Source organism: uncultured Sphingomonas sp. (assembly GCF_964244235.1).
Lineage (GTDB): Bacteria > Pseudomonadota > Alphaproteobacteria > Sphingomonadales > Sphingomonadaceae > Sphingomonas.
In genome coordinates this window covers 1-56,685 of record NZ_CAXTII010000007.1, presented here as the reverse complement: position 1 = coordinate 56,685, position 56,685 = coordinate 1, and the positions used below count along the sequence as shown (strand labels likewise).

The following is a 56,685-nucleotide window of genomic DNA, read 5'->3' as shown; positions in this document are numbered from 1 at the left end:
GATGACATATAGCAGCATGCCGTACAGGCCGGAGCCGACGCCGCCGAAGATGATCTCACCCAGCTGGATGTTGAACAGCGGGATCATGCCGCCGAGCGCGGTGAAGCTGTCGTGCATCGCGTTTACCGCGCCGCACGATGCGTCGGTGGTGACGACCGCGAAAAGGCTGGAAGCGGCGATGCCGAACCGGACTTCCTTGCCCTCCATATTGCCGCCGGCGATCCCGATCGCATGGTGGATCGGGTTCCCGGTGCCTTCGGCGGCATAGGTCGCGGCGGTTCCGGCGAGGAACAGCACGAGCATCGCGGCGAAGATCGCCCATCCCTGCCTGGTGTTGCCGACCGCCTTGCCGAAACACCATGTCAGGCCCGCGCCGATCGAGAAGATCGACAGCATCTGCAGCAGGTTGATCAGCGCGTTCGGGTTCTCGTACGGATGCGCCGAATTTGCGTTGAAGATACCGCCGCCATTGGTGCCGACCATCTTGATCGCTTCCTGGCTCGCGACCGGGCCCAGGATGATCGTCTGCTTCGCGCCTTCGAGCGTCGTCGCGACGACCGAGCCGTCGAAGGTCTGCGGAACGCCCGAGGCCATGAGGACGACGGCGTACAGGATGCAACCCGGCAACAGCAGATACAGGGTCACGCGGGTCACATCGGCCCAGAAATTACCGAGCTCGCCCGCTTCCTTGCGTGCGAAGCCGCGAATGAAGGCGAAAGCGAGCGCGATGCCGGTCGCCGCGGACGTGAAATTGTGCAGCGTCAATCCGACCATCTGGCTGAACTGCGACATCGTCGATTCGCCGCCGCTGTAGCTCTGCCAGTTGGTGTTGGTCGCGAAGCTGATCGCGGTGTTCCACGCCAGATGGTCGGGAACGCCCGGCAGGCCGAGCGGATTGAGCGGCAGGAAATTCTGCAGGCGCAGGATGGCGTATGTCAGCAGCAGCCCGGCGACGTTGAACAGCAGCATGTGGACGCCGTAACGACGCCAATTCTGTTCGACGTCCGGCTTGACGCCGGAAACGGCGTAGAAGGCGCGCTCGACCGGACCAAGCGCGAAATGAAGGAACGTCCGTCGCCCCTCCATGACGGCAAACAGACCCATGCCCACCGGCTTGGCCATCGCTATGACCAGCGCGGTAAAGACGAGGATGAGCAACCAGCCCTGGACGGTCATAGTGGTGATCCGAAAAGAGGCAGCCAAACCGAACGACGGCGGTCAAACGTGCAAAGTCCGCTCCGTCGGCGGTCCCGACCGGCGGCGTCGTGATGGCGCGTGTGCGGTCCCATCAGAACCGCTCGGGGTGGACGAGCACCGCGACGAGATAGGCAAGAAGGGCGATCGCGGTCGCGCCGCCAAGCCAGAGATCGATGGTCATCGACGGCTCCTTCAAACGTTGCTGCAGAGACGGAAGTACGCGACCGTCAAAAGAAACAATCCGCCGAGCGCAGATAGCCAGAGTAGATCCTGCATTGCGTCCTCCGGTTGGGATATCAGGCGAAGAGATGTATCGCTGTTCGACCAGCATCGATAGAAACCATGCCGACGCGTCGGCCATGTGATGACGACGAGCGAAAAGACCGCTTGGTCGGGCCGACAAAGCGATCATCGCGCCCGCCTTTCGCCGACGGCGGCGGAACTCCATGCCGTCGTCGCTCCGCTTGGTTCTGATGCTTGTCCATGCTGCGGGGCTAAACCGATCGGCGTGGAGTTTCGAGACGGCAAACACGCCGTTTGCATATGTTTTCTATAGTTTTGTGCACGCGAACACCGGGCTATGCGCCGTCCCTTCAGGACAACCGACGGGCCGCGCGGCAACACCCTGGCAGAACGGCCCACGTCAAAAACCGCCAGGGTCGCAACATTTGGCTGGACTTGTTCACGCGCGCCCTTTTCTGTCGGCAGATCGTATGCCTGCCCAAGGAGACACGTCATCGCCACCTTCATGTTCGCGACCGGGATCGAGAACAGCGTACCGACCATCAACGGCGGACGCACGCGCATCGACGAGATGGAGAGCTGCGGCCACTATCGACACTGGCAGGAAGACTTCGCGCTCGTCGAAGAGATCGGCATCGGCTATCTCCGCTTCGGGCCGCCGATCCACAAGACCTGGCTTGCCGAGCACAAATATGACTGGGAATTCGCCGACCAGGCCTTTGCCGACCTGAAGCGACGCAACATCACGCCGATCGTCGATCTGTGCCATTTCGGCGTGCCCGACTGGATCGGGAATTTTCAGAACCCCGATTTTCCGGCGCTGTTTCGCGGTTATGCGCTGGCCTTCGCCCGCCGCTTCCCCTGGGTGCAACTCTACACCCCGGTCAACGAGATGTATATCTGCGCCACCTTCTCGGCCCGTTACGGCTGGTGGAACGAGCAGCTAAGCAGCGAACTGGCGTTCGTCACCGCCCTGAAACACCTGGTCAAGGCCAATGTGCTGGCGATGGAGGCGATCCTCACGGTCCGCCCGGACGCGATCTTCATCCAAAGCGAGTCTTCCGAATATTTCCATGCAGAAAGCCCGGCAGCGATCCGGGCGGCGGAACTGATGAATTCGCAGCGTTTCCTCTCCCTCGATCTTAATTACGGCCGCCGTGTCGATTCGGAGATGTACGAATATCTGCTGGATAACGGCATGACCAAGGAAGAATATCACTTCTTCCTCGACAATCAACTCAAGCAGCACTGCATCATGGGCAACGATTATTACGTCACCAACGAGCACCGGGTCGCACCCGACGGATCGACGCGGGCGTCCGGTGAGATCTTCGGCTACAGCGAGATCACGCGGCAATATCACGGCCGCTACCAGTTGCCCGTCATGCATACCGAAACCAATCTGACCCAGGGCCCCCTCGGCACCGAGGCGGTGGACTGGCTGTGGAAGGAATGGGCGAACGTGCTGCGCGTGCGCAACGACGGCGTGCCGGTGGTCGGGTTCACATGGTATTCGCTGACCGACCAGATCGACTGGGACAGCGCGCTCCGCGAAACGAACGGCAACGTCAATACGCTGGGTCTCTATGACCTCGATCGCAATATCAGGCCGGTCGGCCGGGCCTATAAGGACCTGATCCTGCAATGGCGCGACGTACTGCCGACCCAGAGCATGTGCCTGACCGTCCCCGTGGTCATGCCGGATGAAACCGACGGCGTCCACGCGGTACGGCAGCGCGCGCGGGCACGGCGGATGATCAAGCACGACGTCCAACTTGCCGCGGTGCCCGACAGCTAAGATCGGCACCTCTACGACGCTTCACGGACACTCCGGACGGACAAGCTAGCCGTTGGAGCCGGCACCGCTTGCCGTGTCCGCGTCGAGATCCTCGCCCCCGTTGCCGCCGCCGGCACCTGATCCACTGCCGGACGCTTCGCCAGTCAGCGGGTCGAATGCGCCGGGCCGTCCGGTATCTTCTGGTATGTCGCGATCGTCTTCGCGGGGGCGAGCGTCGGCGTGCTCCACGTCGCCGGCCAGCGGGTGACCGCCTGGTTGCTTGCGCCCCTCCGCTTCCTCGCGTTCCCGCGAATAGTCCTGGCCGGAATAGCCGTCGGGCGCGTCGAAGGCGCTCTTCGGCCGGGTGCGCTCGGGATCCACATTGTCATGGGGCCGGGAGGCTTCGGGGGTCGGCATCGTCGTTCCTCCTTCAGGCGTCGGCTGTTGGCCGAGCGGAGACGTGTCGTAACCCGCCAGCAGTGCGGCGGGATCGTCGTAGATCGCCACTGCGCCCGCCCTTTGCAGGACATCGTCGGCAAATCCGCCCGACCGGACCGCCATGGCTGCGATGCCGCATTTCCCCGCGGCTTCGATGTCGTAGGGGGTATCACCAACGACCATGACCTCGTCCGGCCGGAGCCCCGGTAATTTGGCGAGTGCGGTCGAGAAGATATCGGGGGCCGGCTTGGTCTGCTCGACATCGTCGCTGCTGGTCGTGGCAGCGACGAGATCCCGGGCATCGAGCAGAACCAGATAATGGTCGAGTTCGCCGGCCGACGCTGACGATGCCAGAACGATCCTCTGCCCGTGATCGTACACATGCTTCAGCAGCCTATGAGCATCAGCGAAGGGTTTCGCCTCGCCGAGATATTTGTCCTTGAAGATCGTGCCATGCGCTTCCCCCAGGCGTTCCTGTTCCGCCTTGTCGAGGTCGGGTATCAGCGCGGGGACGAGCATGTCCGTCCCTTTCCCGATCTGATCGTGGAGCACGTGTCGCTCGAAGCTTGCACCGATGCCGGCGAAGGCCTCTTCCCAGGCGAGAACATGCAGATCGTTGCTGTCGATCAGCGTACCGTCGATGTCGAAGAGAACTGCCTTGATGTGCATGGTCATTCCCTGCCTGCGCGCGCCCAGGCCGTTCAACCCGACCCCGGACTTTCCTGTTCGGCGTCATAAGACGCATCGGTACCGATTGTCCCACCGGCTTCCGCTTCCGCCAAGCCATTTGTGTGGACAACGTCGAAAACCTGTCCGCCTACCATGACATGGTGCGGCGCATATTCAGGCGCCGCGCCAAAGACCCCGGCTTCGAGGATATGCAGGCCCGGCAGCCCGATCTTCGGTTCGCCGCTTTCCAGTCTGGCAATCACTCCTTCGGCGCATTGCCGCCCGGCATCCCGACGCTCGCGCACGGTCGATCCCGAGAAATCCATCGCCTTCCCCGCGATCTCGGCCGACTGTTCGGTGTAGGCCAAGCGTACAAGCGTCACGCTTAAATCCTGTCGCCCGGCATACGCATCGCGCCATCGCACAATCGTTCGGCGCGACTGCGCGGCGAAGACCAGATCCTGCGTACGACTTGCCGCCTCTCCCAACGTCGCCGGCCGGCGCTGGCGCAGTGGCAGGAGGTCCACCGCCAGGCACAGGGTCGGGCGGGCGGGGGGCTCCGCAAAGACCGGATCAAGCGGAAGGTTTGCCGAGATGCCACCATCAACCAGCCACCGCTCGCCGATCTGCACCGGCGGTAACAGCACCGGCAGGGCGGCGCTCGCGCGGACTTGCTCCGGCGCGATTTGGGTGTCGCGGCTGTCAAAAACAACGTCTTCACCCGTCTCCGGATCGAAGGCGGTCGCGGTGAACCGGCACTGGCCGGAATTCAGCCGATCGAAATCGACCATGTCGCGTAGCATGGCGACCAGCCGCTCCGTCTCGAAGATCGAGCGTCGACATGCGCTTCCCGTCAAGCTGGATAGCATCGCCGGACGCGATATCTTCCGCGGACCCGAACCGGTCGTTTCATGTTCGACCAGGGCTTTACCTGGTGGAACCTCGGCGTGGCATCCGCGGTCGCGGTCCTGTTGTTCCTGGCCATCCTGCTTCTGACCGGAATCCAGGCGCGTCTCGGGAAGCGTTACGAATGGCTCTGAACATAGGCGGGATCGGGCGCACTATGCTCGTCGCCGCGCTCGCGCTGGCGACCGCGATGCCACTGGTCTGGATGGTCAACGTCTCGCTGATGCCGGCCGGCACCGCGACCAGCTTCCCGCCGCCCTTCTGGCCCGCCCACCCGACGCTCGCCAATTACCGCGAGCTGCTGCTCGCGCATCCCGGCGGCGCGACCAGCTACCACATCGTGCCTGCCATCGTGAACAGCGTCGCGCTGGCGGCACTGGCCACGCTGCTCGGTGTCGGGCTGACCGTGCCGGCGGGCTATGCCTTTGCGAAGCTGCGCTTCTGGGGACGGGCGCAGCTGCTGCAGGCGATGCTTGCGCTGGTGGTGGTGCCGGCGCAGGTCGCGATGCTGCCGCTGTTCCTGATGCTGAAATCGGTTGGGCTGGTGAACACCTATGCGGGCGTCCTGGCACCCTGGCTGGCGGGGGTGTACGGCGTGCTGTTCGTACGACAGGCGACGCTCGCGCTGCCCGACGAGATGTTGGACGCAGCGCGGATCGACGGGGCGAGCGAGTGGCAGATCTTCACCCGGGTGGTGCTGCCGCTGCTTCGTCCCATCGTGGTGACGCTTGCGCTCTTCACCTTCCTGCAGAGCTGGAGCGATTTCCTGTGGCCGCTGATCGTCATTACCGATCAGTCGCTGTATACGCTGCCCGTCGCGCTGGCGGCGATCGGACGGGAACATGTCCGCGACACCGAACTGATGATGGCGGGCGCGGTCATCACGACCATGCCCGTCCTGCTGCTGTTCCTCGCGCTGCAGCGTTACTATTTCAGCGGCGTGCTGAGCGGCAGCATCAAGGGCTGACGCGCGGATACGCCGTACCGTCCGCGGCGAACAGATGCGCGTCCGCCGGCGCGACGGAGAAGCGGACATTCGCGCCGAGCGTGAATTGCTGGTCGCCCGGCAACTGCGCGACGACGCTGCCGGTCGCGCCTGCCTCGCCGAGATGGGCGAAGGACAGGGGGCCAAGCCGCTCGAACAGCTCGACCGGTCCGCTGAACGGCCCTTCCCCGTCCGGGCGCAGGTGCTCGGGGCGGATGCCGAGCGTGGCCGTCGCCCCGATCCCGCCTGCCGGCACACCGACCGCGACCCGGCACGACGCACCGTCGGGCAGGGTGACGGTCGCGCCCTGCACGTCGACCCGTTCGATCCGTACCGGCAGCAGGTTGATTGCCGGCGAGCCGATCGCCTCCGCTACGCGGATCGTCGCGGGCGTGCCGTAAAGGTCGAGCGGCGCGCCGACCTGCTCGATCCGCCCGTTCGCCATCACGACGATCCGGTTGGCCAGAGTCATCGCCTCGATCTGGTCATGCGTCACATAGATCATCGTCGCGCCAAGCCGCTGGTGCAGCCGCGCAATCTCGTGCCGCATCCGGACGCGCAGGCCGGTATCGAGATTCGACAGAGGTTCGTCGAGCAACAGGACCGCGGGGTCGCGTATGATCGCGCGGCCGATCGACACCCGTTGCCGTTGTCCGCCCGACAGCGCACGCGGCCGCCGGTCGAGCAGCATGTCGAGTTCCAGCAGCGCAGCGACATCGGCAACCCGGCGCGCGATCTCGCGGCGATCCAGTTTGGCCATTCGTAACGGAAAGCCGATATTCTGCGCGACGGTCAGATGTGGGTAGAGCGCGTAGGACTGGAATACCATCGCGATCCCGCGATCGGCGGGTTCGAGGGCGGTGACGTCGCGTCCGCCGATGAGCACCTGCCCCGCGCTTGGCGCTTCCAGGCCTGCGATCAGGCGAAGCAGTGTCGACTTGCCGCATCCCGACGGCCCGACGATCACGACCAGCTCGCCCTCCGCGATCGACAATTCGGTCGGCTGGAGCGCCTCTGCCGTACCGAAGCGTTTCGACAATTGACGAATGGCGACGCTGCTCACCGCTGCGTCGGTATATCAATCGCGATTTCGGTCAATGATCTCGGACGCTGTGGCCAGATCGGCGTCGGACTCTAACCACGGCCTTTACACGCACCGAACGTCAAGCTTCCGTCATTTGTCTGATATATATCTCCAATGATGCATTGGAAGCGGCTTTCCCGGGTACCAGGGGCGGCGCTTTGCGTCGGGAGCGCTTGCATGGGCGAGAGGATGGAATGATGAAGACGGTGGCGCTGATCCTGTGGAGCATTTCGGTCATGGTAACGGGGACCGCGCACGCAGCGGATGCGAGACGGGCGAGCTTCGGCACGCTGCCCGATGGCGGGGCGGTCGATGCGGTGACGTTGACCAACGGCAAGGGCGTGTCCGCGACGGTGATTTCCTACGGTGCTGCGCTGCAATCGGTGATCCTGCCCGATCGCTGCGGCACGTCGGCCGATATCGTGCTCGGCTACCCCTCGATCGACAAATATCTCTCCAGGCCACAATATTTCGGCGGGACGGTCGGGCGTTTCGCCAACCGGATCGCGCGCGGACGCTTCACGCTGGACGGCCGAGCGTATCAGACGCCCGTCAATGACGGGGTCAATGCGCTGCATGGCGGCACCGCCGGCTTCGACAAGGTGTTGTGGCAGGTGACTGACGTCCATGGCGGACCGACGGCGGCGGTGACGCTTCGGTATGTCAGTCGCGACGGCGAGATGGGGTATCCCGGTACGCTGACGGTGGACGCGACCTATTCGCTCGACGAAGCCGATCACCTGACGATCGACTACCGCGCGACCACCGACAAGGCGACGATCGTCAACATCAGCAACCACACCTATTGGAACCTGTCGGGCGAGGGGTCGGCGAACGGCGCGATGGGCACGCGCGTCGCGATCCCGGCCGATACCTATCTGCCGACCGACAAGGGCGCGATCCCGACCGGCGAGCGAAAGCCCGTCGCCGGCACCGTGTTCGACTTCCGCGAACCCCATGCGATCGGCGAGCGGGTCCGCGACGCGCGCGATCCGCAGATCGTCTGCGCGCGTGGCTACGACCATAATTGGATCATCGGTACGCATGTGACGGCCGACCAGCATCTGATGGCCAGTGTCGACGATCCCGCATCGGGCCGCGGGTTCGAACTCTGGTCCAACCAGCCGGGGCTGCAATTCTATTCCGGCAATTTCCTCGACGGGACCAGCGCAGGTAAGGCGGAGCGCACCTACCGCGAAGGCGATGCGTTCGTGATGGAGCCGCAGATTTTTCCCGACACTCCCAACCAAGCCGCCTTCGGTTCCGCCCGACTGGTGCCGGGCGAGACGTATCGTAACACGATGACATATCGGCTGAACACCGGGGGTACCCGTTGATGCAGCCGGGCGGATCGAGCCGATCCCCATGTCCGACCAGACGCGCGCACTATCATCGAATCAAGGGGCAGAACCATGACGATACGTTTGAAGCCGCTCGCCGAGCAAGTGATCGTGATTACCGGCGCGTCGAGCGGCATCGGGCGTGCGACGGCGCGTCTGGCGGCGCGGCGCGGCGGTGGTTGCCGCGGCGCGCGGGCTTGATGCGCTGGACACGCTCGTCGCCGAGATCGTCGCGGACGGCGGCCGCGCCTCGGCCTGTACCGACGCGCTCCGGATCGAGCTGATGATGGACCGCGCGCCCGTCGCCGTCACGTTGGTGAAACCCGCACCGATCGCGACGCCGATACTCGAACACCAGCGCAACCGGATGGACCGGCAGGCGGCCATGCCGCCGCCTTCTACCGGCCGGAGGATGTCGCGAAGACGATCCTGTCGGCGGCCGAACATCCCGAACGCGACCTGTATGTCGGCGGTGCCGTCCGCCTGGGCAGCGCTCTGGCGCGCGCGCCTTTCCCAACATCGCGGATGCCGCTTCCGCGATATCGGGGCCGCGGCTGTTCAAGACCGGGAAGCCGCGCGACTATCGACCGGACAATCTCGACGCGCCCAGCCAACCGACCGGGGCCGGCGGCGATACGCATGGCCGCTGGTCGCATCCAAGTCTCTGCACTGCGCTGATGGTCGGGCCGATACGCCGCTTCCCGTCGGCCGGCACGATCGCGCGCAGGATACTGCTCGGTATTCGCAGCCGTTGACGCCACGGCCGGAAAAATTCGCCCGTTCGGAACACTTTCATGAATATGCCTGTTCAAGAAGGGTTCCGCACGGAACATGATCTACAAGCAGGCAGGAGTCGAAAATGACCGCGGCATATATCGAACATCGGCCGAGAAGCACCGACTCGCAGGCCGATACGGTTCATTTCACGATCGTGGCGGACGGCAATGACAATGGCCGATACGCAACCCAGGCCGCGGCCAAGGACAAGGCTTGTGCTGATGGATACCACCCGGTTCATGTCGCGCGCGTTCGCCATTTGCAGGACCGGGACCAGCCCGATCACTGGCGTAGCGACCCGTGCTGAGGCGACGGTACGCGCCGATCGCTGTCGAGACGTCGGTCGGCGCGGAGCCGTTGCCGACGTATAAGCCGCGTCATGCGTTCATCTTCGCAGTCGGCTCGCCATGGCGTACGCTCCGTCCGAACTGAGGGAACCTGGGCTGATGATTTCGATCAATTGGAAGCGAGCCGCACCCGCGATGGTGATAATGGCAATCCTTGCCGCCAACGCTTCGGCGGCACCTGTTGCCACGACGGCGGTGAATGCCGCCGTCGCCGATCCGACCCGCCCTGACAAGGATCGCGGGCAGGATGCTGCGCGTCATCCTGCCGAGCTGCTGGCATTTCTTGGCCTGACGGCCGGGCAGACGATCGCCGATGTCTGGCCTGGCGACTATTGGGACCGATTGTTCGCGGATGTCGTGGGTCCGACAGGGAAGGTTTATGCGGTCCACTTGCCAGAAGCGGACAAGGCCGAGAAGGTCGCGGTTCCGGCGGAGGGGTCGATGCCGATCGAAGGCCATGCCAATGTCGTGGCGGTCGTCACGCCTGCCAACAGCTTCGCGCTGCCGACCAAAGCCGATGTGATCTGGATCCGCCAAAACTATCACGATCTGTACGATCCGTTCATGGGCCCGGTAAATGTCCCCGCTTTCAACAAGGCGGTATATCGCGCATTGAAGCCGGGCGGGCGGTTCGTCGTGATCGATCATGCAGCGCCCGCTGGCTCCAGGCTCGCCGCCACCGATACCACGCACCGGATCGACCCGGCCGTCGTCAAGGCAGACATGGCGGCCGCGGGGTTCAAGTTTGTCGGCGAGAGCAATGTCCTGCGCAACCCCGCCGACGCGCGGACGGCGGCGGTGTTCGATCCTGCAATACGGGGGCATACGGACCAGTTCGTCTACGTATTCCAGCGCCCGTAACGAGCGTCAAGCCAGCGGCTGTGGGGAAAGCATCGTTGGGGCGTTGTTTACCATGATCGATTAGCGTCGGGGGATGCAACCCGAAGAAACCGCATTGCCCACGCCATCGACGATCGCAGACCGGTGGCTCCGGCCATGCATGGCCGGCGGTCTTTTCCTGGTCCTGGCGATCTTTGGCCTCGTGACCAGCCGAAGCACGTCGGGAATCGCGGCGCTGTGGCCGGCCAATGGGGTGATCTTGACCGCGCTGATCGTCGCGCCGGTGTACGACCGCTGGCGTTACGTCGCGATGTGCAGCGCCGCAAGCGTCGCCGCAAACTGGGTGTTCGGCACGTCGCCCTTGATAGCGTTCGCATTCACCGTCGCTAACCTTGCCGGGGTCGGCGTTTCGTACGGGACGCTTCGCCGGGGGGGCTATGGCCACGATTTCATCGACAGCGCGGCGGGCATCGTCTGGTTCGCCGTCAGCCTCTGCTGCGGAGTCCCCGCAGGCGGCGCGGTCGCGGCCGTCACGATCTGGCTCACCGGCGGGCAATTTGCGGAAGCCTGGCTGTCCTGGACCGCCAGCGATCTGCTCGGGATGGCCCTGGCGACCCTGCTGGCCTTGAGCATCGTCCGACCGGAGGACTGGCGGGGCGCCAAGCCAGCCGTCACGTCCTTTGCCATCGCTTCATGGCCCCTGGCCGTCGTGGCCGCCGCCGCCTTCCTGGTGTTCTCGCAATCGCGGTTTCCGGCGCTGTTCGTCCCACTCGCCGTCGTGATGATCGCGACGTATCGGCTCGGCCTGTTCGGCGCGGTGGCGGGGACCTGTATCGTCGCCCTTGTCGGCAGCGGCTTCATCGCGGTCGGCCGCGGCCCGATCGCGTTGATTGCGGGCGGAACGATGATGCGCATCCAGTTTTTCCAGTTCTACCTGGTCAGCGTGCTCGGCACATCGTTGCCGCTGGCGGCGCTGCTGGCCGAGCGCGGCCGGCTGATGCGCGACAAGATCGAAAGCGAGCGGCTCTACCGGCTGCTCGCGGACAATTCGAACGACATGATCGTCCGGCTGACCTTGCAGGGGGTTCGCCGATATGTTTCGCCGGCGTCGCGCACCGTGCTCGGATACGAGCCGGCGGAGCTGGTCGGCAATCCGGCCGCGGGTTCGATCCATCCGGACGATCGGCCGGTCGTGATCGCAACGTGCCAAACATTACTCGCCGGAGTCGAAAATCCGATCTGCGCGTACCGCCAGCTTCGCAAGGACGGCACTTATGTCTGGCTGGAAGCCAGTTACCGGCTGATCCGCGACCCGGTCAGCGGCATGCCGGAGGAATTTATCGCGAGCGTCCGCGACATCAGCCGACGTCAGCAAGCCGAAGGCCAGCGGACCGAACTTGCCGCGCGCACCGTCGAGACGAACCGGCTTTTGTCCATGGCGGAAGAAATGGGGGGCGTCGGGCATTGGCGGCTCGATCTGGCGAGTGGGGTCGTTACATGGTCCGATACGGTGGCCCTGATCCATGGTCGGCCGCGTGGCCATCGGCCGATCTTGGGAACCGCGCTGGACGCGTATCATCCCGACGATCGCGCCATGGTCGGCGGCGTCGTGCAGGCCGCGATCCAGAACGGGTTGCCTTATCGGTTCGCGGCGAAACTGATCCGCCCCGACGGCATGATCCGGCATGTCGTATCGCATGGCCGCGCCGAAACCGGGCCGGACGGCACCGTGACCGGACTGTTCGGCGTCTTTCAGGACGTGACCGACGCGTATACCGCGCAACAGGCGCTCGAACATGCCAGCCACCGTCTCGCCGAAAGCAACCGTCTGCTGAAACTGGCGGAGGCGGTGGCGCATGTCGGCCATTGGCGGCTCGACCGCAGTTCGGGAACGCTCCAATGGTCCGACGAGATCTACAACATCTACGGAATCGGCAGGGATGTGGTGCCGACGGTCGACAGTGCGCTATCGATCTACCATCCGGACGATCGCGCCCGCGTCCGTGCCACGATCGATGCCGCCTTCGCTGCGGGTGAAGGCTATACGTCCAAAGCGCGGATCGTTCGGTCGGATGGGCGGCTCGTCCATATCATGGTCCGAAGCGAAACCGACTTCGCCGATGACGGCAGCGTCAGAGGCTTTTTCGGCATCGTGCAGGACATCACCGAACAGGCGGAAGCCGAAGCGGCGTTACGCGAACGCGAAGCGCGCTTCCGCCTGATCACCGAAGAAGCGTCGGACATGATTTCAGTCCATGACATCGACGGGCGCTGCCTCTTCATGTCGCCGGCGTCGCGCACGGTGCTTGGCTATGATCCCGACGAGCTGCTCGGTTCGGTGCCGCACGACTTTATCGCCAACGACGATCACCCCGCGTTCGACGCGCACCGCGAGCGCGTGCTCGGTGAACAGCGCGGGGGTGTCTCTACCGTCCGGGTCCGCCTGTGCCGCGCCGACGATACGTTGCGCTGGATCGAGATCGCGTCGCGCATGACGAGACTGGATGGCCGGGCATGCGTCATTTCGGTTTGCCGCGATGCCGACATGCAGGTGGCAGCCGAAGCGGCACTGCGCGACGCCAGGGCGCTCGCCGAGGCGGCGGCGCATGCCAAATCGACCTTCCTCGCCAACATGAGCCACGAGGTCCGCACGCCGATGAACGGAGTCGTCGGGTTCACCGAACTTCTGCTCGCCAGCGATCTCGATCCCGAACAGCGTCGACAGACCGAACTGATCGCCGATTCCGGGCGCGCGATGATGCGCTTGCTCAACGACATCCTCGACCTGTCGAAGGTCGAGGCGGGGCAAATGGGTATTGCCAGCGAAGCGTTCGACGTTCGCCATGCGCTCAAGGCCTGCGCCAATCTGGTCCGCCCGGCCATCGAAGGTAAGGGGGTCGCGCTGCATTGCCGGATCGACGATCTGCCCAGGATGATTCTCGGCGACGGTCTTAGGCTGCGCCAGATCATGCTCAACCTGCTGGGAAACGCGACCAAATTCACCCACCACGGGTCGATTACGCTGTCGACGAGCGTTCGGGGCGATATCTTGCGTATCGATGTCGTCGATACCGGGATCGGCATTCCCGAAGACCGCCGGGCGGCGATCTTCGAACAATTCGTCCAGGCGGATACCGGCACCGCGGCCAAATATGGCGGCACCGGCCTGGGGCTGGCGATCAGCAGTCAGCTTGCCCGGCTGATGGGCGGCGACCTGTCGCTTGAAAGCCAGGTCGGCGTCGGTACGCGCTTCATCCTGCTGCTGCCGCTTCGCGTGCCCCTGGTACCCGGCCTCGGTCCCGCCAGGACGTCCACGCCGGCATCACCCGCCCCGAACGACACCGGCGGCCGGATCCTCGTCGCCGAGGATAACGAGGTCAATCAACTGCTGATCACCGCGATGCTGCGCAAGCTTGGATATGAACACGACGTCGTAAGCGACGGTGCGCAGGCCGTGGCAAAGGTCGAATCGGCGGCCAAAGCGGGCAACTCGTACCGGCTGGTCCTGATGGACATGCAAATGCCGGTCATGGATGGGATCACCGCAACGCGGGAGATCCGGACCAGGGGGTTCGGAGCAAAGGCCTTGCCGATCGTCGCGTTGACGGCGAATGCCTATGCCGACGATGTGGCGGCCTGTCGCGAGGCCGGTATGCAGGACCACCTTGCGAAGCCCTACGGCATCGACGTGCTCGGTGCGATGCTGCGGCGCTGGTGCGCCGATCCGGGCGTGTCGCCGAGCGGTACGTCACGGTTCGGCGCGAAGGTGCAGGCGCGCTATGCCGAACGCAGATCGGAAACGCTGGAGGCCCTGGCGGCGTTGATCCGCCGCGGCAGCTATGCCGAAGCCGAACTGGCCGATGTCGCGGCGATGCTTCACAAACTGGCCGGGACCGCCGGCATGTTCGGCGAGGCAGCGCTGGGCGAGGAAGCGCGCCGGCTCGAAAAGGGCGTGGAGACGTGGCCCGATGCCGACCGCGTGGCACTGATCAACGCCTCCGTCGCCGCGATCCTCGATGCCGCGTGAACCCGTGGCCGGGCACGCGCGTCTAACCCCAAGGGGTAATTCAGCGGTGCGGGATTTGCAGCCATAACGACATCATCGGGGCCGAAGAGACCGCCCATGACGCCGGAGACAATGCAATGACCTTATATCGCACCGCCGCCCTCGCCATCGCTATCGCTATCGCCGGGATTGCTGCCGCGATCCCTGCCAATGCCGCGGCCGGCCACGGCATCGCCGGTCTGCGGCTGACGACCGCGAGCCAGGTCGCGCCGTGCAGCACGCCCGAAAGCAAGCAGTGCGCGACCTATCAGCGCGCGTTGCTGCAGATTGTCCAGGACAAGGAGCTGAATGGCAACAGCCGCGCGACGATGGAGAAGGTGGGTCGCCAGCAGCTTGACGCGCTGATCGCGAGCGTCGATTGATCCATGCCGTAATGGCGACCACGTGTCCGCCACGGGCTTGCTGGATCGATCATGGCGCGCATCATCATCGTCGATGACGACGACATCATAGCCGATATCGCGGTCGAGGTGCTGGCAGCGGCCGGCCATTGCGTGGACGTGGTGGATAACGGGTCAGAGGCCATCGGCGCGGTGCTGCAAAGCGAAGCCGATCTGGTGATCCTGGATTACGATCTGCCTGATAAGAGCGGGATGCAGGTCCTGCGCGAAATCCGCGAACTCCCGGGTGCCGATGGCGTGGCGGTGTTGATGATGACCGCGCGCACCGGCTCCCTGTTGGCGCTACGGGCCGAACAGGCCGGGGCCGACGATTATATGACGAAACCGTTCGATCCGCAGGACCTGCTGCGCAGGGTCGAGGCGTTGCTCGCGGGGTTGTGGCATGCCCGGTCCGCTCCGCGAACCTAATTTCCGAAGTCGCATCGTTAACAGGCTGACAAGCATCGTTCGATAATAGCCATTCCCGTGCCGGCCAGGACGCCGGCGGTAGGGACCGACCGGTGGCAGGAACCGTAATCGTCGTGGACGATCATCCGATGTGTCGTCAGGCGACCGCGATGACGGTGCGGGCCGCGGACCCGACGCTGATCGTCACCGAGGCGGCATCGCTTGGAGAGGCGCGTTCGATGGCGGAGAACGCGTCGCTGATGACGCTCGATCTCGCGTTGCCGGATGCTACGGGGGTTGCCGGGCTCGACTTGCTCAGGCGCACATATCCCGCGCTGCCGATCATCGTCGTCAGCGGATCGACCAACCCGGCCACCGAACGCCAGGTCGCGCGGATGGGCGCGCGCGGGTACCTGCAGAAATCTGCCCCGCTGTCGGAAATGGCGGCGGCGGTGCTGGCCGTGCTGCAGGACGGGGAATGGTTTTCGGCTGGTGTTTCGGCGAGCGACGACGAGGACGGCCCTTTCGATCGCCTGCACAGCCTGACCGGTGCGCAGGTCAAGGTTCTCGCAGCGATGGAGGGCGGTCGTCTCAACAAGCAGATCGCGTATGACCTCGGCCTATCCGAAATCACGATCAAGGCGCATGTCAAAGCCATTCTGAAGAAACTGAAAGTGGCCAACCGCACGCAAGCGATCCTTGCCCTGCGCGCGTCGCGCTCGTGATGGCGGCATTGCCTGTTCCCGATAGCTTCGACGCGGCCGCGATCGCGGACCTGCGCGCGATCTTCAGCGAGGTCGAATTTGAACGGCTGCTGTCCGTCTTTATGGCCGAACTGGACGTCCGGCCCCGATTGATCGCGGACCTGATCTCACGTGGCGAGGTGGAAACGGCACGGGCAGAGGCTCATCGTTTCAAGGGCGGCGCGATGTATTTCGGTCGGTTGCCTGTCATCGACCTGGCCGAACGGATCGAGGTCGAGCCCGACCGGGCGTTACCGGCGCTTGCGTCGCTGTTGGTCGAAGCAGCCCGTGCGCTGATCCCGGCCGAATATCCATATCATAACCAGGACAGGTATCGATAAACGAATGATTGTGTGGGGTTTCCCACATAGGTCAAACATTCTAACATTCGCCGAATGTCCGGGCGCTGCCGCCTCCGGTGAAGTGCGGGATACGAGATTGCCAGGACCAGACGACACGCCCCGGTTGGCCTCCACGGGTATTTGCGGGCTCGACGATATCCTGAATGGCGGACTGACTCCCGATCGCATGTATCTGGTGGAGGGGACCCCCGGTACGGGCAAGACGACCCTGGGATTGGGTTTCCTGCTGGCGGGGGCCGCGGTCGGGGAGACCGGGCTGTACATTACACTGGCCGAGACCGAGGTGGAATTGCTTGCGGTCGCCAGGACGCATGGCTGGTCGCTGGACGCGCTGAACCTGTTCGAAATGGTGCCTGTCGACGGATTCGGCGCGGAGCAGGAGCAGACCCTGCTCCACCCAAGCGAAGTTGAACTAGGTGAGACGATCCGGTCCGTCATAGCGAAGGTCGAGGAACTCCGTCCGCGCAGGGTCGTCCTCGACAGCCTGTCGGAACTACGGCTGCTCGCACAAAGCCCGATCCGGTACCGGCGTCAGATCCTCGCGCTCAAGCATTTCTTCGCGACCCGGCAATGCACCGTGTTGTTCCTCGACGACAAGAGCGGCTCCGGCACCGACCTGCAGCTTCACAGCATCGCGCACGGCGTCATCTCCCTCGAACAGACGCTATCGGGGTTCGGCGCGCAGCGTCGCCGCATGCACGTGGTGAAGATGCGCGGCGTCCGGTACCGCGGCGGCTATCATGATTTCGAGATCGAGCGTGGTGGCTTGCGCGTCTATCCCCGTCTCGTGGCATCGGAATATCGGGCGGGAGAGTCAGCAGTCGCGGTATCGACCGGATCGGGCGAGCTGGACGCGCTGATGGGGGGCGGCCTCGTCCCCGGTACCGCGACGCTTCTCACCGGGCCGGCCGGCGTCGGCAAGACGACCGCGGCGGTGCAGTGCATGGTCGCAGCGATGGAACGGGGCGACAAGGCGGCATATTTCCTGTTCGACGAGCGCCTGCCGACGCTGATGATCCGAAGCGCGGCGCTCGGCATGGATTTGCAGCCGCATATCGACAGTGGTCTGCTCGAACTCCGCGCGATCGATCCGGCCGAGATGTCGCCCGGCGAATTTGCCGGGCTGATCCGCGATCCAGTCGAGGAGCGGGGCGCGAAGGTCGTCGTCATCGACAGTCTGAATGCCTATCTCCACTCGATGCCGAACGAACAGTTCCTTGTTCTACAGATGCACGAACTGCTGACCTATCTGGGGCGACAGGGCGTGGTCAGCCTGCTCATTCTCGGCCTTCACGGCGTGATGGGCGATATCCGGTCCGACTTGGATCTGAGCTACCTGTCCGACACCGTGATCCAGCTGCGATATTTCGAGGCGCAGGGCGAAGTCCGCCAGGCCATCTCCGTCATCAAGACGCGGACCGCGCGTCACGAACGGACGATCCGCGAGTTTCAGATCAGCAACAAGGGGCTGCTGGTCGGTGAGCCGCTCCGGCAGTTCCGGGGCGTCCTGACGGGCATACCGACGTTCTCGGGTGAGACCAGGACTTTGATGGCGACCCAGATCGGCCGTTCGGGACTGCAGGATTAGCGTGCCCGACCGGGTCCTGATCCTCGCGCCACGCGGGCGGGACGCGATGATCGCTGCCGAATTGCTCGGTCGCAACCGGGTGGATTCGGTCGTTTGCGATGACCAGACCGCGCTGGTCGCGCAATTGGACGCCGGTGCCGGCGCGGTCATGCTGACGGAGGAGGCGCTCACGGTCGGCGATCAGGACAAACTGGTCGCCTGGGTCGCCGCTCAACCGTCGTGGTCGGACATTCCGTTCGTGGTTCTGGCCAATGGGGCGAAGACGCCGCGGTCGCTGGTCGCGAGCGAGCGGCTGGCGGGGCTCGGCAATGTGGTCCTGCTGGAACGCCCGCTGCATTCCGAGGCGATGATGGGTGCGGTGCGGTCCGCGCTCAGCGCCCGGGCGCGTCAGTACGAACTGCGGGATGCTGCCGATACACTGGAGCAGGCAGTGGTCGATCGTACCCGCGAACTCGAGGCCGCGCGCGAAAGCCTGGAGATCGCGCTGGACGCCGCGGACATGGGCAGCTGGGACATCGACCTGAAATCCGGCGATGTCCGCCGGACACCGCGGCACGACGAGATCTTCGGATATACCGAGCTGTTGCCGCACTGGTCGGTCGACATCTTCCTCTACCATGTCGATCCTGCGGAACGAGCGGATATCGCCGCGTCGTTCGACGCTGCGTTGACTGAAGGGTCGCTCGACATCGAATGCGGCATTGTCGCGGCGAATGGAAACCGGCGCTGGATCACCGCCAAGGGCCGGGTCCGGTATGACGGCGACGGTAACGCGGTCCGCATGACCGGCGTCGTATCGGACGTCACCGATCGCAAGGAGGCGGACGCGCAGCTTGCTCAGGCGCAGAAGATGGACGCGATCGGCCAGCTGACCGGGGGCGTCGCGCATGATTTCAACAATCTGCTGACCCCGATCGTCGGCAGCCTCGACCTGGTCCGGCGGCGGCACATGGACGATGAGCGGACACAAAAGATGATCGGCGGTGCGTTGCAGGCCGCCGAGCGCGCCACCATCCTGACGCAGCGGTTATTGTCATTCGCCCGCCGCCAGGCGCTGCAGCCACGGGCGGTCGATATCGGGGCGCTGATCGACGGGATCGTCGATCTGATCCGGCGATCGCTTGGTCCCCTGATCGCGGTGACGCTCGACGTGCCGCGGCACCTTTCCCCGGCACGGGTCGATCCGAACCAGCTGGAACTGGCACTGCTCAACCTTGCGATCAACGCGCGCGACGCGATGCCGGGCGGGGGTAGCCTGACGCTGTCCGCCGCGGACGTCATTCTGGACGTTCGCAACACGGTGGGTGTGCAGGCGGGGCGATATGTCCGCCTCGTCGCGGCCGATACCGGAGTCGGCATGGACCGGGAAACGCTGGCGCGCGCGACCGAGCCCTTCTTCTCGACCAAGGGGATCGGCAAGGGGACCGGGCTCGGCCTGTCGATGATCCATGGCCTCGCCGCGCAATCCGGCGGTACGTTGCACCTGTCGAGCGAGCCGGGGGCCGGTACGCAGGTCGAGCTCTGGCTGCCGGCGACCCAGGACATTCCCGACAGGGCAGGCGAACCGCGCGCCGAGCCCGTGTCCGCGCGGCGTGCAGCGTCGGTACTGCTCGTCGATGATGACGATCTGGTCCGATCCGCCACGGCGGATATGCTGCGTGATATCGGCTATACGGTCCTGGAGATGCGTTCGGCATCGCAGGTGCTCGCGATGGTTCGCTCGGGGATCGAAGCAGATATCCTGGTGACCGATTATCTGATGCCCGGCATGACCGGGGGACAGCTGATCAACGAGCTTCGCGCATCGGGCGTGCGAATACCGGTGCTGCTCATCACCGGCTATGCCGCCGCCGGCAAGGATGTGCCGAGGGACGTGCCGCGGCTCGCCAAACCATTCCGACAGGTGGACCTTGCGGCGCGCATCGACGAACTTCTGCGATGCACCGAACCGGGCAAGGTGAAGTTGAAGGCGATCAAATAAACCCGGATGTGCCAATGACGGCATCACCATGATCGCGGATCTTTCCCCGAGCTGAAGACGTGGCCCGAAAGGCTCCGCGCGCGCGCTCGACGATCGCCCGATGCCCGGCGGCGGTCGATAGTGCTGTGCTGGCTCCAGCACGCCCTGGCCGAGGGCGTCACCAGCACGCGACGGGGAAGCCAGGGACGCATATTTCGGGTTGGCTTATCCGGATCGCCCGTAAAGCGCACGGGCATCGCGCTTGAACGCCGCACCGCTGTCCGGACGGCTGTAGAACATATGACCGCCGGGATAGATCCGCAGCTTGATCCGCTCGGCCATGCCGAAACTCGGCATCTGATCGACGATCAAACGGGACGCGAAGAACGGGCAGGACAGGTCGTCCCAGCCATGCGCGATCATGACCGCCATGTGCGGATCGGCGGCGATGGCCTTGCGCAGGTCCTGGACGGGGGTGTCGTCGGGCTTGCCGCGATCCCAGGCCTTGTTCACCTCGTACGACAGCGCATGATAGCCGGCGTCGGTCTTCCACCCGACCACGCGCGTCACGAAATCGACCATCGCGCTGGTCGTCGGCGCGATCAGCGCGTCGAGGATCGGATCGTTGGACTGGCGCATCGCCGACCAGGGAAACGGATCGAACGCGGTCACGTTGGAATCATAGACGCTGCCGATCGTCCCGTCGGCACGGTGGACCTCGCGCAGGAAGGTGCCCGAATCGACGCGCCCGCCCATCCGCTGGACGAGCGAGGGATCAAGACCGGTCAGCGCGGTCACATGGCCGACGATCCGGGTCACCGCCTGGGCGTCGGAACGCCCGCGCAGCAGGTCGCTCGCGAATTCGCCGCGCGTATAGGCCTCGACATCGGCCATCGCGGCGGGGGTCAGATGGCCCTCGCGCTCCAGATGCGCTGCCGCCATCGACGGCAGGTCGATCATCCACGGCAGCGGCGACAGCGCGGTCGCGCCGTCGCCCGAGGCGGGGTCGAGATAGGGCGATACCATGATGAGGCCGGTCACGCCGACTCCGATCTGCGACTGCAATTCGTACGCGATCCGCGGCGCGCGGTAGCCGCCATAGCTTTCGCCCATGACGTATTTGGGCGAGCGCAGCCGACCCGCCTTGACCAGCCAGTCGAACACGATCTTCGACAGATATTTGATGTCGGGATCGTTCGCGTAGAACGCCTTCTTCGTCGCGGCCTCGTCGATCAGGCTGCGGCTGAAGCCGGTGCCGATCGGATCGATGAAGACGAGATCGGTGAAATCGAGCCAGCTATCGGGATTGTCGCTCGCGACCGGGCTGTCCGACGGCGCATTGCCCTGCGTCGCGAACGATATGCGCTTCGGACCCACGGCCCCCATGTTGAGATAGACCGACGACGCACCCGGTCCGCCGTTGAATGCGAAGGTCACCGGGCGATCGGCACCACCGCCGACGGCGACATAGGTCGTGTAGACGACCTGCCCGATCTCCTTGCCCTTCCCGTCGCGAACCGACAGCTTCCCGACCGTCGCGTCGTATGCGATCGCCCGTCCGCCGATCACCGCCGACTGCCGCACCGTCTTGTCGGCGGGCAGCGGCGGGAACTTCATCTCGTCATCGACCTTCTTCTCGGTCGTCGTGACCTGCTTGTCCTGCGCGGCGATCGGTACCGCCGCCAGAAATGCGAGGGCGATGCCTGTGGCGATGATGCGCAGCATCACTTTGCAGCCCCACCGCCGGCGGCGACCCAGGCATCGATCTTGCGTTCGAGGACGGGCATCGGCAGCGACCCGGTGTCGAGCACCTGCGCATGAAAATCGCGCGGGTCGAACCGGGTGCCGAGCGCCGCCTTCGCCTTCGCCTTGGTCCGCGCGATCGTCAGCTGGCCGATCTTGTAGGCCAGTGCCTGGCCGGGGATCGCGATATACCGCTCGACCTCTGCGGTCGCATCGGTGCGCGCCATCGGCGAATTCGCGAGCATGTAATCGATCGCGCGGCCACGGCTCCAGCCTTGCGCATGGATACCGCTATCGACGACCAGCCTCATCGCGCGCAGCATTTCGTCGTTCAAGCCGCCCATCCGTTGATAGGGATCGGTCTCCATCCCCAGGTCCTTCCACAGGCTCTCCGAATACAGCGCCCAGCCTTCGACATAGGCGGTGTTGCCGCCGAACCGCATGAAGGCGGGCAGGGCCGTATTCTCCTGCGCCAGGCTGATCTGGAAATGATGCCCGGGTACGCCTTCATGGAGGAACAGCGTCTCCATCTCCCAGGTGTAACGCGACGGCAGGTCGTAGGTGTTGTAATAGAATATGCCGCGGCGCGATCCGTCGGGAGTGCCGCCCTGGTAGGAGCCGCCGGCCTCCGTCTTCTCCTTGAAGGCCGGGACCGCACGAATCTCGAGATCGTTCCTGGGCGTCAGCGAGAATTGTTCGGGGATGCGCGCATAGACGCGCTTCTGGATCGCGTAATAGCCGTCCCTCAGCTCTTCCGCGCTCTTCGGCTGGAAGCGAGGGTCGGTGCGCAGGGACGTGAAGAATTCGGCCAATGTTCCCTTGAAGCCGACGGCCCGTTTCTGCGTCTCCATCTCCCGCGTGATCCGTGCGACCTCGCTCAGGCCCAGTCGGTGCACGTCGTCGGCGGACAACGGCAGCGTCGTGTTCTGCTCGATCAGATACGCGTAAAGCTTCGCGCCGCCGGGCATCTGCGACAGGCCGACCGTATCACGGGCGACGGGCAGATATTCTCTGGCCAGGAAATCGCGCACCCGTTGTTCCGCGGGGATGACGACGTCGCGGATCTGCGCTGCATAGGCCGCACGCAGCCGGGTCAGGTCGGCGGGGGCGATGGCGGCGGGGAAGGTCTTTACCGGACCGTAGAAGGTCGATCCCTCGACGCCTTCCTTGATCAGATTGTCGAACTGGCCGATTACATTGTTCACGACCAGCCGGGGCTGGACGATGCCGTCCTTCATGCCTTGCCGGAACCGCCCGATCGCCCGGTCGAGGACCTGCGCATATTCCGCGTTGCGCTTCAGGTTGTTCTCGTAATCCGCCAGCGTCCTGAACGGCGCGGCGCCCTGACCCGACGCGAAGTCGGGGTAGAAGGTCTGGAACCCCTGGAAATGATCGATCGGCAGGTCGCGCTGGATCTTCAACAGGTCGGGCGCATAGCCCCGGAGCCCGATCGCGGTGCTGTTCTCGAACACGTCGTATGCGATTTTGTCGACGCGGCTCAGTTTCGTCCGGTCGATCGCGTGCAGCGCGGCCAGATCGGCCCCGGCGGCGGCGCGCTCGGCGGCGGTATATTCGTCGGTCAGATAATCGCCCAGCCGATCGGCGTAGCGCAGATCGCCGCGGAAAATCCCCTGGATCGGATTGCGCTTCAGGCTCGCCTCGTCGCTGTCGTAGAACAACTGCTTCAGCCGCGCGTCCGATGCGCCGTCGCCCGGCATCGCGCTCGGCCGCGGCAGGGCCTGCGCAAAGGCCGCATCGGCGGTGACGGTCGATAACAGCAGGGCGGTCAGCAGCTTGAGCGACAAGGGCATATCCTCGGACAGTGAGACCCGAGGGTAGAGCGCGCCCATCTTTGTCGCAAGCGACCAGCCGACGCGGTCGTCCGACCCTCGTTTACCTGGCGATTTCGGGCCGCACCTGTGAACAATTGCAGGTTGCCAAGGATCACCAGTACGAAACCGGCGGTGTAGCCGAAGCGACGACGAGTTCCTTCCAGGGGGCCTCGGGCAGCCGCATCGCGATCGACGTCTCGACCAGGATCGACGCGCTGATCGCGACGCCGGCGGCGAATGCCAGCGACAATAGCGGTCGGCCGAGCTCCTCGTCCCCCTGAAGCCGGATGACCTCGTGGACGACCTTCGCCGATCCCGCCTTGCGCCGCGCGACGGCATCGACCTCATTGTCCGAGAGCCCGGATAAGGGCTGGTTTTCGGGCTTCGCTTCGTCGGTCACCCGGTGTCCCCTTGTAACTACGGGACGAAACGCTGAAGGCGCGCGGATGGGGCGGCGCCTGACGGTCGCGCCGGACCGCAATCGATGCTTCGGTGCGGTAAAGCTCAGCTGGGCTCGCGCGCCGGGTTCGACCATGGAAGGAGGTAGCATCGGACGTGGGAAGCACAGTGAACGATCTGGCAATCCTGTATGAACATCCCCTGTGGTTCGCACCGCTGTTCGCGGCGCTCGAGCGGCGGGGAGCCGGCTATGCGCCGCTGAGACCGGGTGGCGATTTCGACCCGGCGGATGACGGGCGTCCGGCGCGTGTCGTGTTCAACCGGATCGCAATGTCGAGTTTCCTGCGCAGCGACGAGCATCCGATCTTCTACGCGCAGGCGCTGCTCGACCATTGGCGGCGGGCGGGGGCGCGGATCGTCAACGGCCCGGAGGTGCTCGCGATCGATGCGTCCAAGGCGCGGCAATTGTCGCTGATCGCCTCGCTCGGGCTTGCGATCCCGGCGACGCGGGTCATCCACCGTGCCGCCGATGTCGAGGCGGCGGCCGCGACGATCGGATTTCCGCTGGTGGTAAAGGCCAATATCGGCGGGTCGGGCGCGGGGATCACCCGGTTCGACAACATGGCGGAGCTTCGCTACGCGGTTGGCGCGAACGAACTGCCGACCAGCATCGACGGCGTGCTGCTGGTGCAGGATTACGTCCCCGTCCGCGACGGTGCGATCACGCGGATCGAGACGCTGGACCGCGCCTTCCTGTACGCGATCGAGGTGTCGGGCGGCGGTGCGTTCGACCTTTGCCCGGCCGATGCCTGCGTGGAAGGGTCCGCCATCGGCATGACGGCGGTCCGTCCCGGTGCGGCGCTGATCGACGCAGCCGAACGGATCGCGCGGGCGACGAACCTGGATGTCGGCGGCGTGGAGGTGATGATCGACGACCGTGACGGCGTGGCGCGATTCTACGACATCAACGCGCTGTCGAACTTCGTGGCGAAGCCGCTGGATGTGCTCGGCTGGGACCCGCACGACCGGCTGGTGGATTATCTGATCGCGACGATCGCGGAGGCACGCTGATGCGCTACGGATATTGGACGCCGGTCTTCGGCGGCTGGCTGCGCAACGTGCCTGACGAGGGTATGGCGGCGAACTGGGACTATACCAAGCGGCTGACGCAGGATGCGGAACGCTGGGGCTACGACCTGACGCTGATCGCCGAACTGAACCTCAACGACATCAAGGGCGTCGAACAGCCGGCGCTCGATGCATGGTCGACCGCGGCGGCGTTGGCGGCGGTCACCGAAACGGTCGAGCTGATGGTCGCGGTGCGGCCGAACTTCCACCATCCTGCGCTGTTTGCGAAGGCGGCGGCGAATATCGATCGCATTTCGGGCGGGCGGCTGGCGCTGAACGTCGTGTCGTCCTGGTGGGCGGACGAGGCCAGGCAATATGGCCTGCAATTCGACCAGCATGACGATCGCTATGCCCGTACGGCGGAGTGGTTGACCGTGATCGACGGGCTGTGGAGCGAGGAACGGTTCACGTTCTCAGGCAAATACTACGCCACGGACGCCGCGATCTGCGCGCCCAAGCCTGCGAATCGACCGACGGTCTACGCCGGTGGTGAAAGCGAGAAGGCGAAGGCGATGATCGCCGCGCAGTGCGACGCCTATGTCATGCATGGCGATCCGGCCTCCGCGATCGCTCCAAAGATCGCCGACATGGGGGCGCGGCGCGACGCAGCGGGTGGCGCGCCGATGCAGTACGGCATGGCGGCTTATGCGATCGTCCGCGACAGCGAGGCCGAGGCGAAGCGCGAACTGGAACGGATCACCAATGTCACCGACCTGCCCGCGGGCTATGCCAATTTCGACCAGTGGCTGTCGGGTACGCAGCTGGAACGCGAATTGAAGATACAGGAATATTCGGTATCGAACCGCGGTCTGCGCCCCAATCTGGTCGGTACGCCCGAGCAGTTGCGCGAACGGATCGCAGAATATGAAGCCGTAGGGCTCGACCTGCTGCTGCTACAGATGAGCCCGCAGGCCGAGGAGATGGAGCGGTTCGCCCGACAAGTGATGGGCACCGCATGATCCGGCTGGTGAACGTCGGCAAGCGCTTCGCGGGTCCGGGCACGGCGGCACTGGAGGGCGTGTCGCTGGAGATCGCGGCGGGTGAGGTCTTCGGTGTGATCGGTCAATCGGGGGCGGGCAAATCGACGCTGATCCGGCTGATCAACGCGCTCGAACGGCCATCGTCGGGCCGCGTCGAGGTCGACGGGATCGATGTCGCGTCGCTGTCCGCCACCGACTTGCGCGCGCTGCGCCGGCGGATCGGGATGATCTTCCAGAATTTCGGGCTGCTGTCGTCGCGTACCGCGGCGGGCAATGTGTCGTTTCCGCTCGAACTGATCGGCGTGCCCGGCGAAGAACGCGCGGCGAAAGTGGCAGCGCTGCTGGCGCGTGTCGGACTGACCGATCACGCTGGCAAATATCCGGCGCAATTGTCGGGCGGCCAGAAGCAGCGGGTTGGTATTGCCCGGGCGCTGGCGACCGATCCGCGGATCCTGCTGTGCGACGAGGCGACGAGCGCGCTCGATCCCGAAACGACGCGAACCGTGCTGGCCTTGCTGCGGGATCTGAATCGTGAGCGCGGGCTGACGATCGTTCTCATCACGCATGAAATGGCGGTCGTCCGCGCGATCTGCGACCGGGTCGCGGTGCTGGATGCCGGCGTCGTGGTCGAGACGGGCACCGTCGCCGATGTGTTCGCCGGTGGCGCGCATCCCGCGACGCGACGCATGCTGGCGGCGCTCGCGGCGTGACCGGCTGGTTCGCGAATATCGCATGGCCGGACATCGCCCAGGCCTGTCTCGACACGCTCACGATGCTGGCCGGATCGCTCGCGCTGACGATCCTGTTCGGGTTGCCGCTCGGGGTATTCCTGTTCCTGTCTGGCCGCGGGCAGGCGGGATCGAACCGGGCCGTGAACGCGGTGCTGGGGACGATCGTCAATATCCTGCGGTCGATCCCGTTCATCATCCTGCTGATCGTCATGATCCCCGTAACCGTGGCGCTGGTCGGCACGTCGCTCGGCGTCGCTGGCGCGATCCCGCCATTGGTCGTCGGGGCCGCGCCCTTTTACGCGCGGCTGGTCGAAGGGTCGCTGCGCGAGGTGGATCGCACCGTCATCGAGGCGACCCGCGCGATGGGCGCGACGACGTGGCGGATCGTGACGGGTGCGTTGATCCCCGAAGCGCTGCCGGGGCTCATCGCCGGGGCGACCGTCACCGCGGTGGCTTTGGTATCGTTCACCGCGATGGCGGGCGTGGTCGGAGCCGGGGGGCTGGGCGACCTGGCGATCCGTTTCGGCTATCAGCGGTTCCAGACCGATGTGATGGTGGTGACGGTGGTGCTGCTCGTGCTGCTGGTCCAGGCCATCCAGTTCGCGGGCGACCGGCTCACCCGTCATTTCACCCGACGCTAGGATATCTCGATGGAACGGCTTCTCCTCTCCGCGATCCTGCTGACGCTCGCCGCCTGCGGGGGCGCGTCGAAGGACGATGCCGGTACGCTGACCATCGCCGCGACCGCGGTGCCGCATGCCGAGATATTGGAGTCGGTGAAACCCGTCCTGGCGAAGGAAGGCGTCGACCTGAAGATCCGCGTCTTCAACGATTATGTTCAGCCCAATCTGCAGGTCGATCAGCGCCAGATCGACGTGAACTACTTCGAGACCAAGCCGTATCTGGACGAGTTCAACCGGTCGCGCGGCACGCATCTCGTCACCTATGCGGGCATCCATGTCGAACCTCTGGGTGCCTATTCGCACAGGTGGAAACGGATCGCGGACGTGCCGCACGGCGCGGTCGTCGCCATCCCCAACGAACCGAGCAATGGCGGCCGCGCGCTGCTGCTGCTGCAAAAAGCTGGGCTGATCCGCTTGCGTCATCCGACCGATCCGCTGGCGACGGTGCACGACATCGTCGGCAACCCGAGAGCGCTGGTATTCAAAGAACTGGAAGGCGCGACCCTGCCGCGTACGTTGGACGAGGTCGACCTGGCGCTGATCAACACCAATTACGCGCTGGATGCCCGGCTCAACCCGCTGCGCGATGCGCTGATCATCGAGGACGCGCATTCGCCCTATGTGAACTTCGTCGTCGGCCGCCCCGGTGGCGAGAAGGACCCGCGCGTCGTGAAACTGATCGCCGCGCTCCGCAGCCCGGCCACCCGCCGGTTCATCGAGGATCGTTACAAGGGCGCGGTGCTGCCGGCGTTCTGATCGTTTGATACGACAGCAAGCGCCGGAGTGTTGTCCCATCATGCGTCGGCCATGGACGGGATATCGAGAAACCGACGAAGGACTGGCCGTGACCGCAACCGCAACCGCTAACGACACCCGATCGGACCCACGCTGGGAACGCGTGCTCGCCCGCGACCCGAATGCCGATGGCATATTCTGGTATTCGGTCGCGACCACCGGCGTGTATTGCCGGCCGTCCTGCCCCTCGCGCGCGGCGAACCCCGGCAACGTCGCGTTGCACGATACGCTCGCCGAGGCGCAGGCGACGGGCTTCCGGGCGTGCAAGCGCTGCCGACCGGACGACCCTTCGTCGGCCACTACCGCCACCATCGCTGCCGCCTGTCGCCTCATCGAGGCGCGGGAGGACATCCCCTCGCTGACCGAGATGGCGACCATAGTCGGTCTTAGCCCGACCTATTTCCACCGCTTGTTCAGGCGCACGACGGGACTGACGCCGAAGGGCTATGCCGCCGCTCGCCGGGCGGAGCGGGTCCGTGGCGCGCTCGCAAAGGACGGCAGCATCACCGGTGCGATCTACGACGCGGGGTATAATAGCAGTGGGCGGTTCTACGCACAGGCTGCCGGCACGCTCGGCATGACGCCGACGCGGTACAAGGCCGGCGGCACCGACGAGGTGCTCCGCTTCGCCATCGGCCAATCGTCGCTGGGCGCGATCCTGGTCGCGTCCAGCGAGACGGGAGTCGCCGCAATCCTGATCGGCGACGATCCGGGGGTGTTGGCCGAGGATCTGCAGGACCGGTTTCCGCGCGCGACCCTGGTGGGCGACGATGCGGCGTACGAACAGCTGGTTGCCCGGGTGGTCGGCCTGGTGGAGGCTCCCGGTCTGGCGATCGACCTGCCGCTCGACATCCGCGGCACCGCTTTCCAGCAGCGCGTCTGGCAGGCGCTGCGCGACATCCCCGCAGGCCGTACGATGACCTATGCCGAACTTGCCGTGCATATCGGTTCGCCGGCCTCGGTGCGCGCCGTGGCGGGGGCGTGCGCGGCGAACACCATCGCGGTCGCCATACCATGCCACCGCGTCGTTCGCACCGATGGCACGCTGTCGGGATATGCCTGGGGCGTCGAGCGCAAGCGAACGCTGATCGCGCGCGAGGCCACGTTAGCCTGATCGGTCGCGCTGCGCGCGATCGACGGTCTGCCGATCGGTGTCTCCCGCGCCGATCGCCCGGACACGCGCCAGCGCCTTGCCCGGCCCGGGCGTCGCGAGCGCGCGGGTGATCGCTTCGTCGAAATCGCCGTTTTCGACCGCCAGCCTCTGCCGGTCGAGAAAGGATTTGAAATCGTCCGGCGCGATATCGTTCATGTCCCGGCCGTCCAGCTGGATCGTCTCGCCGTTCAGTCGCAGCTCGAACGACAGACCTTCGCCGCCGACCTTGGCCAGGCCATCCGACCCCTCGGCGGCGAAACTGGACCGGCCCGGTTCTGCCCCCTCGATCGCCGCGATCAGTTCGGCGCGCGCCGCATTCAGATCGTGCCCGACCCCGCCATCGGCATCGTCGGGGGTAGCGGCTGCAATCAGATCGTCTGCGGGCATGTCATCCTCCATCTCTGCATGGCTAACGCCCCGGCGTCGGAAAAGTGACGTAGGTGACGGCGAAATCGTCCGCGTTGCCTGTGCATAGAGTGAGTCCCGTCAGTCGCGAGTCGGCGGCTGTTTCACCGCGTTCGACGCAGTTCGCCGCCGCCTATTGGCAAGCGAATCGATCTTCGTCTCCGCGTGCCGCGCCGGCTGTTCGTCCCGGCGCATCGCCATTGTATACCAACGCAGTGGGATATACTTTTGAACTTGGGGAATGTGATGCCAGCGTCGCTGCCTCTCGGCGTCGGTGGTCATGATCCTCGAACGACAGGAGAGGCGCGATGGGTTCTTTTGCACCGCACGAAGCCGTTCGACCGACGATCCTGACCGTGCCGGGACTGGGTGGGTCGGGCCCATCGCATTGGCAGACCCTGTGGGAGGCATCGCTGCCCGGCGTGGTGCGGGCCGATCTGGGCATGTGGAACACGCCGCATCGCAACAGCTGGGTGACGAAGCTGGACGAAGCGATCCGACAGGCGGGTGCGCCGGTCATCCTGGTTGCGCACAGCCTGGGATGTCTGGCGGTGGCGTGGTGGGCGCAGCTCAGTCCGCAACCTTATGGCTGGCCCGTCGCCGGGGCGCTGCTGGTCGCGCCGGCGGATGTCGACCGCGCAGGTGCCCCCGACGAATTGACCGCGCTCGCGCCGAGCCCGCGGACGCCGCTGCCGTTTCCGTCGTTGCTGATCGCCAGCGCCGACGATCCCTGGATAACGCGCGACCGCGCGCATAGCCTGGCGGCGGAGTGGGGCAGTCATTTCGTCGATATCGGCAATGCCGGCCATATCAACGCCGCCAGCGGAATCGGGCTGTGGCCGGAGGGTCTTGAATTGCTCGACCGCGTCGTTGCCGCTGCGGGCAATGGCGCGGGGCGGGCGCCGGGGGCGGGCGATGCGCGCGCGATCCTGGCGCGGCGCGGTGAGCAGCCCCGGTTTGCGGGGGCGAAGGAGATCGGCCCGTGGCGTTCGGACCGGGCTTCGGCGCTCTCGATGGATTGGCATGGTCGGGTGGAATAAGCGCGTCAGCTGGCTGCCGCGGGATAGAGAAACGCCCGGGTCGGCTGGATTCCGATCTGCTGCCCTTGTCGAAGACCCTCGCCGTTCGGCACGTCGATCTCGACTCGCCGATCCTGGCCTGCCACCTCACCCTCGATGCGAACGCCACCGCCGCGTTGGCGGATGCTGGCGATCGTGACCGGGATCGCATCCGATTCGTTCGACAACGCGACATCGTGCGGCCGGAAGCAGAGATCGGCCGGACCGTCCGCCGGTACCGGTCCCGGCAGCGACAGCGTCCGCTCTCCCAAAATCGTCCGGCCGCGGGCGATGTCCACCGAAATGCAGTTCGCCTCGCCCACGAAATCGAACACGAACGCGCTGGCGGGGCGGGCGTAGATGTCCGCGGGCCGATCGATCTGTTCGATCCGACCCTCGCGCATCACGACCACCCGGTCCGCGAGTTCGAGCGCCTCGTCCTGATCGTGCGTGACGAAGACCGAAGTCAGCCCCATGCGCTCATGCAGTTCGCGCAGCCAGCGACGCAGATCCTTGCGGACCTTCGCATCCAGCGCGCCGAACGGCTCGTCGAGCAGCAACAGCCGTGGATCGACCGCGAGCGCGCGCGCAAGCGCCACCCGCTGCCGCTGCCCGCCGGACAGTTGCGAGGGATAGCGCGTGCCGAGTTCACCCAGCTGGACCAGGTCGAGCAGTTCCCGTGCTCGCGCGGCGATAGCGTTTCGGCTCGGCCGGTCGCGCCGTCGCCGCACGGTCAAACCAAATGCGACATTGTCCGCCACCGTCATATGCTGGAACAGCGCATAATGCTGGAACACGAAGCCGATCCGGCGATCCGCGACCGCCTTTCGAGTCACGTCCTCGCCATCGAAATGCATGCTGCCGGTATCGGGGAATTCCAGACCGGCCATGATCCGAAGCAGCGTCGTCTTGCCCGACCCCGACGGGCCGAGCAACGCGAGGAACTCGCCCGGCTGCGCCTCCAGATCGATCTGCCGAAGCGCATCGACCGTGCCGAACGCCTTTCCGACGGCTTTCAGGGCGATGCTCATAAATGCCCCTTCCCGCCGATATCATAGCGCCATTCGAGCACGCTCTTCACGACGAGCGTGACGAGCGCGAGCAAGGCGAGCAGCGACGCGACCGCAAACGCGGCGGCGAAGCTGTATTCATTGTACAGCACCTCGACCTGCAACGGCATCGTGTTGGTTTCGCCGCGGATATGACCCGACACGACCGATACCGCGCCGAATTCGCCCATTGCCCGCGCATTGCACAGCAGCACGCCGTACAGCAGCCCCCAGCGGATATTGGGCAGCGTCACCCGCCAGAACATCTGCCACCCGCCCGCGCCGAGCGACAGCGCCGCCTCCTCCTCGCCGCGGCCCTGTTCGGCCATCAGCGGGATGAGTTCGCGAGCGACGAAAGGAAAGGTTACGAAGATCGTCGCCAGTACGATGCCCGGCACCGCGAACACGATCCGGACATCGTGGCTGACCAGCCACCCGCCGAACCAGCCCTGCGCACCGAAGATCAGCACGTACACGAGCCCCGCGACGACGGGCGAGACGGAGAAGGGCAGGTCGATCAGGCTGATGACGAATGCCTTGCCGCGAAAGTCGAACTTGGTCAGCGACCAGGCCGCGGCAAGACCGAATGCGACGTTCACCGGCACGCTGATCGCGGCCACCAGAAGGGTCAGCCAGATCGCCGAGCGGGCATCGGCGTCGGCGATCGCGGCGACATAGGCGTCGAACCCCTTCGCCAGCGCCTGGACGAAGACGAGGATGAGCGGCAGCAGGAGAATGAGCGCGAGATAGGCGAGCGCGATGCCGATCAGGACCGGCCGCGCACGCCGGGGCCGCGACAGGGTCATGTCGCGCTCCGCCGCCGCATCCAGACCTGCAGCCCGTTGATGACCAGCAGCATCGCGAAGGACGCCGCCAGCATGATCGTAGCGATGGCGGTGGCACCCGCATAATTATATTGTTCGAGTTCGCTGACGATCATCAACGGTGCGATTTCGGACACATAGGGCATGTTGCCGGCGATGAAGATGACCGATCCATATTCGCCGATGCCGCGCGCGAAGGCGAGTGCGAAGCCGGTGAGCAAAGCCGGCAGGATCGACGGCAGGATCACCCGGCGAAACGTCTGGAACCCGCTCGCGCCAAGCGTCGCTGCGGCTTCCTCGACGTCCTTCGCCAGGTCGGCCAGCACCGGCTCCACCGATCGCACGACGAAGGGCAGGCCGATGAACAGCAACGCGACGACCACACCCACGGGCTTGAATGCGATCTGGATGCCGAGCGGCACCAGCAGCCGCCCGATCCAGCCATTGGGGGCGTAGAGCGCGGTCAGCGCGATCCCCGCCACGGCGGTCGGCAAGGCGAAGGGCAGATCGACCAGCGCGCTGACCACGCGGCGCGCAGGGAAACGGTAGCGGACCAGCACCCAGGCGACGAGCAGACCGAAGGCGGTATTCACACCTGCCGCGAGGAACGCCGCACCGAAGCTCAGCCGGTACGCCGCCACCGCCCGCGCGGAAAAACCGACCGCGACGAACGCACCCCAGCCGAGCCCCGCCGCGCGCACGAACAACGCGGACAGCGGGACCAGGACGATGAGACACAGCCACACAATGCTGAACCCGAAGGTCAGTCCGAATCCCGGCAACAGCGTGCGTCGCCGCTGGGTCGGCACGCGCCAGCGTCGCGGCAATGTCGTGACTGGCATCCGCGCGTCCCGGTCGGAGATTAATGCTTCAGCCCCGCATAGATTTTGTCGAACACGCCGTCATCCGCGAAATAGCGTGCCTGCGCCGCCTTCCAGCCGCCGAAATCCTTGATCGTGACGAGATCGAGTTTCGGGAAGACCTTCGCATATTTCGCCGCGACCTGCGGATCGCGCGGGCGGTAGTAATTCTTCGCGATCAGTTCCTGGCCCTGCGGCGTGTACAGGAAATTCAGATAGGCATTGGCGACGTCGGTCGTGCCGTGCTTCGTCGCATTGCCGGCAACCAGCGCTACCGACGGCTCGGCCAGGATCGATATCGACGGGATGACGACGTCGAACTTGCCCCCGCCCGTTTCCTTCTGCGCGAGAAACGCCTCGTTTTCCCATGCCAGCAGCACGTCGCCGATCCCGCGTTCGACGAAGGTCGTCGTCGCCCCGCGCGAGCCTGAATCGAGCACCGGCACATTCGCGATCAGTTTCGTGACATAGGCCTGCGCGGCAGTCTCCGACCCGCCTGCCTTGCGGCCATAAGCCCAGGCAGCGAGGAAGTTCCAGCGTGCGCCGCCGCTGGTCTTCGGATTGGCGGTGATGACCTGCACCCCCGGCTTCGTCAGATCGCCCCAGTCGTGGATCCCCTTGGGATTGCCCTTGCGCACCAGCAGCACGACCGTCGAGGTGTAGGGCGCACTGTTGCCGGGAAGCGCGGCCTGCCAGTTCTTCGGGATCAGCGTCGTCTTGTCCGCAATCGCATCGACGTCATAGGCGAGCGCCAGCGTGACGACATCCGCCGCCAGCCCGTCGATCACCGCACGCGATTGCTTGCCGGAACCGCCGTGGCTCATCTTGATCGACACGTCCTGGCCATGATCCGCCTTCCACTTCGCGGCGAAGGCGGCATCGACGTCCTTGTAGAGTTCGCGCGTCGGGTCGTAGCTGACGTTGAGCAGTTCGACCGGGCCCGTCGTCTTCTGCGCGGTCGAATTCTGCGACGCGCTGCCCCCCGGCGAGCACGCGGCCACCATCATCGCCGTCAATGCCGCCATTGGTCGCGCCAGCCGCGCATAAGTCCCGTTCGCCATTCGTGCCTCCCTTGGTCGATTGTCGGCGAACCTATCGGCATTCGGGCGAGCGGCAACCAAGTTCGGCGCGCGGTCCGCCGCAGTTTTTCTACTTGCGTTCCGGCTGAAACAAAAGACGCGGTGGAGGTTGCATTTTGCCGGGCCGGAGCCGAGCATCCTCCGGTCGGGGCGGGCCGGTCATGGCCGCCATCCAGGAGGAGCAGCAATGATCGTCGGATATACCAGAATGCGCATTTCGTTGTGCGCGACGGCATTGGGATTGACCCTGGCGGCGGTGGCGATCGCCTCGCCGACAAGTCAGGCTGTGGCGCAGTCCACCGGCCAGATCGTCTCGCAGCCCGCGCGCGACGTCGGCATCGCCAAGACGACGATCCCGCCGCTGCTCGTGAAAGTGAGCCAAGACCCCTACACCACCGATGGTACGAGCAGTTGCGCGCAGATTTCGTCGGCGATCGCCGCGCTGAACGGCGTCGTCGGTCCCGATTTCTCGTCGTCTCCGGCAAGGAACAAGAAAAACATGGCGAAGATCGGCGGGTCGGCGGTGGTGAATTCGCTGATCCCCTTCCGTGGGATCGTCCGTGCCGTCAGCGGGGCGAGTGCGGCGGAACAACGCCGGAATGCTGCGATCGATGCCGGCTTTGCGCGCCGGGGGTTCCTGCACGGGCTGCAGATCGCGCGCAAATGCCGCTGATCGCGCGACATGCCTGACCTGCCGCCCGAGGGCGCGAATGTCGCCCTGTCAGCCCGTCCTGCCCGATTCGAAAGTACGCCGTGATCCGTCCCCTGTTGATGCTTGCGTTCCTGTCCGCCACCGCCGCCACCGCGCAGGTGGTGCCCGAAGTGGTCGGGCCGTCGCGAGTCTTCACCCCGCGCGATGTCTTCTCGCTGGCGCAGGCGACCGATCCGCAGATCAGCCCGGACGGCAGGCGGATCGCCTATACCCGCGCGTCGGGCGACATCATGATCGATGCCGAGCGCCGCGAGATCTGGCTGATCGACGTGGCGAGCGGCCGGCAGACCCCGCTTGGGGTCGCGGGCAGCTCGCGGCCGCGCTGGTCGCCGGACGGCACGCGGCTGGCCTTCACCGCGCATGCCGATGGACAGAAACCGCAAATCTACGTTCGCTGGATGGAAACGGGGACGAGCGCCGCGATCACCGCGCTGCCCGAAAGCCCGGCGGACATCGCCTGGTCGCCCGACGGGCGGATGATCGGCTTCACCATGTTCGTCCCTGGCGACGGCAGCAAGCTTGGCGCGCCGATCGCGAAGCCCGACGGCGCGAAATGGGCGGAGCCGCTGAAGATCATCGGCCAGGTCCATTACCGCGCGGACGGGGCGGGGTATCTGCGGCCCGGCTACAATCACGTCTTTGCGGTATCCGCGGACGGCGGCGCGGCGCGGCAGCTGACCTTCGGCGCGTTCGACGACGGCCGCAATGTGGATTGGACCGCGGACGGGCGGCACCTGCTGATCGCGACCAACCACGGCAAGGACCCGGAGCGCGACCCGCTGAATTCGGACATCTTCACGGTCGATGCCGATACCGGCGCGCTGCACCGGCTGACGACTCGCGCCGGGCCGGACGAACAGCCGGTGGCGTCGCCGGACGGCCGGCTGATCGCGTATGTCGGGTTCGACGACAAGCTGCTGGGATACCAGAACCACGTCCTGTCGGTGATGAACGCCGACGGCAGCGGCACGCGCGTGCTGACCGCCGGGCTGGACCGCGATGTCGGCGACCCGATCTGGTCGGGCGACGGGCGGTCGATCACCGTCGAATATGCCGATCACGGCGTCACCAAGGTCGCGCGGGTCGGCCTGGACGGCGGTATCTCCATAATCGCGTCGGGCCTGGCGGACGGCGAACTCGACCGGCCCTATTCCAGCGGAGAGTTCAGCGTGTCGAAGGGCGGCGCGGTGGCGTTCACGATCGGCGACGCGACGCATCCCGGCGATATCGCGGTCGTCGGACGGGGTGGTGCGGTGCGCCGGCTGACCGATCTCAACCGCGAATTGTTCGCCGGCAAGACGCTCGGTACCGTCACGCCGATGCCGGTTACGTCCTCGGCGGGCAAGCTGCCGATCGATGCGTGGATGGTGATGCCGCCCGTTTTCGATCCGACGCGCCGATATCCGATGATCCTGGAAATCCATGGCGGCCCGTTCGCCAGCTATGGCCCGATCTGGTCGACCGACGACCAGCTCTACGCCGCTGCGGGCTATGTCGTCGTATACGCCAATCCGCGCGGATCGACCTCCTATGGCGAGGCGTTTGCCGACCGAATCCACCATAATTATCCGAGCGAGGATTATGACGACCTGATGAGCGTCGTCGATGCGGCGATCGCCGGCGGGCACGTCGATCCGAATGCGCTCTTCGTGACCGGCGGGTCGGGCGGCGGCCTGCTGACGGCGTGGATCGTCGGCAGGACCGACCGGTTCAAGGCCGCGGTGTCGCAGAAGCCGGTCATCAACTGGACGAGCGAAGTGCTGACCACCGACGGCTATACATCGATGGCGCGTTACTGGTTCGGCAAGATGCCATGGGAGGATCCCGAGCAATATTGGCGCCGTTCGCCGCTCAGCCTGGTCGGCAACGTGAAGACCCCGACCGCGGTGATGGTCGGCGAGGAGGATCACCGCACCCCGCCGAGCGAGGCCGAGCAATTCTACGCCGCGCTACAGCTACGGTCGGTTCCGACCGTCCTGATCCGCGTGCCGAGCGCGAGTCATGGCGGGCTCGCCGATCGGCCGTCGCAGCTGGTGGGGGAGAATGCGGCGATTCTGGCATGGTTCGATCGCTATCGGGCGAAGTAACTGCTCCTCTCAGAAGAGGGGCAATGACCTTTCGACCGAAGCCGCGCTAAAGGACCGGTTCATCCGGTACGGTTCAAGGATATTCGCGAACAGACAGGAAAAGCCATGTTCCGAGTCGTTGCCCTTTCCGTGATGGCGCTGGCCATCACCGCTCCCGCGACCGCCGCACGTCCCGATCCCGCCGCGCGGTTGGCCTGGGCGAACCGGTTGACCTGGGGGATGACCGCCGATTTGCCCTCAGGTGATCAGCCCGGTTCGGATCGCTGGCTCGCCGCGCAATTGGCGATGACGGACGCAGTGCTGCCCCCCGCGGCGGCACAGCAGGTGGCCGTATTGCGCATCAGCCGGGAACCGCTCGCCGCGGTGGTCGTCGAAGAGGATGCAGCCAACCGCGCCTCCAGTACATTGACCGATCCGGTACAGAAGAAGGCGGCGCGCGACGCGTACCAGCAATCGATGAACGCGCTGGCGGACGAGGCACGCACGCGGTCGATCCTGCGCGACCTCTACGCACCGGACCAGCTACGTGAACAGATGACGTGGTTCTGGTTCAACCATTTCAACGTCCAGGCGGGCAAGCGCGACGTGCGGGCGATGGTCGGCGATTACGAGGATATGATCCACGCCCATGCGCTCGGCCGTTTCCGCGACCTGCTGTCGGCGACGCTGCACCATCCGGCGATGCTGCGCTATCTCGACAACGACCAGAACGCCGCGGGGCGAATCAACGAGAATTACGCGCGCGAGATCATGGAGCTGCATTCGATGGGCGTCGGGTCCGGCTACAGCCAGGCCGACGTGCAGGAGCTGGCGCGAACCCTGACCGGGGTCGGGGTGAACCTGAAACCGGACGCGCCAAAGCTGAAACCTGCGTGGCAGCCGCTGTACGTCCGCGCCGGCCTGTTCGAGTTCAATCCGGCGCGGCACGATTTCGGCGACAAGCATTTCCTCGGCCACACGATCAAGGGATCGGGACTGGGCGAGGTGGATGAGGCGCTCGACCTGATCGCGCGGTCTCCGGCGACCGCGCATCATGTCGCAGATGAGATCGCGACCTATTTCATGGGCGACGCACCGCCCGCCGCAACCATCGACCGGATGGCGGCGACGTTCCGGCACAGCGACGGCGACATCGCGGCGGTGGTGCGGACGATGGTACGATCCCCCGAATTCGCTGCTTCGCTCGGCCGTACCTTCAAGGATCCGGTGCATTACGCCGTATCCGCGGTGCGGCTGGCGTATGGCGACCGCGTGATCCTGAACGCGCAGCCGGTGATCGGCTGGATGAACCGGATGGGCGAAGGGCTGTATAACCACGAGACGCCCGACGGCTATTCGATGGCCTCCGCCGCCTGGTCGGGCCCGGGGCAGCTTGCGACCCGGTTCGACATCGCGCGCCAGATCGGCGGCGGCGCGTCGGGGCTGTTCCGGCCGGTCGGCGCGACCGCGGACCAGCCGGCGTTTCCACAGCTGCAGAACGCTTTATATTATGAAGGATTGTCGGCAAGCCTGACGCCGGCCACGAAGCAGACGCTGACCCAGGCGACTTCGCCGCAGGAATGGAACGCGCTGTTCCTTTCCTCCCCCGATTTCATGCGCCGGTAGCCGCAAAGGAGCATCGTTCCATGCACATACCCCATTTTCATCGCCGCGACCTGCTGGTCGGTGCCGCCGCCCTGTCGCCGATGGTCGTCGCCGGGCGCGCCTTCGCAGCTCCCCGGGCGGGCAGCAAGCTGCTCGTCGTGTTCCTGCGCGGCGCATATGATGCCGCCAACATCGTCGCGCCAACGGGCAGCGATTTCTATCATCAGGCGCGTCCGACGATCGCGCTCGGCAAGCCCGATCCCGCCGATCCGAAGGCCCCGCTGCCGCTCGATGCGGACTGGAGCCTGCATCCAGCGCTGAAGGACAGCATCTACCCGTTGTGGCAGAAGGGCCAGATCGCGTTCGTGCCCTTTGCCGGCACCGACGACATGAGCCGCAGCCATTTCGAGACGCAGGACACGATCGAACTGGGTCAGCCGGTCGGCGGGCACCGCGATTACGGATCGGGCTTCATGGCGCGGCTGGCGGGCGTGTTGGGGCGCGACGATCGGCCGATCGCATTTACCGACCAGCTTCCGCTGTGCTTCCGTGGCGGGACCGATCCGATCCCGAACCTCGCGATGGCGAATGTCGGCAAGCCGATCGACGCACGTCAGGCCAAGCTGATCGAGACGATGTATGCCGGACAGCATATCGGGACGAGCGATCTCGGACGGTCGGTGACCGAAGGCTTCGCGGTGCGCGACACCGTCTTCCACACGCTGGACGACGAGATGAAGGCAGCGAGCCGCGGCGCGGTCAGCGCGCGCGGGTTCGAATTGTCCGCACAGCGGATCGGCGTGCTGATGCGCCAGCAGTTCAATCTGGCGTTCGTCGATGTCGGCGGGTGGGACACGCACGTGAACCAGGGGAATGCGACGGGTTATCTGTCCGACCGGATCGGCGAGCTCGGCCGCGGACTGGCGGGCTTTGCGGACTCGATCGGCCCGGACGCGTGGCGTACCACGACCGTGGTCGTCGTGTCCGAGTTCGGCCGGACCTTCCGCGAAAATGGCGACAAGGGCACCGACCATGGCCATGGCAGCGTCTATTGGGTGATGGGCGGTGGCGTGTCGGGCGGTCGAGTCGCGGGCGCGCAGTCCGCGGTCACCGCGGCGACGCTCAACCAGGGCCGCGATCTGCCGGTGCTGACCGATTATCGCGGGCTGGTAGGCGGATTGGTGAAGCGTCAGTTCGCGCTTGGCCCGACGCAGCTAACGGCGCTGTTCCCGCGTGCCGACCCGATCGATCTTCGCCTGCTTTGATGCCGACGATCAGGCGGCGAAGAGCGATCCGGAAAAGCTGTCCGCGCAACTCTGGGCGAACGCACGGCTTGCTTGACTGAGCTTGATGACGCCCGCGCTGTCATCGAACACCACGTCGCCGACGACCAGCAGAACCAGGACGAGTGCCAACGCTTTCATGCGCCGATCATAGCCGCCAGACGTTAATGAAAGATTTTGATTCTCAGCCTGTGCCGCGGACGTTTCACATCAATGATGGAACAGAAGATACAGCACCAGGATGACCGGGATCGGCACGCCTACCAGCCACAAGATACATCCCTTGCCCATCGTCAATTCCTTGTGATTGCCGGACCGGCGTAACGATCGTCCGAATGCGCCGGTTCCGGCTGCGCGCGCGCTCAGCGAAGACGCCGCGCCGGTTAGTGGATTTCCGTACCGCTTTCGGTCCAGGTGATCCGGATATTTACCCAACTGCCGACCAGCCGCCTGCCGCCGACTCGCGGGGGGCGGACGAGGAACTGCCACGCGGCCTCGCGCAGCGACCGCGCATAGCCCGACCCCAACGGCGATTCGCCGACCGTCCGGCAATTGTCGACATGGTAGTTTTCGATGGTCCGGCACGCGATCTCGCCCCAGCCGACCGGCGGCGCATTCGCCGGCAGGTAATGAACCAGTTCGGCATGCGACGGTTCGCGGTACCATTCGACGTTATAGTAACGCTGCCCGCCCGGGCCCGCGCCGGGACCGTAAGCCGCGGCGCTGTCCTTGCCCGATCCCTCGCCCGTGCCCTCGCTTTCGCTCGGTGCGTTGTGGATCTTGCCGACATCGCTCGCCGCGAACAGCGATCGGTCGCCGAACAGCGACATGTCGACGGGCGGCGGCGGATTTTTCGCGGGCGGTGGCGGGGTCGGCGTCGCGACGTGCGCGACCCGGCCGCTGGTCGCCTGCTTCACCTTGGTCACCGCCTTGGCCTGCGTCTTGGGTTTTTCCCGGTTGTCCGCATCGGGAATCATCTGGAAGGATACCGGATTGCGGACCTCCGGTTTCCTGGGCTCCAGATAGGGCGTGAGCCGCAGCAGGAAGAAGAAGATGAGCAGGTGCGCCGCGATCGTGAGCGCGAGCGACGCCGCGCGTCGTCGCTTGGAGGCTCGATTGGGATCGAAGGGCTGGGCATACGCCGACGGCATCGGCGACGCCGCTACGACGGGCGCTGGTGCGCTGCAACAGAATCGAGGGCGATCGATACTCTTTGCGAACCAAATAAGCTCCCCTAGGATGCAACCCATGTATTATGATGTCGAAGCGATGACCGAACCGTCATTTTCCTCGTTCGACGACGCCGCGTGATCACATTGATCCTTGCCCGTGCGGACAATGGCGTGATCGGGCATGACGGTGCGCTGCCCTGGCGGCTGCCCGCGGATCTGCGGCGGTTCAAGGCGCTGACGACAGGCCGGCCGATGGTGATGGGGCGCAAGACGTTCGACGGCTTCCCGGTACCGTTACCGGGGCGGTGGCATATCGTCCTGACCCGGGACCGGGACTGGACCGCAGCGGGGGCGGAGCCGGTCGGGTCGGTTGCGGAGGCGCTCGATCTGGCGGGCGACGACGCGGCGGTGATCGGCGGCGCGGAGATCTATGCGCTGTTCCTGCCCCATGCCGGCCGGATCGAACTGACCGAAGTCCATGCCACGCCAGGCGGCGATACCGTCGTGCCCGCCTTTAACGGCTGGCGGGAAGTGGCGCGGGAGGATCATCCGGCGGAGGGCGATCGACCGGCCCATTCGTTCGTGACGCTGGAGCGGTAGGGCTTTTCCCCCGCGACCCCCTTACCTATAGCCGCCGCATGATGCGGATCGACGGCGGCACCCCGGTGCCGGCCTCCCTTCGCGGCGGAACCGTCGCGCTCGGCAATTTCGACGGGTTCCATCTGGGACACCAGGCGGTCGTCGGTCGCGCGGTGGGCTTGGCGCGCGCGGCAGGATGCCCGGCGATCGTCGCGACGTTCGATCCGCATCCGGTCCGCCATTTCCGCCCCGACGCCCCCGCCTTCCGCCTGACGAGCCTCGACCAGCGCGAGCGGCTTTTCGCCGCGGCGGGCGCGGACGCGATGCTGGTGTTCCATTTCGACGCCGCGCTCGCCGCCTTGTCCGCGGAGGACTTCATCGCCGAGCGACTGGCGCGCAATATCGGCGCGCGCGGTGTGGTGACGGGGGAAGACTTCACCTTCGGCCACGACAAGCGCGGCACGACCGCGATGCTTGCCCGCCTCGGCCCGGCGCACGGCATGACGGTGGAAACGGTCGCACCGGTCACGCTCGATGGCGAGATCGTGTCGTCGACGCATATCCGCACCGCGCTGAAGGCGGGCGACCCGCGCACCGCCGCGCGGCTGATGACCCGACCGTTCGCGATGAAAGGCCTGGTGCAGCACGGCGACAAGCTCGGCCGGACGATCGGCTACCCGACCGCCAATATCGACATGGGGAAATATCTGCGCCCCGCTTACGGCATCTATGCGGTAACGGGTCGGCTCGATGACGGCCGCGTGCTGAAGGGCGCGGCGAATCTGGGGATCCGCCCGAGCTTCGATCCGCCCAAGGAATTGCTGGAGGCGTATTTCTTCGATTTCGCCGAGGACCTGTACGGGCGGACGGTCGAGGTCGCGCTGGTGGAATTCCTGCGCCCCGAGGCGAAGTTCGACGATCTGGACGCGCTGGTCGCGCAGATGGACGCCGATTGCGCGCGGGCGCGGGCTATCCTAGGTGCCGGTAACCTATGACCGACACCCAGACCGACACCGTTCCGAAAGATTGGCGCGACACCGTCTTCCTGCCGAAGACCGACTTCCCGATGAAGGCGGGCCTCGCCCAGAAGGAACCCGCGATCCTCGCGCGGTGGGAAGAGATCGGCCTGTACGACCGCCTGCGCGAACGGCGTGCGGGCCGCGAGCGGTTCGTCCTCCACGACGGCCCGCCCTATGCCAATGGCGACATCCATATGGGCCACGCGATGAACAAGGTCCTGAAGGACATCATCGTGCGCAGCCAGTCGCTGCTCGGCAAGGATGCGCCCTACGTTCCCGGCTGGGACTGCCACGGCCTGCCGATCGAATGGAAGGTCGAGGAAGCGTACCGCGCCAGGAAGCTGAACAAGGACGACGTCCCCGTCGCCCAGTTCCGCGCCGAATGCCGGGCGTACGCCGAGAAATGGGTCGCGGTGCAGCGCGCCGAGTTCGAGCGGCTGGGGGTGATGGGCGACTGGGCCGACCCGTACCTCACGATGAAATACGACGCGGAAGCCGCGATCGTCGGCGAGCTTTTGAAGTTCGCCGAGAGCGGTCAGCTGTATCGCGGGGCGAAGCCCGTGATGTGGTCGCCGGTGGAAAAGACCGCGCTCGCGGAGGCGGAGGTTGAGTATGAGGACATCGTCTCGACGCAGATCGATGTGGCGTTCGAGATCTTGGAGGCACCCAACTGCCCAACCATACAGAACCTGCTAGATCAGGGAGAGATGGTGGAGGCAGTTATATGGACGACCACCCCGTGGACGATTCCAACTAATCAAGCTATTGCCTATAAGCCAGCTTCCGCGGCCATTTATCAGCTGCTGATTGACCGACGCTTGCCAAAGAAGCGCTACTTGCTTCTTTTAGCAAGAAAGTTTGAAGAGCTTGTTGGTCTTATGGGTTTGCAGCCCCCAGCAATATGGAATGATGGCTCGTCACCTTTCGAAACCGGTGAAACTATCCTTGGGACAGCATTGGAAGGTGCCACCGCACGCCACCCTATGCACGCGCTCGGCGGATTCTTCGCGAAGCCACGCCCGTTCCTCCCCGGCGATTTCGTCACCACCGATGCCGGCACCGGACTCGTCCACATGGCCCCGGATCACGGCGAGGACGATTTCGAACTCTGCAAGCAATATGGCATCGACCCCGTCTTCGCGGTCGACGGCGCGGGGATGTACCGGGCGGACTGGGCGTGGCTCGGTGGGCAGGGGAGCGTCATCAACAAGAAGTTCGTCGCCGCGGACGGCCCGATTTGCGCCGATTTGCGCGCCGCGGGGGCGTTGCTGGCGGCTAGCGACGACTATGCGCACAGCTATCCGCATTCGTGGCGGTCGAAGGCGAAGGTTGTTTTTCGCGCGACGCCGCAATGGTTCATTCCGATGGACAGGGCGCAGGACGAAACGCCCTCTCCCCTTGTGAGAGAGGGAAGGGGCCCGCTCGCGTCAGCGAGTGGGAAGGGTGAGGGGGACGCCGCTGGCGATCTGAGCCCCACTCCCCCTCATCCTTCCGCGACTGCGTCGCTCCCTCCTTCTCCCACAAGGGGAGAAGGAAATATGGCGACGCTCCGCGAAGTCGCGCTCGACGCCATCGCCGCCACCCGCTGGGTGCCCGCCCGCGCGGAGAACCGGATCACCGCAATGGTCGCCGGACGCCCCGATTGGGTCATCAGCCGCCAGCGCGCTTGGGGGGTGCCGATCGCACTCTACGTCAACCGCGCGACCGGTCAGTATCTGAACGACCCCGCGGTCAATGCGCGCATCGTCGCGGCGTTCAAGGAACATGGCGCGGACGCGTGGTATGCAGACGATCACCAGGCGCTGCTCGGCCCCGATTACGCGCTCGCCGACTACGAACCCGTCAAGGACATCCTCGACGTCTGGTTCGACTCCGGCTGCACCCACGTCTTCACCGTCGAGGCACGCTACGGCGCCGATGTCCGCGCGAACCTGTATGTCGAGGGGTCGGACCAGCATCGCGGCTGGTTCCAGTCCTCGCTGCTCGAATCCTGCGGTACGCGCGGGCGCGCGCCCTATGACGCGGTGCTGACCCACGGCTTCGCGCTCGACGGGCAGGGGCGCAAGATGTCGAAGTCGCTCGGCAACGTCGTCGATCCGCTGAAGATCATCGGCGAGAGCGGCGCGGACATTCTGCGCATGTGGGTCGCTTCGACCGATTATTTCGACGATGTGAAGATCGGCAAGGAGGTCCTCGCCACCGCGTCCGACGCCTATCGCAAGCTGCGCAACACCTTCCGCTACCTGCTGGGCGCGCTCGACGGGTATGACGATGCGGAGAAGGTGCCGGTCGCCGAGATGCCGGAGCTGGAACGCTACATCCTCCACCGGCTGGCGATGCTCGACACCGAACTGCGCGAGGCGGTCGGCGGGTATGAGTTCAACCGCTACACCCGTCTGTTGACCGATTTCGCGCAGGACGACCTGTCGGCCTTCTTCTTCGATATCCGCAAGGACTCGCTCTATTGCGACGCCCCCGGCGATCCGAAGCGGCGCGCGTACCGGACGGTGCTCGACATCCTGTACCACGCGCTGGTCCGCTATGCCGCGCCGGTGCTGTGCTTCACCGCGGAGGAGGTCTGGCAGGCGCGCTTCCCGAGCGAGGACGGGTCGGTGCATTTCCTGGAATGGCCGGTGTTGCCGGAGACATCGCTTGACGATGGTTTAGTCGGCAAGTGGACTACGATCAGAGGCGCTCGTTCGCATGTGAACGACTTGCTTGAGCGTGCCCGCCGCGAAAAGGAAATTAAGACCGGGCTTGAGGCTGTCATCAGGCTGTGGCCTGCAAAGGAAGACAATCTTGATCCGCTTCAGACCGCTGATTTGGCTGAGGCGTTCATCGTGTCTGAGGTTTCGGTGCAGGACGCATCCGGCTATCCGGTTATCTCAAATCCAACCGTTGCTGGCGCTCGATGGAGTTATGGCGGCGGTACGATAGAGTTAGAAAAGACCGCCAACCACAAATGCGGCCGCTGCTGGCGTCTCCTCCCCGAAGTCACCGAAGACGGCACGCTCTGCGCCCGCTGCGACAGCGTGGTGGCACATGCGTAGCGTCAACGGCTTCGCTACCGCCGCTGCCGTGTTCGTCGCCGACCAGGCGATCAAGCTTGCGGTCACCGGTCCGCTCCACATCGACATGCTCGGCGCGGTCCGGCACCTGACGCCGTTCTTCGCGCTGCGCTTCGTGCCCAATGTCGGCGTCTCGCTCGGGCTGCTGCCCGCGGACGGCAGTGTCACCCGCTGGGCGCTCGTCGCGATGACCGGGGCGATTGCGCTGGGCGTCGCGGTCTGGATGACGCGCGAGACCAGCCGGCACGACCGGGTCGCGCTCGGCTTCGTGCTGGGCGGCGCGTTCGGCAATATCGTCGACCGGGTGCGGCTTGGCTATGTCATCGACTATGCCGATCTGCATATCGGCGGATGGCGTCCCTTTTTGGTCTTCAATGTCGCGGATGCGGCGATTACGGTAGGGGTGCTCGTGCTGCTCGTCCGTGCGCTGCTGGTGCGTGAGAAGCCGAAGCCTGTTTCTGTGGAGAATTCCAATGCGTAATCTGGTGCCGATCGCCGCGGGGCTTGGCGTGGTCGTCCTTCTTTCGGGCTGCATGCATAACAAGGGCTATAACCGGCAGCGTCCCGACGAATTCGCGGTCGCGCGACAGGCCCCGCTGGTGATTCCGCCCGATTTCGCGCTGGTACCGCCGGCACCCGGTGCGATCCGGCCGCAGGATCAGGGCATCGGCCAGACGCAGACGCTCGACGCGCTGTTCGGCGGTACCGCCCAGCGCAGCGCCTCGGAAAGCGCGACGATCGATGCGGCTGGTGGCGATTCGAGCGATCCGGGCGTGCGGTCCGGTGTCGGCGATCCGAAGACGAACGTCATCGACAAGGGCGCGACGACCCGCGACATCGTCGCCGCGCCGCAGGGCGATGGGCAGGACGCGAAGGCATCCACGCCGAAGTGAGCCAGGCGGCGACCCGCGTTGCCGTCCTTATTCCTAGAAGCTGAACCCGACATAGCCGAGTACCGTCGATCCGCGGCCCAGCCTGCGGGCATGGCCGCCCCGTTCGGTGACGTCGGTGTCGACATAGGTCATGCCGACCTTGACCGGACCGCCGGCGGCTTCCGCATTGACCGACCAGTCCCAATAATGGTCGTCGGCCGGATCGGGATTGACCACCCCGAGCGCGCCCTGGGTATGGCCGACATGACCCTTCAGCGTCACCGGCGTACGCGGCACGCCGAGGGAGGCTTCGCCATAGAGATAGAGATTGTCGTTTCGCCGCGGTGTGACGTCGAGCCCCGGCTGACCGCCCCAGGCGTAATTGCCGCCGACCTTCGCCGATACCGGGCCGATGGTGTAGCGCAGCGAGGCATAGGGTTCGAAATAATCGGTCTTCACGCCCTTGATGCCGCCCGGATAGGCATAATAGAGCAAGCCGGCATCGACACCGATCGCGCTGAACGTCCGGGTATAGCCGCCATACAAGTCGATCTCGGCATCGCCATGGCCACGCAGCAAAGGGGTTTTGCCGCTGCCGTCGATGTTCGATACCCATGTGCCGACGTAGAAACCCGTCTGTGACGCGAGGGTGACCGTGCTTTGCACCGCAGGGCCGCCATCGGTTCGCGTCAGACCGCGGAAGCGGTAGTCGGAGGTGAGGGTCACGCCGCCCGTCAGCTTGATCTCCGGCGGGGGCGCGGTCTGATCCTGCGCCAGTGCAGGCGTCGCGCCGACGATCGCGAGGCCGATCAGGATCAGGGCGATGCGCATCCTATCGCTGCGCCCCCCGGGCCGCGCGGAATGCGGATAGCCCGGCATCGAGATCGGCGATCAGGTCGGCGGGATCCTCCAGCCCGATCTGCAACCGGACGAGCGGCCCGGCGAAGCGGCGGGGCTGGCGACCGGCCGGCGGGTTGGCGGGAATGGCCAGGCTTTCGAAGCCGCCCCAGCTGAAACCGATCCCGAAATGCGTAAGCGTGTCGATCAACGCCGCGCGCGCTGCATCGCCGCCGCCATCGAGCACGACGGAGAACAGACCGGACGATCCCTTGAAATCGCGGACGAAGAATTCATGACCGGGACAGTCGGGCAGGGCAGGGTGAAGCACCGCGGCGACGCCGTCCTGTTCCTTCAGCCAACGCGCGATCGTCAGTGCGCTCGATTGATGCTGCGCCAGGCGAACCGCCATCGTCCTGAGGCCGCGGCTGCCGAGCCAGCAATCGTCGGGGCTGGCGACCTGGCCCAATTGGTGGCTGGTATCGCGAAGCGCCGCGAAATGGCCGGGGCCAGCGGTGACCGAACCGAGCATCACGTCCGAATGGCCGACGACATATTTGGTGCATGCCATCATCGTCAGGTCGATGCCATGTTCGATCGCGGGAAAGAACAGGGGCGTCGCCCAGGTATTGTCGAGGATCGTCGTAACCCCGCGGGCCCTCGCCGCGGCGACGATGGCGGGGATGTCCTGCACCTCGAAGGTCAGACTGCCGGGGCTTTCGACCAGGATCGCGCGCGTGGCATCGCCGATCAGGTCGGCGATGCCGGCACCGATCAGCGGATCGTAATAGCGCGTCGTGATGCCGAAGCGTTTCAGAAGCTTGTCGGCGATTCCGCGCGTCGGATCGTACGCGCTGTCGACCAGCAGCAGCTCGTCGCCTTGCGACAGCACGGACAGCAACGCGGCGGCGAGCGCGGCGACGCCGGAGGGGTAGAGGAACGTCCCTTCCGCCCCCGGCTCCAGTGCCGTCAGCGCATCGGCCAGGCTCCACTGCGTCGGCGTGCCCCGCCTGCCGTAATACAGTCTGTGGTGGCTGTCGCGGTGCCCGTTCTGGCGCAGGTCCTCGACCGAATCATAGAGGATCGTCGATGCGCGCCATACCGGCGTGTTGACGATCCCCTGCGTCCATTCGGGCCGACGGCCGGCGGTGACGACGCGTGTCGCATCGCCCAGCGGCGCATGGTCGTCGGCCGCGCTCACGCCGCGCCGGTCGCCTTGGGTGTGGAGGGGTCCGCACCCCATTCGGACCAGCTGCCGTCATACACTGCGGCTTCGTTCCCGAGCAGATGCGCACCGAACGCCAGGACGGAGGCGGTGATGCCCGACCCACAGGTCGTGACGATCGGCTTCGACACGTCGACCCCCGCATCCTCGAATGCCGCCTTCAGCGCATCGCCCTGCTTCCACGTGCCGTCGGCGTTGAACAAGGCGGTGAAGTACAGGTTCTTCGATCCCGGGATGTGCCCCGGTTCGACACCCGCGCGCGGATCGGCCTCCGTGCCGGTGAAGCGCGCGGGGCTGCGCGCGTCGATGACCTGTTCGGCATGGCTGTCGAGGTTCGCCTGCATCTGGTCCAGCGTGCGGACGCCCTTGTCGTCCGCCCAGACGGTGAAATGCCGGTGGCGCAGCTGGCGTTTGCCGCCTTGCGTCTCGCGTCCTTCCGCCTGCCATTTGGCGAACCCGCCATCGAGGATCGCGACGTCATGCGCGCCGAACGTCCGGAGCATGAACCAGGCGCGCGCCGATGTATGATGCGGCGAATTGTCGTACAGCACGATGCGGCTGCCGTCGCCGAGCCCGAGCGTCTGCATCCGGCTGGCGAATTTCTCCGCGCCGGGCAGCGTGTTCGGCAGGGGCGCGGCGGTGTCGGCCAGCTCCTTCAGGTCCAGGAACACCGCGCCCGGGATATGCGCCGCCTCGTAATCGCCGGCGGCATCGCCCTCGATCATCGTCGCGTCGAGGATCCGCAGATCGTTCGTGCCAATCTGGCTCTCGAGCCATTCCGTCGTCACCAACGCATCCATGTTCGTCTCCTTGTTCGCTTCCCTAGTCCGCGGCGTTCGCGCCGTCGAGGGATGCCAGATAGGTCGCCGCCTGCGCGCGCGTCGCGTCGCGGTCGGCCGGCTTCATCCGCGCCCAGTTGCGATACGGCATCGCCAACCGGACGTTACGCCCCAGCTTGTCCTCGTTGCGGACAAGGAAATCCCAGTACAACGCGTTGAACGGGCAGGCATTCTCGCCGACACGCTTCTTCACGTCATAGCGGCAATGCCGGCAATAATCGGACATCCGGTCGATATACGCGCCAGACGCCGCATAAGGTTTCGACCCGAGCAGCCCGCCGTCCGCGAACTGGCTCATGCCGAGCGTGTTGGGCAGTTCCACCCATTCATACGCGTCGGCATAGACCTCCAGATACCATTCATGCACCTGTCTGGGATTCGCGCCGATCAGCAGCGCGTAATTGCCCGTCACCATCAGCCGCTGGATATGGTGCGCATAGGCGTGGGTCAGAGTCTGGCCGATCGCCTGCGCCAGGCAATGCATGTCCGTCTCGCCGGTCCAGTAGAAGCCGGGCAGATCGCGGGTGGCATCCAGGAAGTTGCGATCGACATAATCCGGCCCCTCGCGCCAATAGATGCCGCGCATATATTCGCGCCAGCCGATGATCTGCCGGACGAAGCCCTCGACCGCGTTGATCGGTGCCTTGCCTTCGTCGAACCGCGCCGCCGCCTGGCGACACAGCTCCAGCGGATCGAGCAGGCCTGCGTTGATGTACGGCGACAGGATCGAGTGCCACAGATAAGGCTCGCCGGTCAGCATCGCGTCCTGATAGTCGCCGAACCGCGGCAGCGCATGATCGAGGAAATGCCGCTGCTGGCGCATCGCATCGGCTTGCGTCACCGCGAACTCGAACCCGTCCAGCGTGCCCGGATGATCCGCAAACCGATCGGCGACCAGCGCCAGCACGTCTGTGGTGATCGCATCCGGCGGAAAGGCGATCGGGCGCGGCATCAGCAGATCGTTGCTGGCGGGCTTCCGGTTCTGCGCATCGAAATTCCATTCGCCGCCGACCGGATCGTCGCCGTCCATCAGCAGCCCGGTGCGGCGGCGCATGACCCGGTAGAAGTATTCCATCCGGAGCGATTTGCGATCCGTCGCCCATTCGTCGAAATCCGCATGGCTCGCGACGAAGCGGATGTCGCCGCGGATATCGACGGGGATGCCGAACAAGGTTTCCCAGCCGTCGAGCATCGCCGCGACGCGCCATTCGCCCGCTTCGGTCACGACGATTCGGTCGGGGGCGTAGCGATCGACCGCGCGTGCGATCTCGCCGGTGAAGCTGCCGGCATTGTCGGGATCATCCAGCGTCACGTAATCGACCGTCCAGCCCTCCGCGCGCAGCATCTGCGCATGATGACGCATCGCGGAAAGGAGGAACGCGATCTTCTTCTTGTGATGGCGGACATAGGTCGTTTCGTCCGCCACCTCCATCATCAGGACGATGGTGGAGGCCGGATCGGCATCGGACAGCGATGTGATATCGCGTGTCAATTGATCGCCGAGGATCGGGACCAACGTCCGTGCCTTGCTTTGTTTCGCGACCATCCCGTCCTACATCCGCGCCATGACCCCGATGCATCTAGGCCAGACGAGCGCTTTGCCTGCTTCCCCGGAAGAAGCGGTGCTCGATTACGTTCCCAATCCGCGGCCCGGGCGGACCTATCTCGTCCGCTTCGCCGTGCCGGAATTCACGTCGCTATGTCCAGTGACGGGCCAGGCCGATTTTGCCCATCTGGTGATCGATTATATTCCGGACGCAACGATCGTTGAATCCAAATCGCTGAAGTTGTTCCTGGGCAGCTTTCGCAACCACGCCGGTTTCCACGAGGATTGCACGGTCGGCATCGGCGAGCGGCTGGTGGCGGAAATGATGCCGATATGGCTGCGAATCGGCGGCTATTGGTATCCGCGCGGCGGCATCCCGATCGACGTCTTCTGGCAGACCGGCGCACCACCTGCCAACCTTTGGTTGCCCGATCAGGGGGTTACCCCGTACCGTGGACGAGGTTAAATTCCGTCCGAGCCAAACCCCTTGCTGCGTCGCAACATTAATGCAACCTTTCTGAGGGGTTTTCGTTCTCATCTCGACGGAGTCGCTATGCGGCGCTGCGCCGAAGCGGAACTAAGCAGGATGGAGCACGCATTGGCTGAAGCGGCGGAGATCAATCACATTGCGCTGATCGGTAATTTCCTGCCGCGCAAATGCGGACTCGCGACCTTCACGACCGATGTCTACACCGCGATGCGCGGCCGTTTCCCCGACCTTGCCGTCGATGTCTATGCCATGGACGATTATCCCGGTCGCTACGCCTATCCTCCTGAGGTCACCGCCGCCATCCCGCAGGACGATCTGTCGTCCTATATCGCGACTGCGCGGTCGATCGAGACCAGCGGGGCGGAGGCGATCTGGGTTCAGCACGAATACGGCATCTATGGCGGCCCCGCGGGTGAATATCTGCTCGCGCTGCTGGACCGAACGACGCTCCCGGTCATCGTGACCCTGCACACGATCCTCGAGAAACCGAATGCGGACGAACGCCGTGTGATGGAGGGGCTGCTCCGCCGCGCGTCGCGGATCATCGTCATGGCGGATCGCGGCGCTGACATCCTGCAGCGCGTCTACGGCGCAAATCCGCGCCAATTGGTCATGATCCCCCACGGCGTCCCCGACCGCGATGTCGTCGAGCCCGACACGTTGAAGGCGAAGTTCGGCTGGGAGGGGCACAAGGTCGTTCTGACGTTCGGGTTGCTGGCACCGAACAAGGGGATCGAGACGATCATCAATGCGCTGCCTGCGGTCATCGAACGTCACCCGAACCTGCTGTATGTCGTGCTTGGTGCCACCCATCCCAATCTGGTGGCCCGTGAAGGTGAGGCGTATCGCGACCGGCTGAAGGCATTGGCCGAGAAGCGCGGTGTTGCGGCCAATATGCAATTCATCGATGCGTTCGTCGATCACGACGACCTGATCCAGTATCTGCAGGCCGCCGATATCTACGCGACGCCTTATACCAACCCGGCGCAGATCACCTCTGGCACATTGTCCTATGCGATCGGTGTCGGCAAGGCGGTGGTCTCCACGCCCTATGCGCATGCGACGGAGATCCTGGCGGACGGCCACGGGGTCCTTGTCGATTTCCGCGACTCTGCAGCTTTCGCGCGGGAGATCGATCGGTTGCTGTCCAGCGACCGCGATCGCACCCGGCTGTCGGCGCGAGCCTATGCCCGCGGGCGGACGATGATCTGGCCGCGCCTCGCCGAAGCGGCGATCGCGCAGATCCGTCAGGCGGTGGCGGCCAAGCCGCTGCGTCTGCCGAACACGGTCGCGCCGCGTCCGCTGACCCCGGATATTGCCGCGGTCGAGCGGATGAGCGATTCGACCGGTATGTTGCAGCATTCGATTTATTCGATCCCCGATCGCCGTCATGGCTATTGCATCGACGACAATGCCCGCGCGCTGATGTTGATGAGCGCGATCGACGACCTCGATCCGATCCAGCGTGACAAGTGGACGACGATCTACGCGTCGTTCGTGCAATATGCCTGGAATCCCGATGCGCGGCGGTTCCGCAACTTCATGAATTTCGATCGGACCTGGTGCGAGGATGTCGGGTCCGAGGATTCGAACGGGCGCACCTTGTGGGCGCTCGGCGTCACCGCACGCGATGCGCGGGATCGCAAGCATCGCGACTGGGCGACGGTGATGTTCGACCTGACCGCCAGCATGGCGTTCGAGCTCGGCAGCCCGCGGGCGCAGGGTTTCGCTATGCTCGGTGCCGCGGCGATGCTCGAGGCGCGGCCGCGCCATGTGCTGTCGCTGCAAATTATCGAGCGCTTCGCCGACGGTCTGATGGAGTTGCTTGCCGAGACGCGTCGCCCCGAATGGCAATGGTTCGAGATCGTGCTGGCGTATGATAACGCCCGTCTGCCTCAGGCGATGATCCGCGCGGGTCAGGCGTTGGAGCGCGATGATCTGGTCCGGTGCGGCCTGTCGACGCTTGACTGGATCGTCGGCAAGCAGACATCCCCCGAAGGCCGTTTCCGTGCGGTCGGCACGGAGAGCTTCGGCCGCGCCTATGGCGATCCCCTGTTGTTCGACCAGCAGCCGCTGGAGGCGCAGGCGACCGTCGATGCATGCGTCGCGGCGTATGATGCGACGGGCGACCAGCGCTGGATCGACGAGGCGATGCGCGCCTATGGCTGGTTCCTCGGGCAGAACGACCTTGATATGCCGCTCGCATCGTCCGACGATGGCGGTTGTTTCGACGGACTGATGCCGACCGGATTGAACCGCAATCAGGGTGCGGAGTCGATTTTGGCGCTTCAACTGGCGGGCTGTGCGATTTCTGGGGTTTCAAAGCGCGGGGAAAGCGTGGCAGGGCCGTCGCGCGCCGTCGCCTAGCCTTGCTGGTGCCGGTCATGGACCGGCAGTAGCGAGACGATACGGCGCGATGGATTTGTTTACCCACAGCCTGAAGCTGCATGCGGACCCGTCGCGCGTGGTCGTCCGCCCATTCCACATTGCCTGGGGCGCAAATACGCAGGCCCCGAGCCGCACCGAACGACTGGTCGGCGAAGTGCTGGACATGTCGCCCGTCGAGGCGGCGAACCAGCTCGAAGTCGTGCTGAAGGATTTCGAGGCGCGGCACTGGCAGACGCGCCGCGTCTTCATGACCCGGTACGATCAGATCGCGGACCAGCTCGGACTCGACGGTGCGGAGATCGGCGACGAAAAGCGCCAGCTGATCGGTGCGTATTTCTGCCACGAATACAGCTATGCCGCCGCCGCATTGATGAACCCGTCCGCGGTGCCGCATTTCGACCAGTCCGGCATGCCCGCAGGATCGATTCGATTGCTTATGTCCATGCGCGCGGTTGGCGAGGGGCATATCTCCTCCGTCGCCTTCCGCGAGGGCATTATCACCGACGCCCACGAGCTGACGCTCGCCCCCGAACCGCCGTTCGCGACCGCGACCGATGCGACCGGCAGAGGCGAGGACAAGATGCCGGAGGGACCGGTGACGGTCTATCGCCACCGCGACAGCACCTTGTCCGGCACCGTGATCTTCCCGATCACCGCCGCGCAGTCCAAGGGGCTGGAGGACATGCGCATCGTGCAGTTCTCCCACGACGACGGCGGCGTGGAATGGATCGGCACGTACACCGCCTATGACGGCGCGACGATCCGCTCCGAATTGATGCGTACGCGCGATTTCCGGGCGTTCGATCTCGTCCCGATGACGGGCACCGCCGCGCGGAACAAGGGCATGGCACTGTTCCCGCGCAAGGTCGGCGGGCAATATATGATGATCGGCCGGCAGGACGGCGAGAACCTGTTCCTGCTCAAGTCCGACGACCTGACGCACTGGGACGACGGCGACCGCATCCTGGAACCGCGCTATCCGTGGGAACTCGTCCAGATCGGTAATTGCGGGCCACCGATCGAACTCGACGAGGGCTGGCTGCTGCTGAGTCACGGCGTCGGCGCGATGCGCAAATATTCTATCGGTGCGGTGCTGCTGGACAAGGACGATCCGTCCAAGGTCATCGGGCGGACGGTGGAGCCGATCCTGTCCGCGAAGGATCAGGACCGCGAGGGGTATGTTCCCAACGTGGTCTATTCCTGCGGCGCAATCCGCCACGGGGATACGCTGTTCATCCCGTACGGGATTGCGGACAGTTCCATCGGGTTCGCGTTCGTGTCGATCGGGGAATTGCTCAAAGTCATGTGACGCGGCTAGCGGCTAGTCGACTAGACCGATCGATGCCGCGTCCACATTAGCTCTTGGATCGATGCGGCATCGGGCAGGTCGTACTTTCAGGAATACCCGGTTGAGGGTTGGTCTCGTCAACGACTATTCGCTGGACCTGGTGCCGTACGAGTGGAAACCAAGTGAGGTAGTGGTATAAATGGACGTCATGCCCGTCATCGGAGAATGCAGCGCCCCAACCGGTTATCACACAGTCCAGTCCGGGTTGAAGAGTGACTGATTTATCTGGTGCACGCGCATAATCACCTACAACGAAAAATAAGCCGAGCAATCCGATGGTGCTTAGAGCCGTTTGTGAGCTGAGGGATTCACAAGAGCGATAGGTTCTGATTCAACGTGCTGGCGGGGATGGAGGCTGGTAGCGATGACGAGAGCGTATTCGCAGGATCTGCGCGACCGAGTGATTGCAGCGGTGGAGGATGGCGGGGTGTCCCGACGTGAGGCGGCGCGCCATTACCGGATCGGCGAGGCGACAGCGGTGCGATGGTTGCAAGCGGTCCGACAGGGTCGGCGGGGACCATGCGCGCAAGGCGGCGACCGGCGCTCGCGCCTGCCGGCCCATGCGGCGTGGCTGCTGGCGCTGATCGAGGCGGAGGCGGATCTGACGCTGGCCGCTGTCGCGGCACGATTGCTGGCCGAGCATGGTGTGAAGGCGGATGCCGGCATCCTGAGCCGGTTCTTCACGGGCCGCGGGATCAGCTTCAAAAAGCGTCTACGCGACCGAGCAGCTGCGGCCTGACGTCGTGGAGCGGCGCGAGGCATGGCGGGCGATGCAGCCGCTGCTGTCGACCACGCGGCTGATCTTCC

The 56,685-nt window shown here is 65.2% G+C and carries 54 protein-coding genes (1 of these 54 only partly in view); 35 read left to right on the top strand and 19 right to left on the bottom strand.

Annotation, left to right across the window (positions count from 1 at the left end; genetic code table 11):
• Together kdpA and kdpF are read right to left on the bottom strand one after the other, a co-directional pair.
• Positions 1–1,176, bottom strand: the 5' portion of a protein-coding gene (kdpA, locus tag ACFE7D_RS02725; protein WP_375393891.1) for a potassium-transporting ATPase subunit KdpA. The gene continues 531 nt to the left of window position 1, outside the view; 1,176 of the gene's 1,707 nt are visible here — the first part of the coding sequence; its start codon is at positions 1,174–1,176; its stop codon lies beyond the left edge, outside the window.
• Positions 1,177–1,288: 112 nt separating this feature from the next.
• A complete protein-coding gene (gene kdpF / locus ACFE7D_RS02720) occupies positions 1,289–1,378 on the bottom strand; it encodes a K(+)-transporting ATPase subunit F (RefSeq protein WP_375393890.1) in 90 nt (29 codons plus the stop codon).
• 567 nt (positions 1,379–1,945) lie between these two features.
• Between kdpF and ACFE7D_RS02715 the strand changes: the two genes are divergently transcribed.
• On the top strand, positions 1,946–3,238 hold the full coding sequence (locus ACFE7D_RS02715; protein WP_375393889.1) for a family 1 glycosylhydrolase: 1,293 nt from the start codon (positions 1,946–1,948) through the stop codon (positions 3,236–3,238).
• 45 nt (positions 3,239–3,283) lie between these two features.
• Here the strand turns inward: ACFE7D_RS02715 and ACFE7D_RS02710 are convergent, their stop codons facing one another.
• Together ACFE7D_RS02710 and ACFE7D_RS02705 are read right to left on the bottom strand one after the other, a co-directional pair.
• Positions 3,284–4,324 carry an HAD family hydrolase gene (locus tag ACFE7D_RS02710; RefSeq protein ID WP_375393888.1) on the bottom strand — a complete coding sequence of 347 codons (1,041 nt, stop codon included), beginning with the start codon at positions 4,322–4,324 and terminating at the stop codon, positions 3,284–3,286.
• A gap of 32 nt (positions 4,325–4,356) precedes the next feature.
• Positions 4,357–5,193 carry a patatin-like phospholipase family protein gene (locus tag ACFE7D_RS02705; protein ID WP_375393887.1) on the bottom strand — a complete coding sequence of 279 codons (837 nt, stop codon included), beginning with the start codon at positions 5,191–5,193 and terminating at the stop codon, positions 4,357–4,359.
• 42 nt (positions 5,194–5,235) lie between these two features.
• On the opposite strand from ACFE7D_RS02705, the gene ACFE7D_RS02700 reads away from it, so the two are divergent.
• Together ACFE7D_RS02700 and ACFE7D_RS02695 are read left to right on the top strand one after the other, a co-directional pair.
• Complete coding sequence (locus ACFE7D_RS02700; RefSeq protein ID WP_375393886.1) at positions 5,236–5,364, top strand: hypothetical protein; 129 nt, start codon at positions 5,236–5,238, stop codon at positions 5,362–5,364.
• On the top strand, positions 5,355–6,197 hold the full coding sequence (locus ACFE7D_RS02695; RefSeq protein WP_375393885.1) for a carbohydrate ABC transporter permease: 843 nt from the start codon (positions 5,355–5,357) through the stop codon (positions 6,195–6,197). Before ACFE7D_RS02700 ends, ACFE7D_RS02695 begins: the two co-directional genes overlap by 10 nt.
• Here the strand turns inward: ACFE7D_RS02695 and ACFE7D_RS02690 are convergent.
• Entirely contained in the window at positions 6,187–7,278 is a 1,092-nt protein-coding gene (locus tag ACFE7D_RS02690) for an ABC transporter ATP-binding protein (RefSeq protein ID WP_375393884.1), read from the bottom strand. The two genes, ACFE7D_RS02695 and ACFE7D_RS02690, sit on opposite strands and share 11 nt — an antisense overlap.
• 215 nt (positions 7,279–7,493) lie before the next feature.
• Here ACFE7D_RS02690 and ACFE7D_RS02685 point away from each other — a divergent pair, with 215 nt between their 5' ends.
• The 12 genes from ACFE7D_RS02685 (at position 7,494) to ACFE7D_RS02630 (ending at position 20,131) form a co-directional block, all read left to right on the top strand.
• Positions 7,494–8,636 (top strand): aldose epimerase family protein, encoded by a 1,143-nt coding sequence (locus tag ACFE7D_RS02685; protein ID WP_375393883.1) that lies wholly within the window; start codon positions 7,494–7,496, stop codon positions 8,634–8,636.
• A 75-nt stretch (positions 8,637–8,711) separates the two neighbouring features.
• Positions 8,712–8,840, top strand: coding sequence for a hypothetical protein (locus tag ACFE7D_RS02680; protein ID WP_375393882.1), 129 nt, complete (start codon positions 8,712–8,714; stop codon positions 8,838–8,840).
• Positions 8,815–9,474 carry a hypothetical protein gene (locus ACFE7D_RS02675; RefSeq protein WP_375393881.1) on the top strand — a complete coding sequence of 220 codons (660 nt, stop codon included), beginning with the start codon at positions 8,815–8,817 and terminating at the stop codon, positions 9,472–9,474. Before ACFE7D_RS02680 ends, ACFE7D_RS02675 begins: the two co-directional genes overlap by 26 nt.
• A 24-nt stretch (positions 9,475–9,498) precedes the next feature.
• On the top strand, positions 9,499–9,723 hold the full coding sequence (locus ACFE7D_RS02670) for a hypothetical protein (protein WP_375393880.1): 225 nt from the start codon (positions 9,499–9,501) through the stop codon (positions 9,721–9,723).
• 139 nt (positions 9,724–9,862) lie between these two features.
• Complete coding sequence (locus ACFE7D_RS02665; RefSeq protein ID WP_375393879.1) at positions 9,863–10,624, top strand: class I SAM-dependent methyltransferase; 762 nt, start codon at positions 9,863–9,865, stop codon at positions 10,622–10,624.
• A gap of 139 nt (positions 10,625–10,763) precedes the next feature.
• Entirely contained in the window at positions 10,764–14,630 is a 3,867-nt protein-coding gene (locus tag ACFE7D_RS02660) for a PAS domain S-box protein (protein ID WP_375393878.1), read from the top strand.
• Positions 14,631–14,746: 116 nt separating this feature from the next.
• Complete coding sequence (locus ACFE7D_RS02655; protein WP_375393877.1) at positions 14,747–15,031, top strand: hypothetical protein; 285 nt, start codon at positions 14,747–14,749, stop codon at positions 15,029–15,031.
• Positions 15,032–15,082: 51 nt separating this feature from the next.
• Positions 15,083–15,478, top strand: coding sequence for a response regulator transcription factor (locus ACFE7D_RS02650; RefSeq protein WP_375393876.1), 396 nt, complete (start codon positions 15,083–15,085; stop codon positions 15,476–15,478).
• A gap of 92 nt (positions 15,479–15,570) precedes the next feature.
• On the top strand, positions 15,571–16,182 hold the full coding sequence (locus ACFE7D_RS02645; RefSeq protein WP_375393875.1) for a response regulator: 612 nt from the start codon (positions 15,571–15,573) through the stop codon (positions 16,180–16,182).
• On the top strand, positions 16,182–16,541 hold the full coding sequence (locus ACFE7D_RS02640) for an Hpt domain-containing protein (RefSeq protein ID WP_375393874.1): 360 nt from the start codon (positions 16,182–16,184) through the stop codon (positions 16,539–16,541). The genes ACFE7D_RS02645 and ACFE7D_RS02640 overlap by 1 nt, the downstream gene beginning before the upstream one ends.
• Before the next feature lie 97 nt (positions 16,542–16,638).
• Complete coding sequence (locus tag ACFE7D_RS02635) at positions 16,639–18,150, top strand: ATPase domain-containing protein (protein WP_375393873.1); 1,512 nt, start codon at positions 16,639–16,641, stop codon at positions 18,148–18,150.
• A gap of 1 nt (position 18,151) precedes the next feature.
• A complete protein-coding gene (locus ACFE7D_RS02630; protein ID WP_375393872.1) occupies positions 18,152–20,131 on the top strand; it encodes an ATP-binding protein in 1,980 nt (659 codons plus the stop codon).
• 204 nt (positions 20,132–20,335) lie between these two features.
• Here ACFE7D_RS02630 and ACFE7D_RS02625 read toward each other — a convergent pair whose 3' ends face one another.
• The 3 genes from ACFE7D_RS02625 to ACFE7D_RS02615 all read right to left on the bottom strand — a co-directional run bounded on the left by ACFE7D_RS02625 (position 20,336) and on the right by ACFE7D_RS02615 (position 24,085).
• Positions 20,336–21,835: a S10 family peptidase gene (locus ACFE7D_RS02625; RefSeq protein ID WP_375393894.1), complete on the bottom strand. Its 1,500-nt coding sequence runs from the start codon at positions 21,833–21,835 to the stop codon at positions 20,336–20,338.
• On the bottom strand, positions 21,835–23,664 hold the full coding sequence (locus tag ACFE7D_RS02620; protein WP_375393871.1) for a DUF885 family protein: 1,830 nt from the start codon (positions 23,662–23,664) through the stop codon (positions 21,835–21,837). Before ACFE7D_RS02620 ends, ACFE7D_RS02625 begins: the two co-directional genes overlap by 1 nt.
• Before the next feature lie 133 nt (positions 23,665–23,797).
• Positions 23,798–24,085, bottom strand: coding sequence for a hypothetical protein (locus ACFE7D_RS02615; protein WP_375393870.1), 288 nt, complete (start codon positions 24,083–24,085; stop codon positions 23,798–23,800).
• A 167-nt stretch (positions 24,086–24,252) separates the two neighbouring features.
• On the opposite strand from ACFE7D_RS02615, the gene ACFE7D_RS02610 reads away from it, so the two are divergent.
• The 6 genes from ACFE7D_RS02610 to ada all read left to right on the top strand — a co-directional run bounded on the left by ACFE7D_RS02610 (position 24,253) and on the right by ada (position 29,515).
• A complete protein-coding gene (locus ACFE7D_RS02610; RefSeq protein ID WP_375393869.1) occupies positions 24,253–25,155 on the top strand; it encodes a RimK family alpha-L-glutamate ligase in 903 nt (300 codons plus the stop codon).
• Positions 25,155–26,171, top strand: coding sequence for an LLM class flavin-dependent oxidoreductase (locus ACFE7D_RS02605; RefSeq protein ID WP_375393868.1), 1,017 nt, complete (start codon positions 25,155–25,157; stop codon positions 26,169–26,171). The genes ACFE7D_RS02610 and ACFE7D_RS02605 overlap by 1 nt, the downstream gene beginning before the upstream one ends.
• A complete protein-coding gene (locus ACFE7D_RS02600) occupies positions 26,168–26,902 on the top strand; it encodes a methionine ABC transporter ATP-binding protein (RefSeq protein ID WP_375393867.1) in 735 nt (244 codons plus the stop codon). Before ACFE7D_RS02605 ends, ACFE7D_RS02600 begins: the two co-directional genes overlap by 4 nt.
• The gene (locus ACFE7D_RS02595; RefSeq protein WP_375393866.1) at positions 26,899–27,564 is read left to right on the top strand and encodes a methionine ABC transporter permease; all 666 of its coding nucleotides are present in this window, start codon (positions 26,899–26,901) and stop codon (positions 27,562–27,564) included. Before ACFE7D_RS02600 ends, ACFE7D_RS02595 begins: the two co-directional genes overlap by 4 nt.
• 9 nt (positions 27,565–27,573) lie before the next feature.
• A complete protein-coding gene (locus ACFE7D_RS02590) occupies positions 27,574–28,362 on the top strand; it encodes a MetQ/NlpA family ABC transporter substrate-binding protein (protein WP_375393865.1) in 789 nt (262 codons plus the stop codon).
• Between the two features lie 88 nt (positions 28,363–28,450).
• Entirely contained in the window at positions 28,451–29,515 is a 1,065-nt protein-coding gene (ada, locus tag ACFE7D_RS02585; RefSeq protein ID WP_375393864.1) for a bifunctional DNA-binding transcriptional regulator/O6-methylguanine-DNA methyltransferase Ada, read from the top strand.
• On the opposite strand, the gene ACFE7D_RS02580 is transcribed toward ada, so the two are convergent.
• Complete coding sequence (locus ACFE7D_RS02580) at positions 29,507–29,941, bottom strand: hypothetical protein (RefSeq protein ID WP_375393863.1); 435 nt, start codon at positions 29,939–29,941, stop codon at positions 29,507–29,509. The two genes, ada and ACFE7D_RS02580, sit on opposite strands and share 9 nt — an antisense overlap.
• 326 nt (positions 29,942–30,267) lie before the next feature.
• Between ACFE7D_RS02580 and ACFE7D_RS02575 the strand changes: the two genes are divergently transcribed.
• A complete protein-coding gene (locus ACFE7D_RS02575) occupies positions 30,268–30,999 on the top strand; it encodes an RBBP9/YdeN family alpha/beta hydrolase (RefSeq protein WP_375393862.1) in 732 nt (243 codons plus the stop codon).
• Between the two features lie 5 nt (positions 31,000–31,004).
• Here ACFE7D_RS02575 and ACFE7D_RS02570 read toward each other — a convergent pair whose 3' ends face one another.
• From ACFE7D_RS02570 to ACFE7D_RS02555, 4 genes are read right to left on the bottom strand one after another with little or no spacing between them, the layout of a single operon-like run.
• Positions 31,005–32,048 carry a sulfate/molybdate ABC transporter ATP-binding protein gene (locus ACFE7D_RS02570; protein ID WP_375393861.1) on the bottom strand — a complete coding sequence of 348 codons (1,044 nt, stop codon included), beginning with the start codon at positions 32,046–32,048 and terminating at the stop codon, positions 31,005–31,007.
• On the bottom strand, positions 32,045–32,872 hold the full coding sequence (gene cysW, locus ACFE7D_RS02565) for a sulfate ABC transporter permease subunit CysW (RefSeq protein ID WP_375393860.1): 828 nt from the start codon (positions 32,870–32,872) through the stop codon (positions 32,045–32,047). Before cysW ends, ACFE7D_RS02570 begins: the two co-directional genes overlap by 4 nt.
• Positions 32,869–33,732, bottom strand: a complete 864-nt coding sequence (cysT, locus tag ACFE7D_RS02560) for a sulfate ABC transporter permease subunit CysT (RefSeq protein WP_375393859.1) — start codon at positions 33,730–33,732, stop codon at positions 32,869–32,871. Before cysT ends, cysW begins: the two co-directional genes overlap by 4 nt.
• Positions 33,733–33,752: 20 nt before the next feature.
• Entirely contained in the window at positions 33,753–34,811 is a 1,059-nt protein-coding gene (locus ACFE7D_RS02555; protein ID WP_375393858.1) for a sulfate ABC transporter substrate-binding protein, read from the bottom strand.
• A gap of 205 nt (positions 34,812–35,016) precedes the next feature.
• Between ACFE7D_RS02555 and ACFE7D_RS02550 the strand changes: the two genes are divergently transcribed.
• From ACFE7D_RS02550 to ACFE7D_RS02535, 4 genes are all read left to right on the top strand, one after another.
• A complete protein-coding gene (locus tag ACFE7D_RS02550; RefSeq protein WP_375393857.1) occupies positions 35,017–35,502 on the top strand; it encodes a hypothetical protein in 486 nt (161 codons plus the stop codon).
• Between the two features lie 80 nt (positions 35,503–35,582).
• Positions 35,583–37,628, top strand: a complete 2,046-nt coding sequence (locus ACFE7D_RS02545) for a prolyl oligopeptidase family serine peptidase (RefSeq protein WP_375393856.1) — start codon at positions 35,583–35,585, stop codon at positions 37,626–37,628.
• Between the two features lie 105 nt (positions 37,629–37,733).
• The gene (locus tag ACFE7D_RS02540; RefSeq protein WP_375393855.1) at positions 37,734–39,233 is read left to right on the top strand and encodes a DUF1800 domain-containing protein; all 1,500 of its coding nucleotides are present in this window, start codon (positions 37,734–37,736) and stop codon (positions 39,231–39,233) included.
• Positions 39,234–39,253: 20 nt separating this feature from the next.
• The gene (locus tag ACFE7D_RS02535; RefSeq protein WP_375393854.1) at positions 39,254–40,477 is read left to right on the top strand and encodes a DUF1501 domain-containing protein; all 1,224 of its coding nucleotides are present in this window, start codon (positions 39,254–39,256) and stop codon (positions 40,475–40,477) included.
• A gap of 9 nt (positions 40,478–40,486) precedes the next feature.
• Here ACFE7D_RS02535 and ACFE7D_RS02530 read toward each other — a convergent pair whose 3' ends face one another.
• Both ACFE7D_RS02530 and ACFE7D_RS02525 read right to left on the bottom strand, forming a co-directional pair.
• Positions 40,487–40,636: a hypothetical protein gene (locus tag ACFE7D_RS02530; protein WP_375393853.1), complete on the bottom strand. Its 150-nt coding sequence runs from the start codon at positions 40,634–40,636 to the stop codon at positions 40,487–40,489.
• Between the two features lie 242 nt (positions 40,637–40,878).
• The gene (locus ACFE7D_RS02525) at positions 40,879–41,646 is read right to left on the bottom strand and encodes a hypothetical protein (RefSeq protein WP_375393852.1); all 768 of its coding nucleotides are present in this window, start codon (positions 41,644–41,646) and stop codon (positions 40,879–40,881) included.
• 156 nt (positions 41,647–41,802) lie between these two features.
• Here ACFE7D_RS02525 and ACFE7D_RS02520 point away from each other — a divergent pair, with 156 nt between their 5' ends.
• The 5 genes from ACFE7D_RS02520 to ACFE7D_RS02500 are packed head-to-tail and all read left to right on the top strand — an operon-like array spanning position 41,803 to position 47,226.
• Positions 41,803–42,267: a dihydrofolate reductase gene (locus ACFE7D_RS02520; protein ID WP_375393851.1), complete on the top strand. Its 465-nt coding sequence runs from the start codon at positions 41,803–41,805 to the stop codon at positions 42,265–42,267.
• 38 nt (positions 42,268–42,305) lie between these two features.
• Complete coding sequence (locus ACFE7D_RS02515) at positions 42,306–43,241, top strand: bifunctional riboflavin kinase/FAD synthetase (RefSeq protein ID WP_375393850.1); 936 nt, start codon at positions 42,306–42,308, stop codon at positions 43,239–43,241.
• On the top strand, positions 43,238–46,315 hold the full coding sequence (locus tag ACFE7D_RS02510) for an isoleucine--tRNA ligase (protein ID WP_375393849.1): 3,078 nt from the start codon (positions 43,238–43,240) through the stop codon (positions 46,313–46,315). The genes ACFE7D_RS02515 and ACFE7D_RS02510 overlap by 4 nt, the downstream gene beginning before the upstream one ends.
• The gene (lspA, locus tag ACFE7D_RS02505) at positions 46,308–46,814 is read left to right on the top strand and encodes a signal peptidase II (RefSeq protein ID WP_375393848.1); all 507 of its coding nucleotides are present in this window, start codon (positions 46,308–46,310) and stop codon (positions 46,812–46,814) included. The genes ACFE7D_RS02510 and lspA overlap by 8 nt, the downstream gene beginning before the upstream one ends.
• Positions 46,807–47,226, top strand: coding sequence for a DUF3035 domain-containing protein (locus tag ACFE7D_RS02500; RefSeq protein WP_375393847.1), 420 nt, complete (start codon positions 46,807–46,809; stop codon positions 47,224–47,226). The genes lspA and ACFE7D_RS02500 overlap by 8 nt, the downstream gene beginning before the upstream one ends.
• Positions 47,227–47,259: 33 nt before the next feature.
• Here ACFE7D_RS02500 and ACFE7D_RS02495 read toward each other — a convergent pair whose 3' ends face one another.
• From ACFE7D_RS02495 to ACFE7D_RS02480, 4 genes are read right to left on the bottom strand one after another with little or no spacing between them, the layout of a single operon-like run.
• Entirely contained in the window at positions 47,260–48,036 is a 777-nt protein-coding gene (locus tag ACFE7D_RS02495) for a TorF family putative porin (protein ID WP_375393846.1), read from the bottom strand.
• A 1-nt stretch (position 48,037) separates the two neighbouring features.
• Positions 48,038–49,285: a cystathionine beta-lyase gene (gene metC, locus ACFE7D_RS02490; protein WP_375393845.1), complete on the bottom strand. Its 1,248-nt coding sequence runs from the start codon at positions 49,283–49,285 to the stop codon at positions 48,038–48,040.
• The gene (locus tag ACFE7D_RS02485) at positions 49,240–50,067 is read right to left on the bottom strand and encodes a sulfurtransferase (RefSeq protein WP_375393844.1); all 828 of its coding nucleotides are present in this window, start codon (positions 50,065–50,067) and stop codon (positions 49,240–49,242) included. Before ACFE7D_RS02485 ends, metC begins: the two co-directional genes overlap by 46 nt.
• 22 nt (positions 50,068–50,089) lie before the next feature.
• Positions 50,090–51,652: a cryptochrome/photolyase family protein gene (locus ACFE7D_RS02480; RefSeq protein ID WP_375393843.1), complete on the bottom strand. Its 1,563-nt coding sequence runs from the start codon at positions 51,650–51,652 to the stop codon at positions 50,090–50,092.
• A 19-nt stretch (positions 51,653–51,671) separates the two neighbouring features.
• Here ACFE7D_RS02480 and queF point away from each other — a divergent pair, with 19 nt between their 5' ends.
• From queF to ACFE7D_RS02460, 4 genes are all read left to right on the top strand, one after another.
• Positions 51,672–52,118: a preQ(1) synthase gene (queF, locus tag ACFE7D_RS02475; RefSeq protein WP_375393842.1), complete on the top strand. Its 447-nt coding sequence runs from the start codon at positions 51,672–51,674 to the stop codon at positions 52,116–52,118.
• 273 nt (positions 52,119–52,391) lie between these two features.
• A complete protein-coding gene (locus tag ACFE7D_RS02470; protein ID WP_375393893.1) occupies positions 52,392–54,509 on the top strand; it encodes a glycosyltransferase in 2,118 nt (705 codons plus the stop codon).
• Positions 54,510–54,558: 49 nt separating this feature from the next.
• Positions 54,559–55,839 (top strand): glycoside hydrolase family 130 protein, encoded by a 1,281-nt coding sequence (locus ACFE7D_RS02465; RefSeq protein WP_375393841.1) that lies wholly within the window; start codon positions 54,559–54,561, stop codon positions 55,837–55,839.
• Between the two features lie 403 nt (positions 55,840–56,242).
• On the top strand, positions 56,243–56,617 hold the full coding sequence (locus tag ACFE7D_RS02460; protein WP_375393840.1) for an IS630 transposase-related protein: 375 nt from the start codon (positions 56,243–56,245) through the stop codon (positions 56,615–56,617).
• The last annotated feature ends 68 nt before the right edge of the window (positions 56,618–56,685 follow it).

What these genes read in the sequence shown, in the direction of transcription:
- ACFE7D_RS02480 (WP_375393843.1), bottom strand. Translation starts at nt 51,652, where the DNA reads ATGGTCGCGAAACAAAGCAAGGCACGGACGTTGGTCCCGATCCTCGGC.
- ACFE7D_RS02555 (WP_375393858.1), bottom strand. Translation starts at nt 34,811, where the DNA reads ATGGCGAACGGGACTTATGCGCGGCTGGCGCGACCAATGGCGGCATTG.
- cysT (WP_375393859.1), bottom strand. Translation starts at nt 33,732, where the DNA reads ATGCCAGTCACGACATTGCCGCGACGCTGGCGCGTGCCGACCCAGCGG.
- ACFE7D_RS02500 (WP_375393847.1), top strand. Translation starts at nt 46,807, where the DNA reads ATGCGTAATCTGGTGCCGATCGCCGCGGGGCTTGGCGTGGTCGTCCTT.
- ACFE7D_RS02575 (WP_375393862.1), top strand. Translation starts at nt 30,268, where the DNA reads ATGGGTTCTTTTGCACCGCACGAAGCCGTTCGACCGACGATCCTGACC.
- cysW (WP_375393860.1), bottom strand. Translation starts at nt 32,872, where the DNA reads ATGACCCTGTCGCGGCCCCGGCGTGCGCGGCCGGTCCTGATCGGCATC.
- ACFE7D_RS02535 (WP_375393854.1), top strand. Translation starts at nt 39,254, where the DNA reads ATGCACATACCCCATTTTCATCGCCGCGACCTGCTGGTCGGTGCCGCC.
- ACFE7D_RS02580 (WP_375393863.1), bottom strand. Translation starts at nt 29,941, where the DNA reads ATGCCCGCAGACGATCTGATTGCAGCCGCTACCCCCGACGATGCCGAT.
- ACFE7D_RS02540 (WP_375393855.1), top strand. Translation starts at nt 37,734, where the DNA reads ATGTTCCGAGTCGTTGCCCTTTCCGTGATGGCGCTGGCCATCACCGCT.
- ACFE7D_RS02700 (WP_375393886.1), top strand. Translation starts at nt 5,236, where the DNA reads ATGTTCGACCAGGGCTTTACCTGGTGGAACCTCGGCGTGGCATCCGCG.
- metC (WP_375393845.1), bottom strand. Translation starts at nt 49,285, where the DNA reads ATGGGGTGCGGACCCCTCCACACCCAAGGCGACCGGCGCGGCGTGAGC.
- ACFE7D_RS02600 (WP_375393867.1), top strand. Translation starts at nt 26,168, where the DNA reads ATGATCCGGCTGGTGAACGTCGGCAAGCGCTTCGCGGGTCCGGGCACG.
- ACFE7D_RS02530 (WP_375393853.1), bottom strand. Translation starts at nt 40,636, where the DNA reads ATGAAAGCGTTGGCACTCGTCCTGGTTCTGCTGGTCGTCGGCGACGTG.
- ACFE7D_RS02665 (WP_375393879.1), top strand. Translation starts at nt 9,863, where the DNA reads ATGATTTCGATCAATTGGAAGCGAGCCGCACCCGCGATGGTGATAATG.
- ACFE7D_RS02650 (WP_375393876.1), top strand. Translation starts at nt 15,083, where the DNA reads ATGGCGCGCATCATCATCGTCGATGACGACGACATCATAGCCGATATC.
- ACFE7D_RS02590 (WP_375393865.1), top strand. Translation starts at nt 27,574, where the DNA reads ATGGAACGGCTTCTCCTCTCCGCGATCCTGCTGACGCTCGCCGCCTGC.
- lspA (WP_375393848.1), top strand. Translation starts at nt 46,308, where the DNA reads ATGCGTAGCGTCAACGGCTTCGCTACCGCCGCTGCCGTGTTCGTCGCC.
- ACFE7D_RS02550 (WP_375393857.1), top strand. Translation starts at nt 35,017, where the DNA reads ATGATCGTCGGATATACCAGAATGCGCATTTCGTTGTGCGCGACGGCA.
- ACFE7D_RS02640 (WP_375393874.1), top strand. Translation starts at nt 16,182, where the DNA reads ATGGCGGCATTGCCTGTTCCCGATAGCTTCGACGCGGCCGCGATCGCG.
- kdpF (WP_375393890.1), bottom strand. Translation starts at nt 1,378, where the DNA reads ATGACCATCGATCTCTGGCTTGGCGGCGCGACCGCGATCGCCCTTCTT.
- ACFE7D_RS02465 (WP_375393841.1), top strand. Translation starts at nt 54,559, where the DNA reads ATGGATTTGTTTACCCACAGCCTGAAGCTGCATGCGGACCCGTCGCGC.
- ACFE7D_RS02570 (WP_375393861.1), bottom strand. Translation starts at nt 32,048, where the DNA reads ATGAGCATCGCCCTGAAAGCCGTCGGAAAGGCGTTCGGCACGGTCGAT.
- ACFE7D_RS02715 (WP_375393889.1), top strand. Translation starts at nt 1,946, where the DNA reads ATGTTCGCGACCGGGATCGAGAACAGCGTACCGACCATCAACGGCGGA.
- ACFE7D_RS02660 (WP_375393878.1), top strand. Translation starts at nt 10,764, where the DNA reads ATGGCCGGCGGTCTTTTCCTGGTCCTGGCGATCTTTGGCCTCGTGACC.
- ACFE7D_RS02525 (WP_375393852.1), bottom strand. Translation starts at nt 41,646, where the DNA reads ATGCCGTCGGCGTATGCCCAGCCCTTCGATCCCAATCGAGCCTCCAAG.
- ACFE7D_RS02705 (WP_375393887.1), bottom strand. Translation starts at nt 5,193, where the DNA reads ATGCTATCCAGCTTGACGGGAAGCGCATGTCGACGCTCGATCTTCGAG.
- ACFE7D_RS02695 (WP_375393885.1), top strand. Translation starts at nt 5,355, where the DNA reads ATGGCTCTGAACATAGGCGGGATCGGGCGCACTATGCTCGTCGCCGCG.
- ACFE7D_RS02620 (WP_375393871.1), bottom strand. Translation starts at nt 23,664, where the DNA reads ATGCCCTTGTCGCTCAAGCTGCTGACCGCCCTGCTGTTATCGACCGTC.
- ACFE7D_RS02685 (WP_375393883.1), top strand. Translation starts at nt 7,494, where the DNA reads ATGATGAAGACGGTGGCGCTGATCCTGTGGAGCATTTCGGTCATGGTA.
- ACFE7D_RS02710 (WP_375393888.1), bottom strand. Translation starts at nt 4,324, where the DNA reads ATGCACATCAAGGCAGTTCTCTTCGACATCGACGGTACGCTGATCGAC.
- ACFE7D_RS02605 (WP_375393868.1), top strand. Translation starts at nt 25,155, where the DNA reads ATGCGCTACGGATATTGGACGCCGGTCTTCGGCGGCTGGCTGCGCAAC.
- queF (WP_375393842.1), top strand. Translation starts at nt 51,672, where the DNA reads ATGACCCCGATGCATCTAGGCCAGACGAGCGCTTTGCCTGCTTCCCCG.
- ACFE7D_RS02515 (WP_375393850.1), top strand. Translation starts at nt 42,306, where the DNA reads ATGATGCGGATCGACGGCGGCACCCCGGTGCCGGCCTCCCTTCGCGGC.
- ACFE7D_RS02655 (WP_375393877.1), top strand. Translation starts at nt 14,747, where the DNA reads ATGACCTTATATCGCACCGCCGCCCTCGCCATCGCTATCGCTATCGCC.
- ACFE7D_RS02625 (WP_375393894.1), bottom strand. Translation starts at nt 21,835, where the DNA reads ATGCTGCGCATCATCGCCACAGGCATCGCCCTCGCATTTCTGGCGGCG.
- ACFE7D_RS02460 (WP_375393840.1), top strand. Translation starts at nt 56,243, where the DNA reads ATGACGAGAGCGTATTCGCAGGATCTGCGCGACCGAGTGATTGCAGCG.
- ACFE7D_RS02470 (WP_375393893.1), top strand. Translation starts at nt 52,392, where the DNA reads ATGGACGATTATCCCGGTCGCTACGCCTATCCTCCTGAGGTCACCGCC.
- ACFE7D_RS02495 (WP_375393846.1), bottom strand. Translation starts at nt 48,036, where the DNA reads ATGCGCATCGCCCTGATCCTGATCGGCCTCGCGATCGTCGGCGCGACG.
- ACFE7D_RS02680 (WP_375393882.1), top strand. Translation starts at nt 8,712, where the DNA reads ATGACGATACGTTTGAAGCCGCTCGCCGAGCAAGTGATCGTGATTACC.
- ACFE7D_RS02510 (WP_375393849.1), top strand. Translation starts at nt 43,238, where the DNA reads ATGACCGACACCCAGACCGACACCGTTCCGAAAGATTGGCGCGACACC.
- ACFE7D_RS02485 (WP_375393844.1), bottom strand. Translation starts at nt 50,067, where the DNA reads ATGGATGCGTTGGTGACGACGGAATGGCTCGAGAGCCAGATTGGCACG.
- ACFE7D_RS02670 (WP_375393880.1), top strand. Translation starts at nt 9,499, where the DNA reads ATGACCGCGGCATATATCGAACATCGGCCGAGAAGCACCGACTCGCAG.